General features: G+C 60.2%; 53 protein-coding genes (2 of these 53 running past the window's edge). 17 read left to right on the top strand and 36 right to left on the bottom strand.

Going from position 1 to position 57,126, the window contains the following annotated elements:
• From KI610_RS14835 to KI610_RS14815, 5 genes are all read right to left on the bottom strand, one after another.
• Window positions 1-60, bottom strand: the start of a protein-coding gene (locus tag KI610_RS14835) for a hypothetical protein (RefSeq protein WP_226495735.1). 627 nt of this gene lie to the left of the window's left edge; only the first 60 of its 687 coding nucleotides appear in the window; the start codon lies at window positions 58-60; its stop codon lies off the left edge, out of view.
• A 145-nt stretch (window positions 61-205) separates the two neighbouring features.
• Window positions 206-1,693 (bottom strand): DUF5666 domain-containing protein, encoded by a 1,488-nt coding sequence (locus tag KI610_RS14830; RefSeq protein ID WP_226495734.1) that lies wholly within the window; start codon window positions 1,691-1,693, stop codon window positions 206-208.
• Window positions 1,690-2,490 (bottom strand): DUF6502 family protein, encoded by an 801-nt coding sequence (locus KI610_RS14825; protein ID WP_404827413.1) that lies wholly within the window; start codon window positions 2,488-2,490, stop codon window positions 1,690-1,692. Before KI610_RS14825 ends, KI610_RS14830 begins: the two co-directional genes overlap by 4 nt.
• Window positions 2,491-2,882: 392 nt before the next feature.
• Window positions 2,883-4,181, bottom strand: a complete 1,299-nt coding sequence (locus KI610_RS14820; protein WP_226495732.1) for an NAD(P)-binding domain-containing protein — start codon at window positions 4,179-4,181, stop codon at window positions 2,883-2,885.
• Window positions 4,178-5,140, bottom strand: coding sequence for a sensor domain-containing diguanylate cyclase (locus tag KI610_RS14815; RefSeq protein WP_226495731.1), 963 nt, complete (start codon window positions 5,138-5,140; stop codon window positions 4,178-4,180). Before KI610_RS14815 ends, KI610_RS14820 begins: the two co-directional genes overlap by 4 nt.
• Window positions 5,141-5,265: 125 nt before the next feature.
• Here KI610_RS14815 and KI610_RS14810 point away from each other — a divergent pair, with 125 nt between their 5' ends.
• A complete protein-coding gene (locus KI610_RS14810) occupies window positions 5,266-6,216 on the top strand; it encodes a hypothetical protein (protein WP_226495730.1) in 951 nt (316 codons plus the stop codon).
• Entirely contained in the window at window positions 6,191-8,023 is a 1,833-nt protein-coding gene (locus tag KI610_RS14805; protein ID WP_226495729.1) for a cytochrome c3 family protein, read from the top strand. Before KI610_RS14810 ends, KI610_RS14805 begins: the two co-directional genes overlap by 26 nt.
• Before the next feature lie 355 nt (window positions 8,024-8,378).
• Here the strand turns inward: KI610_RS14805 and KI610_RS14800 are convergent, their stop codons facing one another.
• Window positions 8,379-8,681 carry a hypothetical protein gene (locus KI610_RS14800; protein ID WP_226498593.1) on the bottom strand — a complete coding sequence of 101 codons (303 nt, stop codon included), beginning with the start codon at window positions 8,679-8,681 and terminating at the stop codon, window positions 8,379-8,381.
• Window positions 8,682-13,141: 4,460 nt separating this feature from the next.
• On the opposite strand from KI610_RS14800, the gene bamD reads away from it, so the two are divergent.
• Entirely contained in the window at window positions 13,142-15,484 is a 2,343-nt protein-coding gene (gene bamD / locus KI610_RS14790; RefSeq protein ID WP_226495728.1) for an outer membrane protein assembly factor BamD, read from the top strand.
• Between the two features lie 102 nt (window positions 15,485-15,586).
• Entirely contained in the window at window positions 15,587-16,810 is a 1,224-nt protein-coding gene (locus tag KI610_RS14785) for a tetratricopeptide repeat protein (RefSeq protein ID WP_226495727.1), read from the top strand.
• Between the two features lie 13 nt (window positions 16,811-16,823).
• Here the strand turns inward: KI610_RS14785 and KI610_RS14780 are convergent, their stop codons facing one another.
• The 6 genes from KI610_RS14780 to KI610_RS14755 form a co-directional block, all read right to left on the bottom strand.
• The gene (locus KI610_RS14780; protein ID WP_226495726.1) at window positions 16,824-17,792 is read right to left on the bottom strand and encodes a hypothetical protein; all 969 of its coding nucleotides are present in this window, start codon (window positions 17,790-17,792) and stop codon (window positions 16,824-16,826) included.
• A 95-nt stretch (window positions 17,793-17,887) separates the two neighbouring features.
• A complete protein-coding gene (locus tag KI610_RS14775) occupies window positions 17,888-19,240 on the bottom strand; it encodes an ATP-binding protein (RefSeq protein WP_226495725.1) in 1,353 nt (450 codons plus the stop codon).
• Entirely contained in the window at window positions 19,237-19,893 is a 657-nt protein-coding gene (locus KI610_RS14770; RefSeq protein WP_226495724.1) for a response regulator, read from the bottom strand. Before KI610_RS14770 ends, KI610_RS14775 begins: the two co-directional genes overlap by 4 nt.
• A gap of 12 nt (window positions 19,894-19,905) precedes the next feature.
• The gene (locus KI610_RS14765; RefSeq protein ID WP_226495723.1) at window positions 19,906-20,511 is read right to left on the bottom strand and encodes a cytochrome b/b6 domain-containing protein; all 606 of its coding nucleotides are present in this window, start codon (window positions 20,509-20,511) and stop codon (window positions 19,906-19,908) included.
• 3 nt (window positions 20,512-20,514) lie between these two features.
• A complete protein-coding gene (locus KI610_RS14760; RefSeq protein WP_226495722.1) occupies window positions 20,515-20,976 on the bottom strand; it encodes a diheme cytochrome c in 462 nt (153 codons plus the stop codon).
• Between the two features lies 1 nt (window position 20,977).
• Complete coding sequence (locus tag KI610_RS14755) at window positions 20,978-21,382, bottom strand: DUF1924 domain-containing protein (RefSeq protein ID WP_226495721.1); 405 nt, start codon at window positions 21,380-21,382, stop codon at window positions 20,978-20,980.
• A gap of 158 nt (window positions 21,383-21,540) precedes the next feature.
• Between KI610_RS14755 and KI610_RS14750 the strand changes: the two genes are divergently transcribed.
• On the top strand, window positions 21,541-21,834 hold the full coding sequence (locus KI610_RS14750) for a hypothetical protein (RefSeq protein ID WP_226495720.1): 294 nt from the start codon (window positions 21,541-21,543) through the stop codon (window positions 21,832-21,834).
• A gap of 82 nt (window positions 21,835-21,916) precedes the next feature.
• Here KI610_RS14750 and KI610_RS14745 read toward each other — a convergent pair whose 3' ends face one another.
• The 5 genes from KI610_RS14745 to KI610_RS14725 all read right to left on the bottom strand — a co-directional run bounded on the left by KI610_RS14745 (window position 21,917) and on the right by KI610_RS14725 (window position 25,248).
• Window positions 21,917-22,471, bottom strand: coding sequence for a hypothetical protein (locus KI610_RS14745; RefSeq protein ID WP_226495719.1), 555 nt, complete (start codon window positions 22,469-22,471; stop codon window positions 21,917-21,919).
• A 115-nt stretch (window positions 22,472-22,586) separates the two neighbouring features.
• Window positions 22,587-23,078, bottom strand: a complete 492-nt coding sequence (locus KI610_RS14740) for a TlpA family protein disulfide reductase (protein ID WP_226495718.1) — start codon at window positions 23,076-23,078, stop codon at window positions 22,587-22,589.
• Window positions 23,075-23,902, bottom strand: coding sequence for an ABC transporter permease (locus KI610_RS14735; protein ID WP_226495717.1), 828 nt, complete (start codon window positions 23,900-23,902; stop codon window positions 23,075-23,077). Before KI610_RS14735 ends, KI610_RS14740 begins: the two co-directional genes overlap by 4 nt.
• Window positions 23,903-24,394, bottom strand: coding sequence for a hypothetical protein (locus KI610_RS14730; RefSeq protein ID WP_226495716.1), 492 nt, complete (start codon window positions 24,392-24,394; stop codon window positions 23,903-23,905). It lies immediately after the preceding gene.
• Between the two features lie 2 nt (window positions 24,395-24,396).
• The gene (locus KI610_RS14725) at window positions 24,397-25,248 is read right to left on the bottom strand and encodes an ABC transporter ATP-binding protein (RefSeq protein WP_226495715.1); all 852 of its coding nucleotides are present in this window, start codon (window positions 25,246-25,248) and stop codon (window positions 24,397-24,399) included.
• 198 nt (window positions 25,249-25,446) lie between these two features.
• Between KI610_RS14725 and KI610_RS14720 the strand changes: the two genes are divergently transcribed.
• The gene (locus KI610_RS14720) at window positions 25,447-27,120 is read left to right on the top strand and encodes a methyl-accepting chemotaxis protein (RefSeq protein WP_226495714.1); all 1,674 of its coding nucleotides are present in this window, start codon (window positions 25,447-25,449) and stop codon (window positions 27,118-27,120) included.
• Window positions 27,121-27,162: 42 nt separating this feature from the next.
• Here the strand turns inward: KI610_RS14720 and KI610_RS14715 are convergent, their stop codons facing one another.
• The 8 genes from KI610_RS14715 to nosZ form a co-directional block, all read right to left on the bottom strand.
• Window positions 27,163-30,801 (bottom strand): PAS domain S-box protein, encoded by a 3,639-nt coding sequence (locus KI610_RS14715; protein ID WP_226495713.1) that lies wholly within the window; start codon window positions 30,799-30,801, stop codon window positions 27,163-27,165.
• Between the two features lie 159 nt (window positions 30,802-30,960).
• Window positions 30,961-31,938, bottom strand: a complete 978-nt coding sequence (locus tag KI610_RS14710; protein ID WP_226495712.1) for a NapH/MauN family ferredoxin-type protein — start codon at window positions 31,936-31,938, stop codon at window positions 30,961-30,963.
• The gene (locus KI610_RS14705; protein WP_226495711.1) at window positions 31,935-32,828 is read right to left on the bottom strand and encodes a 4Fe-4S dicluster domain-containing protein; all 894 of its coding nucleotides are present in this window, start codon (window positions 32,826-32,828) and stop codon (window positions 31,935-31,937) included. The genes KI610_RS14710 and KI610_RS14705 overlap by 4 nt, the downstream gene beginning before the upstream one ends.
• The gene (gene nosD, locus KI610_RS14700; protein ID WP_226495710.1) at window positions 32,825-34,183 is read right to left on the bottom strand and encodes a nitrous oxide reductase family maturation protein NosD; all 1,359 of its coding nucleotides are present in this window, start codon (window positions 34,181-34,183) and stop codon (window positions 32,825-32,827) included. The genes KI610_RS14705 and nosD overlap by 4 nt, the downstream gene beginning before the upstream one ends.
• 4 nt (window positions 34,184-34,187) lie before the next feature.
• Window positions 34,188-35,162, bottom strand: coding sequence for a hypothetical protein (locus tag KI610_RS14695; RefSeq protein ID WP_226495709.1), 975 nt, complete (start codon window positions 35,160-35,162; stop codon window positions 34,188-34,190).
• Between the two features lie 163 nt (window positions 35,163-35,325).
• Entirely contained in the window at window positions 35,326-36,096 is a 771-nt protein-coding gene (locus KI610_RS14690) for a c-type cytochrome (protein WP_226495708.1), read from the bottom strand.
• Between the two features lie 111 nt (window positions 36,097-36,207).
• A complete protein-coding gene (locus KI610_RS14685; RefSeq protein ID WP_226495707.1) occupies window positions 36,208-36,504 on the bottom strand; it encodes a c-type cytochrome in 297 nt (98 codons plus the stop codon).
• Between the two features lie 96 nt (window positions 36,505-36,600).
• Window positions 36,601-38,883, bottom strand: a complete 2,283-nt coding sequence (gene nosZ, locus KI610_RS14680; protein ID WP_226495706.1) for a Sec-dependent nitrous-oxide reductase — start codon at window positions 38,881-38,883, stop codon at window positions 36,601-36,603.
• A 198-nt stretch (window positions 38,884-39,081) separates the two neighbouring features.
• Here nosZ and KI610_RS14675 point away from each other — a divergent pair, with 198 nt between their 5' ends.
• The 7 genes from KI610_RS14675 to KI610_RS20175 all read left to right on the top strand — a co-directional run bounded on the left by KI610_RS14675 (window position 39,082) and on the right by KI610_RS20175 (window position 45,350).
• Window positions 39,082-39,552 carry a hypothetical protein gene (locus KI610_RS14675; protein WP_226495705.1) on the top strand — a complete coding sequence of 157 codons (471 nt, stop codon included), beginning with the start codon at window positions 39,082-39,084 and terminating at the stop codon, window positions 39,550-39,552.
• Window positions 39,553-40,155 (top strand): SCO family protein, encoded by a 603-nt coding sequence (locus tag KI610_RS14670; protein ID WP_226495704.1) that lies wholly within the window; start codon window positions 39,553-39,555, stop codon window positions 40,153-40,155. It begins immediately after the preceding gene.
• Between the two features lie 14 nt (window positions 40,156-40,169).
• Window positions 40,170-40,637, top strand: coding sequence for a copper chaperone PCu(A)C (locus KI610_RS14665; protein ID WP_226495703.1), 468 nt, complete (start codon window positions 40,170-40,172; stop codon window positions 40,635-40,637).
• An 844-nt stretch (window positions 40,638-41,481) separates the two neighbouring features.
• Complete coding sequence (locus tag KI610_RS14660) at window positions 41,482-42,504, top strand: helix-turn-helix transcriptional regulator (protein WP_226495702.1); 1,023 nt, start codon at window positions 41,482-41,484, stop codon at window positions 42,502-42,504.
• Between the two features lie 228 nt (window positions 42,505-42,732).
• Window positions 42,733-43,329: a hypothetical protein gene (locus tag KI610_RS14655; RefSeq protein ID WP_226495701.1), complete on the top strand. Its 597-nt coding sequence runs from the start codon at window positions 42,733-42,735 to the stop codon at window positions 43,327-43,329.
• A 79-nt stretch (window positions 43,330-43,408) separates the two neighbouring features.
• Window positions 43,409-44,296: a hypothetical protein gene (locus KI610_RS14650; protein ID WP_226495700.1), complete on the top strand. Its 888-nt coding sequence runs from the start codon at window positions 43,409-43,411 to the stop codon at window positions 44,294-44,296.
• 445 nt (window positions 44,297-44,741) lie between these two features.
• Window positions 44,742-45,350: a hypothetical protein gene (locus KI610_RS20175; protein ID WP_404827412.1), complete on the top strand. Its 609-nt coding sequence runs from the start codon at window positions 44,742-44,744 to the stop codon at window positions 45,348-45,350.
• Window positions 45,351-45,466: 116 nt separating this feature from the next.
• Here KI610_RS20175 and KI610_RS14640 read toward each other — a convergent pair whose 3' ends face one another.
• Together KI610_RS14640 and KI610_RS14635 are read right to left on the bottom strand one after the other, a co-directional pair.
• A complete protein-coding gene (locus KI610_RS14640; RefSeq protein ID WP_226495699.1) occupies window positions 45,467-46,000 on the bottom strand; it encodes a response regulator transcription factor in 534 nt (177 codons plus the stop codon).
• A complete protein-coding gene (locus tag KI610_RS14635; RefSeq protein ID WP_226495698.1) occupies window positions 45,997-47,256 on the bottom strand; it encodes an ATP-binding protein in 1,260 nt (419 codons plus the stop codon). Before KI610_RS14635 ends, KI610_RS14640 begins: the two co-directional genes overlap by 4 nt.
• A gap of 86 nt (window positions 47,257-47,342) precedes the next feature.
• Between KI610_RS14635 and KI610_RS14630 the strand changes: the two genes are divergently transcribed.
• The gene (locus KI610_RS14630; RefSeq protein ID WP_226495697.1) at window positions 47,343-48,005 is read left to right on the top strand and encodes a c-type cytochrome; all 663 of its coding nucleotides are present in this window, start codon (window positions 47,343-47,345) and stop codon (window positions 48,003-48,005) included.
• Window positions 48,002-48,337 carry a hypothetical protein gene (locus tag KI610_RS14625; RefSeq protein ID WP_226495696.1) on the top strand — a complete coding sequence of 112 codons (336 nt, stop codon included), beginning with the start codon at window positions 48,002-48,004 and terminating at the stop codon, window positions 48,335-48,337. Before KI610_RS14630 ends, KI610_RS14625 begins: the two co-directional genes overlap by 4 nt.
• Here KI610_RS14625 and KI610_RS14620 read toward each other — a convergent pair.
• Genes KI610_RS14620 through KI610_RS14595 form a run of 6 tightly spaced genes read right to left on the bottom strand, consistent with a single transcriptional unit; the run spans window position 48,329 to window position 52,949 of the window.
• The gene (locus KI610_RS14620; protein ID WP_226495695.1) at window positions 48,329-48,877 is read right to left on the bottom strand and encodes a methyltransferase family protein; all 549 of its coding nucleotides are present in this window, start codon (window positions 48,875-48,877) and stop codon (window positions 48,329-48,331) included. The genes KI610_RS14625 and KI610_RS14620 overlap by 9 nt on opposite strands.
• Before the next feature lies 1 nt (window position 48,878).
• A complete protein-coding gene (locus KI610_RS14615) occupies window positions 48,879-50,183 on the bottom strand; it encodes a M18 family aminopeptidase (protein WP_226495694.1) in 1,305 nt (434 codons plus the stop codon).
• Window positions 50,180-51,064: an esterase/lipase family protein gene (locus KI610_RS14610; protein ID WP_226495693.1), complete on the bottom strand. Its 885-nt coding sequence runs from the start codon at window positions 51,062-51,064 to the stop codon at window positions 50,180-50,182. The genes KI610_RS14615 and KI610_RS14610 overlap by 4 nt, the downstream gene beginning before the upstream one ends.
• Window positions 51,065-51,071: 7 nt before the next feature.
• Window positions 51,072-51,788 (bottom strand): DNA polymerase III subunit epsilon, encoded by a 717-nt coding sequence (gene dnaQ / locus KI610_RS14605; protein WP_226495692.1) that lies wholly within the window; start codon window positions 51,786-51,788, stop codon window positions 51,072-51,074.
• Entirely contained in the window at window positions 51,785-52,243 is a 459-nt protein-coding gene (gene rnhA / locus KI610_RS14600; protein ID WP_226495691.1) for a ribonuclease HI, read from the bottom strand. Before rnhA ends, dnaQ begins: the two co-directional genes overlap by 4 nt.
• Window positions 52,233-52,949, bottom strand: a complete 717-nt coding sequence (locus KI610_RS14595; RefSeq protein ID WP_226495690.1) for a methyltransferase domain-containing protein — start codon at window positions 52,947-52,949, stop codon at window positions 52,233-52,235. Before KI610_RS14595 ends, rnhA begins: the two co-directional genes overlap by 11 nt.
• Window positions 52,950-52,977: 28 nt before the next feature.
• Here KI610_RS14595 and gloB point away from each other — a divergent pair, with 28 nt between their 5' ends.
• Entirely contained in the window at window positions 52,978-53,736 is a 759-nt protein-coding gene (gloB, locus tag KI610_RS14590) for a hydroxyacylglutathione hydrolase (protein ID WP_226495689.1), read from the top strand.
• 9 nt (window positions 53,737-53,745) lie between these two features.
• On the opposite strand, the gene KI610_RS14585 is transcribed toward gloB, so the two are convergent.
• Genes KI610_RS14585 through KI610_RS14575 form a run of 3 tightly spaced genes read right to left on the bottom strand, consistent with a single transcriptional unit; the run spans window position 53,746 to window position 55,507 of the window.
• Window positions 53,746-54,138: a response regulator gene (locus KI610_RS14585; RefSeq protein ID WP_226495688.1), complete on the bottom strand. Its 393-nt coding sequence runs from the start codon at window positions 54,136-54,138 to the stop codon at window positions 53,746-53,748.
• Window positions 54,138-55,079 (bottom strand): GGDEF domain-containing response regulator, encoded by a 942-nt coding sequence (locus tag KI610_RS14580; RefSeq protein WP_226495687.1) that lies wholly within the window; start codon window positions 55,077-55,079, stop codon window positions 54,138-54,140. Before KI610_RS14580 ends, KI610_RS14585 begins: the two co-directional genes overlap by 1 nt.
• Window positions 55,080-55,108: 29 nt before the next feature.
• A complete protein-coding gene (locus tag KI610_RS14575; protein WP_226495686.1) occupies window positions 55,109-55,507 on the bottom strand; it encodes a hypothetical protein in 399 nt (132 codons plus the stop codon).
• A 106-nt stretch (window positions 55,508-55,613) separates the two neighbouring features.
• Between KI610_RS14575 and KI610_RS14570 the strand changes: the two genes are divergently transcribed.
• Window positions 55,614-57,126, top strand: the beginning of a protein-coding gene (locus KI610_RS14570) for a DUF748 domain-containing protein (RefSeq protein ID WP_226495685.1). Its footprint extends 1,862 nt past the window's final position; only the first 1,513 of its 3,375 coding nucleotides appear in the window; the start codon lies at window positions 55,614-55,616; its stop codon lies off the right edge, out of view.

The raw sequence follows: 57,126 nt of genomic DNA, 5'->3' as shown, positions 1-57,126 counted from the left end.
GGTATCCGTGCTTTCGGAAGCGCCGTATTTTCCGGTCGAATAGTCGATGCCGGTACTCATGGTCAGGCTGCTTTCAGCGTGGCATGGCAAAACTGACAGAAGGCAGAGAATTGCGAGAATGCGTGTTTTCAAGCGGGTACCTGATGCAACGTAAATAAAACCATGATTTTAACGTGGTCTTTTGGTGCGCGGTGAAAATGCCACATCAATGCCGTTCCCGCCTTTCGACCCGTTCGACCTTCTCAGCTCGCTCGACCTTCTCAGCTCGCTCGACCTTCTCAGCTCGCTCGACCTTCTCAGCCTTCTCGACCTTCTCGACCTTCTCGACCTTCTCGGCCTTCTCGGCCTTCTCGGCCTTCTCGGCCTTCTCGGCCTTCTCAGCCTTCTCAGCCTTCTCGGACTTCTCGACCTTCTCAGCCTTCTCAGCCTTCTCGGACTTCTCGGACTTCTCGGACTTCTCGGACTTCTCGGACTTCTCGGACTTCTCGGACTTCTCGGACTTCTCGGCGCTCTCGCCCTTCTCCACCCGCTCAGACGTTTCGGTTTTTTCGGTCGATCTTGTTGTTTCGCTGCTATCCGCCTTGGTGGACGAAGTGCCATGGGTTCGTTCGGCGTTCTTTGGCAGTGGTGCACTGCGGTTTTCGCTGCTCGCCAGTTCAAAATGACTGACCACGAGTTGGCCCGAGCGCCCGACCTTGGCGTCTACAAAAATTCGCCGATTCGGTTGCAGGGACTTCATCTGGCTGGCCGTCGCATTGGGCAGCGACAACTCCACCCCGCCAGCCGTAATTTTTCCGCGACCATCGGAGGTCTGAACCAGACCCTCGAGCAGGATTCTGCTGGCGCTATTCTTGAACCGGTAGGTCGGATCGGCTGTGACGCTGGTCGGAACCAGTTCGCTGCCCGTCCATTTGCCTCTGACCAGTGCCGCGCTGGCGTCGACCGCAGCGCTAACAGCAACCCCGCCGACCCGGGACTGTTTGCCTGAGCTGACGACTTGTCCCAGCGCGCCTGCTTGCTTGAGGTTCGGGCTGGGCTGGACGCGCGTTGCGACCAGCGTGCCATCAGCACCGGCGAGGGCGCTGACCTTGACGAGTTGGCCGATGGCCAATCCCTTGCCCGGTCCGCGGGTGTTTGGCCCGACCGCCACGTTTTGCCCGAGGACCTGAATCATTTTGCCGCCGTGCGACAGCTTGGTGATGGGCCCTTCAAGGGCGTTCAGAATGGCGATGTTTCGCGCTTGCAGTCCCTTGGGGGAATTGGTGGCGTCGATCGAGACAACCTGGCCGACCGCCAGCTTGTCAGCCGACGACGGGTCGCCGTTTTCGTTGACCGGGACGCCATGGTCGAAATGAACTTCGACCCCGTTTACACAAACGGAGGCAAATCCGCTGACAACACCGACAATGCCAACCGATGCTCCGTCGGCAACGGGGGCGCCAGTTCCACCGATGCCCCCTCCCTCGTCGCCGCCGAGCGCAGGGGATCCCGTGCCGCCGATGCCGCCGCCACCCGGTTCGGTATTGTGGCCGATTGTCTTGTCTGTGGCAGGGCTGCCGGTACCGCCAATGCCGCCGATCCCATCCCGCGCCTGATGGCTTTTCCCTGGATGCTCGGGATCGACGCAAACCGGGCCGGACCAAGCGACCAGAGGGAAAGCGGCAACGACGAGCGACAGAAGATAACGTTTCATTTTTCCGTGGGTGTTTCGCTGGCGTCCGTGCTGTAAAAATAGACGCCGCAGGTGAATCGCTTCTTCGGCCCGCTATTTGGCGAGGCCGGTGACTGCTCGTTGCCATCCACTGGCTGAGCTGCCAGGGTGTGCAACTGGGTCAAGGTTTGCATGCCAAGCTTGGCGGCGCGAATGCGCAATTTTTCGACCTGGGCTTCGGTCAGCGAGCTGTGATGCACGCTACGCTCGAACCACGGACTGCTCGTCGTCAGCACGTTGTCTGCTGCGGCCGCTGCATGATCGCCGAGGTTGTGGCCGTAATACGCCAGTTTTTCTTCGACGCCCTCTCGGGGGACAAAAGCGTTGCTGAGCAGTTCGACTTCGTCGGCTTCATTGATTTTGACCACACCCAGTCGCAACCATTCGTCGAGTACCGAGCGCGGACGAATATCCTGGCTGATGCTGGCCACCAGCGCTTCAAACGACGCCTCTCCGGCGCCGCGAGCGAGCCGAGACAGTGGACGGGGCTGACCGTTTTCATCAAGCCACTGGGCGCCGGTAATCCAGGTGGCGACGACTTGCGCGCTGAGCGATATTTTTGGTGGCAAATTGGCTTCGACATCGGGCAGTTCGCGCAAACGTTTGACGTCCTTGCGGTGCACGCCGGTGATCAGGCTGATCCGGCTGTCGGTGGACGCCTTGTTGTCGAGCCGGAAATCGCGTTCCGCCACTTCGACGAAGACGCGTTTGAGGAGCTCGATTGCCATCGGCAACGTAATCTCGTGCGCCAGCATGACGCGGACAATGGGGGACAGCACGCGGTGAATCGCGGAGAGAAGAACGGATCGTAGCGGTGAGTCTGACATCAAGGGGTGCCGTTTTTCAGGTGACGAGCCAAAGTGGTATCTGGATTCAGCTCGTCGCCGGGGTCGTGGGGAGTTTCTGGCCAAGCGCCCTGCGCCGATCTTGCCGGGATCGGCGATCAGTCAGCACCAATCCTTCGCTGGTGCTGTAGGGCGGGAGGAGATCAGGCGACATTCTACGTCCCCGGTGGCGTTTCATAAACAGGGTTTGCAGCCATTCCTCGGCGGATTCCTGGCGCACTTTCACGGCTTTCTTGATGTCATTTGCGGAATAGTTTCCCACGTTTGTCTGTGGAGGTAAAGCGTGGAAGCCTGCCGAACTGCCGGACTCAAGCAAAGCAGGCTTGCTATTCGCCGTAACGGGTGTCGACCTGGACGCCCATTTTTTTCAGCATCGGTGTCGGCAATTCGCCGCCGGCACAAACGATGACCGCATCATTTGGACGTTCGAGGATGTCATCGCCATGCTTGAGGGCGATGTTGTCCATGCCGATTTCCCGGACCGTGCTCTCGAGCAATTGTTCAATCCTGTTTTCGGCGATGGCCTCGGCCAGCCGTGCCCGGTTTTTCGGCTTGACCCGGTCGAAGGCCTTGCCGCGGTAGCTCAGTGTGACGTGCGTGCCGGGCTCGTTGGCGATGTCGAGGGCGGCCTCGAGGGCGCTGTCGCCGCCACCGACGACCAGAACGTGCTTGTCCCGGTATTGCTCCGCCTCGATCAGTCGATAGACGACCTTGGCTTGTTCTTCGCCCTTGGCGCCCAGTTTTCTCGGTGTGCCGCGGCGTCCGATGGCGAGCAGCACGCTGGCCGTCGAGTAAGTCGCCTTGTTGGTGCGGACCGAAAAGATGCCATCGACCGGGGTGATTTCTTCCATGCGTTCGCTGAACTGGATGTTGGGCGTGGCCTTGTCGAGGATGCCTTGCCAGATTTCCATGAGCTCTTCCTTGCTGATTTCGCGGACCTTGATTTCGCCGATCAGCGGCAGGCGCATGGGGGCCGTCATGACCAGTTTGTTGCGCGGATAGTGATAGGTGGTGCCACCGAGCGAGTCTTCCTGTTCGACGGTGACGTAGTTCAGCCCCGCTTCTTTGGCGGCCAGCGAGGCGGCAATGCCGGCCGGACCGGCGCCGATGATCACCAGGTCGTAGTCAGCCTTGCCGTGCGGCCGGCCGGTGATCGTCTTGACGGCATGCGTGCCCTGGCGGATGGCATTGCGGATCAGGCCCATGCCGCCCAGTTCGCCGGCGATGAAAATGCCCGGGATGTTGGTCTGGAAGTCCGGATCGACCTGGGGAATGTCCATGCCGCGCTTTTCGGTACCAAAGACCAGTTTGATGGCGCCGACCGGGCAGGCTGGCGCGCAGGCGCCATGGCCGATGCAGTGCGTCGGATTGATCAGCACGCCCTTGCCTTTGATGACGCCCAGTGCTTTTTCCGGGCAGGCCCTGACGCAGGCACCCGAGCCCATGCAGATCGACAGGTCGACGACGGGGTGTAGCGATGGCGGTTCGGTCAGGCCGGCTTCCTGGGCCTCCTTGAGCACGGCATGGTGGATTGCCGATACCTTCTTTTTGGCGCGCAGGTGAAAGGCGGCGGGAATCAGAATGAGCAGTGCCGGCAGGAGGTAGTAGAGCAGATCGGAGATCATTCGTCGGTGTTCGCAAGTTTGTTTTCGAGGGCGCTCACGGTACTCATCGGATCTTCGCCCGATTCGTGTTCGACGGTGGCGATGCTCACGGTCAACCGGAAATTTTGCCCAAAATTGAAATGTTCGAGGGCTTTCCGGATTTCGTTGGCGACATTGTTGGCACTGATTTCGGGGGTGTTGGGCAGGAGAATCATGAACGTGCTGGGATCCCACTGAGTCGCCGTATCCGAGGTGCGCAAGCGATTGGTGACCGCTTCGGCACATTGGCACAATTGATCATCCGACAGATGACCCGTTTCTAGCCGCCCGATTCGGCAAGCGATCAGCGAGAGCGGGAGCCGGTAGCGGTCGGAAATTGCCGAGACGTGGGCCAGCTCGGCCTCAAAGCATTCGGGCGACGGCAGTCCGGTCAGCGCATCGCGCAGGTTCATGGTGCTATCCGGATTCGGCGGCGTTGAACGGTGGGCATAACGCACGATCAAGGCGATCAGGAGCGAGAGAATCAGGTGTTCATCCAGTCGTTCGTGGTCGCTGGCGAGCGGCCAGGTCAACACGACAAAAAAGCCGCCAAGCAGCAGCCACAGCCGGAGCGGGAGTTGTTGATAGCGCCAGGCCCACCAGGCGGCGACGAGGGGCGCCCAGAATAATAACGTCGAGGCCAGTTCCGAGGCTGGCTGGCCGGCACCAAAGCGTATTCCCAGGCTGGCAATGACCAGTACGTAAATGGCGATGTCGACGGCCAGGCCGGCATTGCGCTCGGCAACCGTCCATCCGGCCTGATGGGCAATCCAGATGAGCAGGAGCGGCAGGCTGACGAGCAAATAAATCAGGCTGGTGCCGGTCGGCCAGAGGCGCTGGAATTCGACGCAGGCAATGACGAAGAGGCCAAGCAGGCCGCCCATTGAGCCCGCAGAGTTGATGCGGCTGGCTTTTGCAGATTGCATAGGATTTTCAGTCATTGTTCATTTCTCCCGGACGGCGTGCACCTCGCCGAGTAATTTTTTTGGTATTCTTGAATAAGTGTGAAATTTTACCCCGTCACGCTTTGGCCCGATAGTCTGTCGATTGTTCGGGCGCAGGGTGGGTGGGGCGGCTCGGTCCCGTTAATCAGATTCAGGAATCCATGAATACAAGTGCGCTTGGCCCAATGACGGTGATTTCCCTGGAGGGAGAAGCAAAATCCTCCAGCGAGAAGGTATTTCGTGGCGCCTGGCGAGTGTCGATCACGCTGCTTGTCGGTCTGCTGGTTTTTCTCGCCTGGCTGGTCCGGACCGGCGAGTTATACGATTCCAACTCCGATTTTGCCTACAACATCGGCCTGATCGGCGGCCTGCTCATGCTTAGCCTGCTCCTCTACCCATTGCGCAAGCGGATTCATGCCCTTGATCGACTGGGGAAGATGGAGTCCTGGTTCAAGTTTCACATGATCGCCGGGATAACCGGGCCGCTGCTGGTGCTTTTTCATTCCACCTTCAGAACCGGCTCGCTGAACGGTGCCATGGCTCTCTACGCCATGCTGTTGGTTGCCTGTAGCGGCGTGGTCGGGCGTTTCATTTACCGCCATATTCATCGCGGCCTCTATGGCAATCAACTGACGTTGGCCGGGGCTTCGGCAGAGCTCAAAGAGTGCGCCGAAAATGTACGCTCGGTTTTTGCCTTGCGGCCGGATATCGAACCGAGGTTGAAGGCATTCCAGGATGCAGCTTTCGACCTGTCTGGATCCTGGCAGTCTCGCGCCTGGCGCTTCGTGAGTTTGCGCTGGCGGAGCCGGCGGCTGGCCAAGCAAATTCGCCGCGATGCCAAAAATGCCCTGCGCAAGCAGTTTCGCAAGCAAGGCGGCAGACGTCGGGAAGTGATCGTCAACTACCGCCTGGCCCGCGAGCAGGTCGACCGATATCTCGATTCCGTCGTCAAGGCTTCACAACTTTCAGTCTGGGAAAAACTGTTTTCTTTTTGGCACGTCGTGCATATCCCGTTTCTTTATTTGCTGGTCTTTAGTGGAGTCGTCCATGTTGTTGCGGTCCACATGTATTAACCGGCTGTTTTCCGGTCTGGCGCTGATCGCCGCCATCGTCTTTTCCGGCGGGGCAGCGGCGCAGTCGATCGAAAAGGTATTGATGCCCGGCGAAGTCATTACCGGGCACGCCAAATACGAACACGAGTGCGAACAGTGCCATCAGCGCTTCGACAAAAAGGCGCAAACCAAACTGTGCGTAGACTGCCACAAGGATATCGCCGCAGACATCCGCAGCAAGACGCGGCTGCATGGCAAATCCGACGACACCAACTGCCGCAATTGCCACACCGAGCACAAGGGGCGCGGCGCCGATATCGCTCCCATCGACAAGAAGAAGTTCGACCATTCAAAAACTGACTTCAAGCTGCTCGGCGCCCACAAGGAGAGCAAGTGCGAGAGCTGCCACCTGCCCAAACGCAAATACCGTCAGGCGCCCAAGCTGTGCAATGACTGCCACAAGAAAATTGACGACGAAAAGGGGCACAAGGGCCATCTTGGTACCAAGTGCGAGAACTGCCACAACGAGAAAAAGTGGACGGAAACCACCTTCGATCACGAAAAAACCAAGTTCAAGCTACACGGTGGAAAACACGCCGACGTCAAGTGCAAGGATTGCCACGAAGACAAGACTTACCAGAAGACGCCGCTGACCTGTAACGGCTGCCACAAGAAGATCGATCAGGAAAAAGGTCACAAGGGTCGATACGGCATCAAGTGCGAGTCCTGCCACAACGACAAGGGGTGGAAGGAGATCGACTTCGATCACGATCACGACACCAAATATGCGCTGAAGGGCAAGCACCGTCAGGCCAAGTGCAACACCTGCCACTTGCCGGAAAAGGGAAATATCTATCAGGCAAAACTTCCCACCAAGTGCTTTGCCTGCCACAAGAAGGATGACCAGGAGAAAGGGCATCGCGGCGAACTCGGTGAAAAGTGCGAGAGCTGCCATAGCGAACGTGACTGGAAGAAATCCGATTTCGACCATGACGAAACCGATTTTCCCTTGCGCGACAAGCACAAGGATGCCAAGTGCGACACCTGCCACAAGGGCGGCGTCAGCGGCCCCAAAGCCACGAAATTGAAGGTGGAGACCGCCTGCATAGCGTGCCACCGCAAAAATGACGACGAAAAAGGCCACAAGGGCCGCTACGGCGAGAAATGCGGCACCTGCCATACGGCCAAGGACTGGAAGACCAGCATCTTCAACCACGACAAGGAAACCAAGTACCTGCTCAAGGGCAAGCACCGGGAGACCAAGTGCGATTCCTGCCATTTGCCCGAGAAAGGCAATATCTACAAAACCCGGCTGGAAGAGACCTGCATTGCCTGTCACAAGAAGGACGACAAACACAAAGGCCAACTCGGCAACAAGTGCGAGAGCTGCCACGACGAAAAGAAATGGAAGGACACCCCCTTCGATCACAACAAGTCGCGCTTCGCGCTGACCGGCAGTCACGCCAAGGTCGAGTGCAAGAAGTGCCACCTGACGCCGGCCTTCAAGGATGCACCGCTGACCTGTAACGGTTGTCACGAGAAAGACGACAAGCACAAGGGCGGTTACGGCAAGAAATGTGAGACCTGCCACACCACCGGTACCTGGAAAACCTGGGATTTCGATCATGCGACGACGCGCTTCCTGCTTGACGGCGGGCACAGCAAGGTCGAGTGCAAGGAATGTCACAAGGAGTCGAAATCAGGGCCGCGCAAGCCCGGCAGAGCGTGCATTGCCTGCCATGTGAAGGATGACGTTCATAACGGCGCATTCGGCAGCCAATGTGAGAGTTGCCACGTGGCGGCGAACTGGAAGAAAGTCAGGCGCTAGTAAAATGCATAAATTGTGTGATAAATTCCCTCGCGTTGTTTGTGATTTGTATCAATGCGTTGCCAAATTTGAGTTTCCTCAAGCTGGGCAACGAAATTGATTAACCGGTTTAACGAGGTATCCCGCCCGTGAAATATCTTGCTCGTCTACTCCTCGTTGTTCTCGCTGCTACCGCTCTCCTGTTCGGGCAGTGGGGGAGCGCATTCGCGCAGACGCAAGAAGGCGGGGCGCAAAATCTGAGCTTTGATCACAACACCACTGGCTATACCCTCGACAACACGCACAAACAGGTCAATTGCGAGACATGTCACACTTCTGGCGTCTTCCGTGGCACACCGCGCGCCTGCGCAACCTGTCACGCCGGCGCCGGGGCAAGGGCGCCGGGCAAACCGGCAACCCATATTCCCACGACGGCAGCCTGCGACTCCTGCCATCGACCGGGGGCAAGTAGCTGGAGCGAGAAGCCAACCGGATTCATCCAGGGTGCATCCGGGCATGCGATCAATCCGCTACTGGGTGTAACCGCCACCAATTGCCAGACCTGCCATAACGGGGCATTCATCGGCGCCAATGCGCTGACCAAACCGGCAACACACATGCAAACGTCGGCAGCCTGCAGCACCTGCCACACCACCACATCGTGGATGCCCGCGACCAATCCCCATGCTGGCGTGCAACCGGGAACTTGCGCCACCTGCCACAACGGCGTCAATGCGCCAGGCAAGTTGGTCGATCACATTCCGACATCGGCAGCTTGCGATACCTGTCACCAGAATTTCACGACCTTCGTTCCGGCAAGAATGGATCACACCGGCCAGAACGGTCAGTGTTCAACCTGCCACTCAGGACGTTTCTCCTCGCAGAGCGCCCAGAGCAAGCCGGCGACTCATCTGGCGACCGCACAACAATGCGATACCTGCCACCTGTCAACGACATCCTGGGCGGTGGCAACGTTTGATCACACCAATCGACCTTCAGGCAGTGTTTGTACGGATTGCCATACGCCGGGTAGCTCGGGTTTGAGCAAGCCGACGAATCACGTACCGACAACGGCGGCCTGCGACACCTGCCATACCAACTTCGTATCGTTCAGCCCGGCACAGATGAATCACAGTGCGACCGCTGGTCAGTGTTCTACCTGTCACAGCGGCACTTTTGTTTCGGTAAATGCCCTCAGTAAGTCCGGGCGCCATATTCCGACGGTGGTTCAGTGCGACTCCTGTCACTCCAGCGGTTTCGTTTCGTGGTCGCCAGCGAGAATGAATCACACGGGGCTCGATGGGCAGTGTTCGAGTTGTCACAGCGGCGGTTACCTGCCGCAAAATGCCCAGGCCAAGACCGCGACACACATTTCAACGACCGCCCAGTGCGACAGTTGTCATGCTTCTACCTCAACCTGGTCGACAGGTACTTTTAATCACGCCAACGCCAGCCCTGCGGCTGCCGGACGCTGTTCCTCCTGTCACAACGGCTCAAACGCACTGGGCAAATCGATCAACCATATTCCGACGGCAGGGCTGTGCGATAGCTGTCACAACACGTTTACCTCCTTCTCGTCGTTAGCCATGAGCCATGCCGGTACGGCCGGAGCATGTAGCAGTTGCCATAACGGCAGTTTTGTTTTTGCCAACGCACTGGCCAAGACAGCCGTCCACGTCCCGACAGGCGCTCAGTGCGATACCTGCCACACGGGAGGCTTTAACGCCTGGTCGCCAGCGGTGATGAACCACTCCGGCCTGAACGGCCAGTGTTCGACCTGTCACGGTGGCGGCTACGTTTCGCAGAATGCGCTGGAGAAGCCGCTGACCCACGTCACGACGACTGCTCAGTGCGACACCTGTCACGGGAGCACCACTTCGTGGGCCACGGCGACCTATAGCCATGATGCGTCGGCGATTGGCCGGTGCGATACCTGCCACGGTGTGACGGCGCTGGGCAAATCGGCACGGCATATTCCGACAGTGACGACTGCGGCGAATTGCGGCAGTTGTCACAACAACTATGCTTCGTTCAAGCCAGCGGCGATGGACCACGCTGCTACTGGCGGGGCGGCGTGCTCGACTTGCCACGGCGGCGCCTATGTTTCCCAGAATGCGCTGGCCAAGCCGGCTACCCATATCCAGACGTCGGCAACTTGCGATAGCTGCCACGGAAATGGCAACGGCTTCACATCCTGGGCCTCCGGTTCGTTCAACCATGCTGCGGCATCTCCATCGGTTCTCGGTCGGTGCACCGATTGTCACAACGGTGTCAATGCCCAGAGCAAGTCCACGGTCCACGTTCCAACCAGCAGTTCCTGCGAAAATTGCCACGGGACGAGCTATAGCGCCTTCAAGCCGGCCCGAATGAACCATGCGGTGACCAGCGAAGCCTGCGCAACCTGCCATGGTGGTGCTTATACTGGCCAAGGGGCCATCGCCAAGCCAACCAACCACATTTCAGTAACTGGGGCTTGTGATACTTGCCATGGAACAGGCAACAATTACACGTCCTGGGCGCCCTCCGCGATGGACCATACTGGCCAGACGCAGTGCTCGACCTGCCACGGCGGTGCTTATGTTGCGCAAAACGCCCAAGCGAAACCGACAACCCATCAGTCGACCAATGCGCAATGTTCGGACTGCCACACGTCAACGACGTCATGGCGGGTGGGGGCCGTGCAGAATCACGCCTTGCTGACGCCACCTGTAGCGATCGGCGATCATTCCTGTAACGGCTGTCACAACGGGACGGCGGGCAAGGGACTCTCCAAGCCTAGTACGCACATTCCGACGACCGGCTTCTGCGATACCTGCCACACCAATTTCAATACTTTCGCCCCGGCCAGTATGAGCCATGCCGGGATTACCAGCGGCTGTACGAGTTGCCATGGTGGCGCCCATGTTTCCCTGAATGCTCTGGCCAAGCCGACCAGTCACATTCCGACCAGCGCTTCCTGCGAAAGCTGCCATGGCGCTACGAGCTTCACGGCCTTCAAGCCAGCCAGCATGAATCATACGGGTACTGCAGGGCTGTGCTCGACCTGCCATGCGGGTGGGTTTGTTGCGCTCAATGCGGTTCCCAAGCCGACAAACCACGTCAGTACGAGTGCGCAATGTGATAGCTGCCACAGCTCGACAACAGTGTGGACTGGTGCGCGATATCCTCATGCAGGCGCAGCGGGGAGTTGTTCGAATTGCCATGGCCATAGTGGCACGGTTACGGTGCTGGGGGCGTTGGCCAAACCACAAACAGGGCACGTGGCGACAACTGCGCAGTGCGATACATGTCACAGATCGACGACCGCCTGGACGGGGGCAACCTATGCCCACGCGGCAAGCGCGGTCGGCACCTGTTCAAACTGTCACAACGGCACCACTGCGCCGGGGAAACCGCTTGGGACGGGGCATATCCCGACAACCGCCCAGTGCGATACCTGTCACAAGAATTACACCGCTTTCAGACCCGCCAGCATGAGCCACGCGGGGACCGCCGGCGCTTGTATCAGTTGCCATGGCGGCGGATATGTCTCTTTTAATGCCCAGGCCAAGCACGGGACACACATTACGACTTCTCAGTCTTGCGATACCTGTCATGGAACTACCGCCTGGAAGCCGGCAGTCAACTTCCACGCCGGTGTCGTAGCCGGAACTTGCGTGACATGCCATAACGGGACTAATGCAACAGGCAAGAATCCCACTCATATTCCGACAACGTTGGCTTGCGATACCTGCCACCTGACTTCGGATGCGCACTTTGCTCCAGCGCACATGACCCATACCGCCACTATGGTCGGCCAGTGTTCAAGCTGCCACGGCGGCAACTATGTCGGTGTCAACGCACTGGCCAAGCCACTGACGCACGTCAGTACGACGGCCACGTGTGATACATGCCACAAAACCACTACAGCCTGGACCGGGGCGGTCTATACCCACCCGGCCACGGCTACGGGGACTTGCTCAAACTGTCATAACGGGGCGGTACTGGGAGCGCAAGGCAAGAACGTTGGCCACATCGCGACAACAGCGCAGTGCGATAGCTGCCATAAATCGATGACCGTGTGGACGGGTGCAAGCTATACCCATGCGGCCTCAGCCGTTGGAACCTGTTCCAATTGCCACAATGGGTCGGCTGCTCCGGGCAAAACGACCGGACATATTCCGACGAGCAGCCAGTGCGACAATTGCCATAAGAACTACACGACGTTCAGGCCTGCTTCGATGAGCCATACCGGAACGACAGGGCAGTGTCTGACATGCCATAACGGCGGATACACGGCGGTCAATGCCCAGGCCAAGAATACCGGCCACCTTGTTACGAACGACTCGTGTGATTCATGCCACCGTACGACAGCCTGGCTGCCAGCCAGCTTTGCGCATACACCTGCCCAGTTGGCAGGCAAGACTTGTGTGAGCTGTCATAACGGTACGACAGCTACGGGCAAGCCTACGCTGCATATTCCGACGTCCGAAGCATGCAGCGTTTGCCATCGTACCGGAGGGACCTGGATGCCTCTGATCACGCCGTATGCCCATACAGTAGTCGTGGCAGGTTCGTGTACAAACTGTCATGCGACCAGCTATCCAGGCATGTCTTACAAGCCGCTGGCGAATCACGTGCCGACGACGGCCAGTTGTGATGCCTGCCACACCAGGACTAGCTGGACTACCCTCGCTGCCTTCAACCACGTCGGTGCGACGACTTGCCAGACCTGCCATAGCGGAATGTATGTCGGCGTCAAGGGTAAACATACTACTCATATCCCAACCACCCTTGCGGGTTTGCCTGGCAATGAATGTTCGCTATGCCATGTGGGCACGACTTCATTTGCGACGGTATCCCGAATGAATCACGGCAGCATCCAGACGAACTGCAAGACCTGCCACGCCAGCACGACTGCTTACGATGTGGGGGGGGCCGAGAAGATCAGGTTGGGTGGCCACGAAGGTTCAAAGGCGACGGATGACTGTTCGCAGAGCAGTTGTCACAAGCCGCTGGGTAGAAAGGGAACGCCCTACACAAAGTGGGACTGATGTTCTCAAGTTCCTTTTCTGGCTGCCATTGATCTCTTAAATCTCTAGGTAAGCTCTTTAGTGGTTGTTACTGATATTGAAGGTGGAAATGGCTGGGCTAATCTTTATGAATCCCGTGAATTTGGCGAGGCTGGCGAAAATCGCCCGGTTTGTCCTGGTCTTTTCTTTGCTGGCGGGCGCCAATGCCTTTGCTGCGATCATCGAAACGATTGATGTTGCCCGCGTCGGTGATCAGGCTGAGGTAACGATCCGCTTTACGACGGAAATTCAGTACACCCGACATACGCCCGGTGACCAAGGGAAGTTCCTGCGCGTTTTCTTTCGGCTAACCAAGCCCGGTTTTTCCGAAAGCGAGTTGATGCAGGAGGTTCGACGTTCGCTCAAGACTGATCTGCTTCCCCCGTTTACCGTCGCATATCCGGAGTTGGTAAACGGCATGCTGATTACCTTTGCCAAGCCGACAAAGTACATCGTTCGTGCTGGCGACGACAGCCGAAGCATTGTCGTTATGGTGCCTGCGCCGCCAGCCAAGGTGAAAGAAGCTGCGGTGCAGAAAGGCAAGGGGGCTGACATGCCGGCGCCTGCCGCCATCGTGACGCCGGCGGTAGCACCTGTTTTGGCCGAAACGCCACCCGTTGCCGACGCGCCTGCCTCACAGACGCCGGATGCCAGCAAGCCCGAAGCAGCCCCGGTCTTGTCGACTGAGAAAGTCGAAGAAATGGCTCATGCCTTCCTCCTTGACGGGCAGGAGGCTTTCGAGAAGGGGGATTATCCGAAAGCCATCAATCGACTGAACCGCATTCTCAGCCTCCCGCAAAATGACCGGACCATGTCGGCCCAGGCGCTAATTGGCGAGGCACGCGAAAAGAATGGTGAAATCGCCAAGGCACGTGCCGAATACGATCTCTATCTGAAGCTTTATCCGAACTCGCCCGAGGCCCCGAAAATAAAGCAGCGGCTCGCCGCATTGCCTGCTGTCAGCACCATCCGTCGTCCAACGGCGCGCGTTGTTCGTGACGACAAGCCGGCGGAATGGACGGTCAATGGCAGCTTGTCGTCATATTTCTTTACCGGACAATCGAAGCAGGATGACGGGCCGATGAAGCGCGATCAGGAGTCACTGGTTTCCTCGGTAAATCTGAGCGCACGCTTGCGCGATTCGGTGACCGATACGCGTTTTGTGTTTCGTGATACCGACAGCCAGAATTTCATGCGGCCAAGCCGGAACTACAACCGTGTCTATTCCGCTTATGCCGAACGTACCGATCGCGAGATTGGTTATTTTGTCCGGGTCGGGCGGCAGAATCCCAATGGGGCCGGCGTGCTTGAACGTTTTGACGGGGTCACCGGCAGCTACAACCTGACACCGGACTGGAAGGTGGGGGCGGTTTACGGTGAAGCTGTCGAATTTGGTTCGCCGTTCAAGAAAAACTTCTATGGTGGCAGTGTCGAATTGGCGCCGCAGGTGTCGCGGCCGGGGGCTAGCCTCTATGGTATTGAGCAGAATATCGACGGAATTTTGAATCGCCGTGCGGTAGGGTCGGAGTTCCGTTACTTTGACGGTCAGGTGACTGCTTTTGGCATGCTGGATTATGACGTTCTATACAAGGGCCTCAATATCGGCATGGTGCAAGGCAACTATCTGGACAAGTGGGGCAACAACTATTTTGTTTCCTATGATTATCGGCAGAGTCCGACCTACAGCCTGACCAACGCGCTGTCCACTGCAGGTTATTCGACGGTCACTGACTTCGTTAACAATGTTGGTATTACGCAGGCAAGGCAACTGGTTTCGGAAACCACAGCACTATCCACCATGTTCGCGACGGGCGTAACCATCCCTTTTGGCGAGCGCTGGCAGTTCGGTGTTGACTACCGGATGTCAGAAATTTCTGGATTTAATGCGGTTCTTCCGTTAGCTCAGATGTGTAGGGGGGGGCTAAGCGAAGACCTTACAAATCCTCTCTGTAAAGACGGTCCGCGAGGTGTTCCAGAAGAGCGAATAGATGATATGGGTCTTTGTCAGCCGGGAACTTATGATCCCTCAAAACAGACCTGTGTTGCATCTGCCGCCGCCTCGGGGCGTACCAACATGTATTCCGCACAAGCGATTGGCAGTAACCTGTTTGTTCCGAATGGCGTAGGCGTGGCCTATCTGGGCTACATTGCCGGTCCGAACTACACCGGCCAGAATCTTGGCCTGAGCTATATTTACCCATTTTTGGAAAGCTGGCGCCTGGAGAGCAATGCCCGGTACTACACCCAGAAAAGCGATAGTGGCCAGAACATGACCCAGTTTTCACCGAGCATGAAGCTGGTGTATCAGTGGCGAAGCAGTTTGTCTCTCGAAGGTGAGATCGGCTACAGTGAGTCCAAAAATACCGGGACAACCGAGAGCAAGAACGTGCGTGAATATCTCTATCTCGGCATCCGTTGGGACTATCGGTAGGCATCCCCCACCCGTCCACCTGGCTTAATTTTCTGGCAACTCCCGGGTTGCCAGATTCATTTTTGTACTCCATCTTCATCCAAATAATTCGGTGACACCAACATGACTTTCGTTTACATCGTTTTGGCCAGCATTGCGCTATCCCTCTTGGTGTTATGGGGGCTTGGCAAATACACAGCCAATAAATCAACCGCTGTCAAAAAAGTCGACGTCGCGGCGGCGCTGCGTGAATTATTGCTGGCCCGGGCAGAAGGCCGTATCGACCAGGCCGAGTTTGATCGGCAGCAGGCGGTGCTGCATGCCACGGTTCTAGATCCGGCACAGGGGCAGACCGGGTTTTCCCCCGTTCTCGGGAAAAAATTGGGCTTCATTGCTGCTGCGCTCGTCCTCGCGCTTGCAGTAGTTGCCATCTGGGTTTCTTCACCCAGCATCGACAGCACGAAGACCGCATCTGTCATTGCACCGGGTGCCATGCCACCGGTAACGCAGACACCCCAGGCCAGCAGCGGTGGCGATCTCAACACCGTCGTCAAGAAACTGGCTGACAAAATGGCCAATGACCCCAATAACGGCGAAGGCTGGCTGTTGCTGGCCAAGACCTACAGCGAACTGCGCCGCCATGCTGAAGCCGATGCCGCCTACACCAAGGCCTCGGCGCTTGTCACGCTGGATGCCCAGGCACTGGCCGACTGGGCGGATGCGCATGTAATGACCAAGGATCGCAAATGGGATGACGAGGGCAGAAAGATCGTCAAACGTGCCATCGCAGCCGATCCCAAGCACGTCAAGGCACTGGCGCTGGCCGGGAGCGAAGCGTTTGATCGGGCCGATTACAAGGCGGCCATCGATTTTTGGAAGCGCATGAAGGCTGTGGCGCCAGCCGATTCGATGGACAGCAAGCTGGCTGATGCCAATATCGCTGAAGCCAATACTGCACTTTCCGGCAAAAAGCCGGCTGCCGCAGCGGTAGAACCTGCCGTGGCAATCGGAGCCGTGGCCGGGGTGGTTACGCTGAGTCCGAAATTGAAGGGCAAGGTTTCTGCCGGCGACACCCTCTTCGTGACGGCCAAGACGCCAGACGGGGCTGGTGCACCGCTGGCGGTCTGGCGCTACAAAGGTTCGGACTTTCCGATCGAGTTTCGCCTCGATGACAGTTCAGCCATCATGCCGGGACGGACGATCTCGCAGTTTTCGGAAGTTCTCGTGACCGCCAAGGTGTCGAAGAGCGGCAGCGCCGAGCCGGGCAAGGGCGACCTGCTGGCCACCCCGGTCAAGGCCAGGCTGGGTAATACGACGCTGGTTGTCGAGCTCGACGCCGAGCGCTGATCTGTCGCTTGGCCTACGCCGGAAAGTGCGCCGGAAAGAGCGGCGCCCGGCCGGTGGCCAGGTAGTTCTTGCAGCGTTCGATGTATTCCCGGGTACTTTTCGGCATGGCCGTTCGGGCCCGGGAAACATAGAAAATCAGGTCGCGGCCCTGGCGGATCAGTTGCAGGCCGTCCGACAGGTTGTAGGTGAACGGGGCGCTGAAGACGGCCGGGCCGGTCAGCACGTTAAGGTCGGCCAAGCGTTCGCCGGCGGTCACCATGCGCGCCCAGACGTCGAATATGTCGCTGTCTGTACGCAGGGTTTCGGTCTTGATCTTGGCGGCGATGGCCAGATCGCGGATCGGTGCTTCAATGTCGGAGAAGGCCGGAATGCCGCTGAAATTGTCGATCATCGCATTCGAAATCAGGTCGATGTCGCGCAGGACCTGACCGATCTTGATGTAGCGGCTCTCGTAGAAGTCTTCGAGCGGGATCGAAAAGGCACGGAAAGGTTCGCCCCACAGTTCGTCGATGCCTTCTTCGCCGCTTCGGTGCATGACGCAGCGGCCCAGTTCCATGGCGTCGAGCAGGCATTTGCCGCATTCGCGCATGAGCGGGTTGTCGCTGAGGATTTCGATGCCGCAGGCCTGCAGTTCGACCAGCTTGCGGAAAATGTCGGCGGCCCGGTTGAACAGTGCGCCGGCCAGCATGGCGCCCTTGACGCGTTTGCGCGCCGGGTCGGTTTCGGCTTCGTAGGTGCTGCGTGCTTCGTGCAGACGCGTGCCGGGAATGTTGAGGCCGTGTTCGGTGTGGTTGAACAGGCGCCGGGTCAGGGCATCGATCAGTTTTTTCTTGGCTTCCAGCGTATCGGCCGGGACCGGGTAGGTCTTTATCCAGTAACCATCATAGAAAACGCGCTCCAGGCCGTCGATGATGCGACGGGTGCCTTCCGGGGGGGTGTCGGTAGTACTCGGTACTTGGGCCAGTTGGTGCACTATGTTCATGGTTCTCTACAGAAATGCTCGGGTACGACTTGGACAGCTATTTGCTGAATAATTGCCAGAAAATCGTTCGCTGCTTGCCGGGTTGAGAGTATTGACTAGCGAGCCGGGAATTGTACAGCCACCAGTAGGCCTTTTGGCGTAATTGATGTGTCGAGCTTCAGTGCCGCGCCATGCAGTTCGGCGATGCGGGCGACGATGGCCAGGCCGAGGCCGCTGCCCGGCTGGCTGCCCTGGTTGAGCCGATGGAAGCGGCGCAGCACGGATTCGCGCTGGTCGACCGGGATGCCCGGGCCGCTGTCAGCGACCGAGAAGGTGAGCGCGGCTTTGTCGCGCCTGAGGTCCACGCGCACCTGGCCGCCCTCGGGCGTGTAACGTATGGCATTGTCAACGAGATTGCGGATCAGCACCCTCAGCCATTCGGCCTGCCCGATGACCTGGCAGTCGGCTGTTGCGGTGAGGTCGAATTCGATGTTCTTGGCCAGAATCTGCGGACCGAGATCGGCGCAGACTTCTTCGGCTAGCCTGGCCAGATCGACGGTCTGTGGATCGGGCAGGCCGGATTCGGGATCAAGGCGGGCCAGGTGCAGCATCTGGTCGACGAGGTGGGCGGCGCGGGTCAGGCCGCTTTGCAGCTGGTTCAGTGAGCGGTCGCGTTCTTCGTTGTTACGGGCGCGCTGGGCAACCTGCAATTGCGCCTGCAGTGCGGCGAGCGGGGTGCGCAGTTCGTGTGCGGCATCGGCCGTGAAGCGGCGCTCGGCCTCGAGCGTGTGTTCGACGCGCTGGAAAAGGCCGTTGAGCGCTTCAAGCAGGGTGCGGATTTCTTCGGGAGCGGCCGCCGGATGCACCGGCTGCAATTGCTGCGGGTCACGGCTGGCAATCTGGCGGGCGATGCCGTCCAGCGAGGCGAAGCCTTGCCGGGTGGCGAGCCAGACCCATAGGCCGATCAGCGGCAGGCCGAAAAGCGCCGGGACGAGCAGGCGCCAGGCAATGTGGCCGATCAGTTCGTCGCGGATGTGGTGGTTCTCGCTGACCTGGACCTGAAGGCTGTGGTCCTCGTTCCACTGGCTGTAATGCCGCCAGTGGCCATCCGGATTGTTTTGCGTCTCGGAAAAACCGGGTTCCACGGTCAACGGGAAATTTGGCGCATTTTTGGAACGCAGGAGCAGTGTTCCATCGGCGCGCCAGATCTGGAAACGCAGGCGGCGCTGGTATTTGTGCGCGGCTTCGCCGAGATCCTCGATGTCGTCGCCCTCATCGTGGCTGGCCAGGGCGAGCAGGGTCTGGGCGGCCTGGGTGAGCTGGGCGTCGAACAGTTCATCGACTTCGTGGTGGGCGTCGATGTAGCTGAAAACCATGGTCACCAGCCAGGCGGCCGAGACGCCGCCGAGCAGCAGGCCGAGCAAGCGGCGGCGCAGCGAGAACCAGACGGTCGTAGTCGTGCCGCTCATTTCGGGATGGTGTAGCCGACGCCGCGCAGGGTGCGGATCAGGTCGCTGCCGAGCTTTTTGCGCAGGTGGTGGATGTGCACTTCGAGGGCGTTGCTGTCGGGTTCGTCGCGCCAGCCGTAGACGGATTGTTCGAGCTGGGTGCGGGTCAGGACGCGGCCGGCGTTTTCGAGCAGCATCTGGAGCAGCGAATATTCGCGGCTGGACAGTTCGATTTCGTCGCCGGCCAGCGTCACGCGGTGGGCGGCCAGGTCGACGGCCAGCTCGCCGCGGGTCAGCAGTGGCGCTGCACGGCCGGCGCTGCGCCGGGTCAGGGCGCGGATGCGGGCGCTCAATTCGTCGAGGTCGATGGGTTTGACGAGGTAGTCGTCGGCCCCGGCATCGAGGCCGGAAACCTTGTCGCCGGTGGCATCGCGGGCGGTCAGGATGAGGATGGGGACAGTCAGGCCCCGAGCGCGGGCGCGACTCAGGACATCCATGCCGGACAGGCGGGGCAGGCCGAGGTCGAGGACGACCAGATCGAAGCTTTCGCTCTGCAAGGCCTGGTCGGCGGAGTTGCCGTCACGCAGCCAGTCGACCGCAAAGCCGGCCTGGCGCAGGCCGACGGTCAGGCCGTCGCCGAGTTCGGGATCGTCTTCAACTAGCAGGATGCGCATGGACTAATTCTATCAGCTAGCCAGCCACCAACTGGCAGCGCCAACCCAGACCAGCAGGAAGATCCCGGCCAGCGGCCGGGCCGACGGGATGGCTTCTTCCGGCGAACCCTGTTTGTGCCCGGTAATCATGGCGCGGACGAGGTTTTCGCCGTGCAGTAGGCTACCCGAGATGACGCCGGCAACGTGGACGAAGACGACGGTGAGCATCGTTGCCGCCAGAGCTTCGTGCAGTTCTTCCAGCCAGTCGCCGCCGAGTTCGTTGTACATCGCCCAGCCGACGAGGCCGGTGGCGATGCCGAGGCCGAGCAGCAGCACGATGGCCCAGCCGCCAGCCGGGTTGTGGCCGGTGTGGTGGTCAGGTTCGAGCCGGAGCAGGCTGCGCAGGTAATCGGCGACGGAACCGGGGCCGCGGACGAAATCGACGAAGCGGGCGTAGCGCGAGCCGATGAAGCCCCAGGGCAGGCGAAACAGCGCGACGGCAATGACGACCGAGCCGGAAAAGGCATGCACGAGCCGCCAGGTTTCGCTTTCCGAAGTCAGCCAGGCGAGGATGAAGCCGCCGACCATGAGCCAGTGGCCGAGGCGAACCGGCCAGTCCCAGACAAGAATGTTTTTCATGATTTACTCGCGCAGTTCGCGGATGCTGATGTCGTGTTCGCTGTAGCTACCCTTGGCGGCGCCGGGGTGACAGGCTTCGCAGTTGGCCGCCGACTTGACGCGCCGATCGCGCCAGTATTTGGCCGGGATTTCGTCATGCTTGCGGATGAAGCGGGCGGTCTGGGTGATGCGCGGCGGGTTGCCGGCATTGCCCAAACGGCTGGCGTTGCCGGCATTGCGTTCGAGAAAGGCGGTGATTTCCTGCTCGGTTTTCCGGTCGACCGTGGCATCGCTGCCGAAATGTTCGCTCAGACCGGCCATCAGCTTGCGCCAGTCGTTGGCTGGCAGCAGGGCGGGTTGGTAGGCGATGTGGCAACTGCTGCATTCAGACGTGAAGCTGGCCGGGGCGTTGGCCGGCATCGGCAGGCGATCGGCCAAGGCCGGGAAGGCGCTACCGAGCAGGGCTATCAGGATCAGGCGTTTCATTTCAGCGACCCTCGCTCAGGAAAGTGACGAAATCGGCCTTTTCAGCCGGCGTGCAGGCGCGGCCGACGACTTCCTTGCAGTTGCGGCCGAACCATTTTTCGACCTTGGCCGGGTCGCTCAGGCGGTCCGGGTTGGCGGCAACGGCCAGCGGCTTGATGGCCTTGCCGGTCACGGCATGCTGGCCGGGGTTCAGCGGGCTGTCGGTGTGGCAACTGGTGCAGGCCGGCATCTTGTCGTTGACGGCAAAACGCTGGCGGAAGAAAGCATCGCCTCGTTTGGCCGAAGGCGTGAAGCCGGCTTGCTGGCTGGCTGCTTCGGTGACATAAATCTGACGAATCTGCTGCGGCGTCTCAGCGTGGCAGGCCAGGCTGGCGAGCAGCAGCGCTACGGCGGGGATGGCTCTCATCATCGTTCTCCTTTTCGTGTTGATGGGAAAGGAGTGTAGAGAGCGAGTCTTAAAGGGGGCTTAGGCGAAACTTAAGCGGGGATTAACGCTAAGATTCGAGCTAAAGGGGCGCCAGCGCCCCGATCCGTTATTCAGGAATGCATCACTGGAAACACGAAATGAAACTTCAGGATCTACCGATGGGCGCCCGTTTTGAATACGAGGGCCTTGTTTATGTGAAAACCGGGCCGCTGACGGCTTCTTCGGAAGCGGGCGGACAACGCATCATTCCCCGCCATGCCGTACTCCGCTCGCTTGAGGCTCCCGCCATGGAAGGCAAGGGGCGGCTCGAAGGGGCGGTGGCGCGCAAGGCGTTCAACACCTTTTTCGAGACTTGCCACCGGCTGGTCGGCGAAGCAGGGCAGGCCGAACTGGAGCAGGCACGCCAGCGTTTCCTGAAGGCAATTGATTAGGTGAGTCCCACGGTCAACCCGAAAAAAGGCAAAAAAATGGAAGGCTTCGGCCTTCCATTTTTGCTTCGGGTCGCTGGCTTGATCAGAAGTTGATGCCGACCTTGGCGATCAGCGCCCAGTTTTCGAAGCTGACGTTGTCGCTTTCGCTCGTGTTCAGATAGCGCAGATCGAGGCCCGAGTAATACAGGCCCTTGCGGTAGTTGGCACCGACCACGGCGCCGTAGCCGAACAGGCTCTTGTCATTGCGGCCGTTGTCGGCCAGGACAACGCCGAGCACCGGGCCGGCGCCGACCGAGAAGCCGCTACCGAGCGGCACGGTGTAGCGCGGCGACAGTTCGAAAGAGGTCGCTTTCATGCCAGATTCATCGGTGTGGTTGATCTGGATGTGGGTACGGATACGGTTGTCCGGCGTCTGGATCAGGCCGCAATTCATGTTGAAGTCGAGGCCGTAGACGAACATGGAATCGTCGTTGGTCGCCGAGGCGCTCATGACGCCGGCGCTGATGGCCAGCGACGGCTCGGCTTTGAAACCCTTGTCGAGGCCTGGGAGGAACTTCAGGCCGTCGGCCTGGCTGGCGGTGGTGCCGAGCGCGAGGCCGGCGACGAGGAGGGTGGATGCGAGGCGAGTGAATTTCATGATCTCTCCGGGTCTGTGGTGATTGTCGAGGGCAGCGGCGCAACGGCCGGGCTGCAGGCCGGACGACTATAGCCGGCGGTATTCGGGTGGTCTGTGACCCAGGTCACCCAGCCGCCTATTTTTTCAGCAGCGCTTCCTGCACGGCATCGAAATCGGCTTTCCTGACCACGCCCATTTTTTTCTGGATCACGTTGCCGTTGCGGTCGATGAACAGCGTGTAGGGCAGGCCGGCCTTGGTGTTGCCGAGCGCCTGCATGAGCGGGATGCCCTGCGCCTTGGCGATGAAGACCGGGTAGTCCATCTCGTAGGCCTTGGCGAAGTCCTTGGCCGGTTCGGCCTTGTCCTCGATGCCGATACCGAGGACTTCGATCTTGCCCTTGTGGGCGGCGCGGAATTTGATCAGTTCTGGGATTTCAGCCCGGCAGGGGCCGCACCAGCGGGCCCAGAAATTGACGACGAGCGGCTTGCCTTTGTAGCGCTCGAGGGCCACCGGCTTGTCGTCGAGATCGTTGAGCGTCGCGGCGAAGAGCGGCGCGGAGGAAATTTCATCTGCTACGGTCAACCCGGAAAAAAGGCCAAAAATGAAAAGCGCAAACAGCTTTCTCAAGGCAGGTCACCACGGCGGAAAATGAAGTAGCCGATGGTAGCACTGACGATGCCGAGCGCCGCCGGGTAGGCCAGCGCGAAAACCTTGTAGCCGGCTGTGCCGAAGAGGTCGAGGATGACGTAGGCGGACGGCCCGAGGACGATCAGTTGCGGGTCGAACAGCGCCAGCGCCGCGGTGCGGAAGACCTGCAGCGGGTTGGCCAGGGCCAGCGTGACGGCGAGTTCCGGCGCGACCTTGCCCTGAATCATGACGCCGAGCAGGATGAGGTCGAGGAAAAGCAGCAGGAACAGCCAGACCATGAAGGCGGCGCCCTGGGCCATGTCGGTGGTGCGGGCGATGGCCGAGATCAGCATGCCGATGCCGAGGAAACACATGGCCATGACCGCGAGCAGGGCGGTGTAATAGCCAAACATGTCCCACGGCACCTCGATGCCCTGGATGGTCGCCCAGATCACGGCACCGAGCATGGCCAGGAAAACGGGTGCGAAGACGACGATGTAGCGGCCAACGATCTTGCCCCAGAACCACGCCGACAGCGACACCGGCAGCGAGAGCAGGTATTCGAAGACGCCGGCCTCGCGGTCGCCGGCCACCGAGCGGACCGTGGTGATGAGCACGAAAATCGGCAGGATGGCCATGGTCAGCTGGATATAGGTGACAAGCAGCCGCGACAGGCCGATGAAGCCAAGCACCCGCGATTCGGTCAGGCCGAAGAGGAAGAGCAGGGCGACGATGCCGCCGAAGACCAGCGTGTAGATCTGGAACCAGCGGGCACGCAGGGATTCGACGATATCGAGTTTGGCGGTGAGCCAGAGTTGTTTCATTTACTTGCCTTTGGCCAGCGTGTGCTGGCGCATGTCGGTGAAATCGAGGCTGCCTGGCATCGGCATCGATACGGCAGCGAAGTTGTAGCCCATTGGCGAGGTCTTGGTGATGAAATGGGCGCGCTGGGGGGCTAGCCAGGTCATTTCCTCGCGGCTTTTGCTGTTGAAGTCGGCCACCCACATGCGGGTGTCGGCATCGGCCATCCACGGGTATTTGTCGGCCTTTTCCTTGAGCCAGAAGGCGAGGCAGCCGGGGTCGTCGAACTTGAAAACAGTGTTGTTCGGGCCGCCGCGCATCTCGGCGGCAAAGCGGCGGTCGGAAATGACCATGCTGCAACGCACGCAGGTATCGCGGTCCCACTTGATCTCGGCCATCCCTTCCGGCCAGCTTCCCTTGCTGTGGCAACCCGACAGCGCCGCGGCGAGCGGCGTCAGCAGCAGGCCGCCGAGGCCGATGCGGCTCAGGAAATGACGCCGATGCTGGTCGCACATACTCAGCTCTCGGACAGCGAAAGGTCGCTGACCAGCGCCGTGTAGCGGGAAATGATGCCGAGGAAGCGCAGGCGGTCCGGCCCGGCGATTTCGCCTTCCCAGACGCGGTTGTCGTCGCGACTGGCGAATTTCCAGCCGTCGAGCGCCTTGGCGAAAGCCGGCTCGAAGCGGCTGAGGACGATGCGGCAGGCCAGTTTGGCCGTCAGCGTCACGGCATCGGCCACCTTGTCGTCGAGGACGACCTTGCCCATGTCCATTTCGATGACGCGATTGACCAGGGCCGAGACTTCGTCGAGGCGGTGGCTCGAGATGATCATCGTCGCGTCGTCGAGGCGTTCGGCCAGCAGGTCGAAGAAGATCTTGCGCGCTTCCGGGTCGAGGTTGGCGGCCGGTTCGTCCATGACCAGCACCTTGGCATCGCGGCCCAGCGCGATGGCGATCAGCAGTTTCTGCTTCATGCCGCCCGAGAGGCGCACGAACTGGCGGGAGAGGATGGCATCGACGTCGAGGCCGAGGCGCCTGGCGATGGCATGGATGCGTTGCGGATCGGTGCCGCACAGCGAGGCCGAGAAATTGATGAGCTGGCCGACCGGCATCTTGAGCGGCGGCGGCAGTTGCGGCACGAAGCCGATGGTGCCGAGCACTTCGGTGCGGTTGCTGCGCGGGTCAAGGCCGTTGATGGCGACGCTGCCGTCGTGCGTGTATTCGCCGAGCAGGCAGCGGATCAGGGTGGTTTTCCCGGCGCCGTTCGAGCCGATCAGCGCGACGCGCTCGCCGATGCCGATGTCGAGGCTGATGCCGTCGAGGACCCGGGCTTTGCGGAAGGTCTTGGCAATGTTCTTGAACTGGATCATGCCGCCGATTATAGGGAGGGCGCGGAAATCGTCTTTGAACCTGAATCAAAAAAACCGGGGCCGGCCGAGTATGGACGAGAAGAGATGCGGGCTCGGCGCAATATGAAATATCAGTTAATGTTTCTATATTACTTTTGTCGTAATTGTCTGGTTTGACTGCCTCTGCTAAGGTTGAACAAATCCCGAAAAGTTCAAAATATGAAAAATAATCAGCCGGTATTTGATCGTGAATACGTTATTCGTCCGGAGTGCAGCATCATCAGCCGGACCGATGAAAAAGGCATCATCACCTACGTCAATGACGATTTCGTCGATGCCTCCGGCTTTTGCCGCGATGAACTGATAGGCCAGCCCCACAACATCGTTCGCCACCCGGACCTTCCGCCCGAAGCCTTTCGCGACATGTGGGCGACGCTGGAGCGGGGCAAGCCATGGGGCGGGATCGTCAAGAACCGCCGCAAGGATGGCAGCTTCTACTGGGTCAAGGCGATGGCGACACCGCTGGCTTCGGGTGGCTACATGTCGGTGCGCACCACGGCGAGCACCGCTGAAACGCGTGCTGCGAGCGCCCTCTACGAACAAATGCGCCGTGATCCGGGCTTGCTGCTCGAGCAGGGCAGTGTCCGTGGCGGGGTCTTGAAACGCCTGTTCCGGCGCATCAACGATATCGATCTGAGCAAGCGGCTGTGGCTGTCGACGCTGGCCTCCATCGTCATCGTCTGTCTGAGTCTCGGGTTGGGATTGCAGGTTGTCGCGGCGGTGCCGGCTGGCGCCCTGCCGCCTGATGTCGCGGCGCGCATCGCCGGCCTGCACCAGGCCATGCTGATCATCGGTGGGCTGACTCTGCTCGCCTGGCCGCCCGTGGCCTGGCTTATTATTCGCGAATTCAACCGGCCGATACAGGCGGCCATCGACGCGGCCCGCCGCATGGCGGCGATGGACCTCAGTCAGGCCGTGCCGGCGCATGGCGATGATGAAGTCGGCCAGTTGCTGGCGCAGCTGGCCATCATGCGCAATCACTTTCAGGAAATGGCCGCCATGCTGCGTCAGAGCACGGCCAAGCTCGACACCATGGCGCGGCGCCTGGCCGAGTCCAGCCAGGCCTCGGCGACTGCCGCATCCGACCAGGCGGAAGTCGCCACCAATATGGCCGCTTCGGTCGAGGAACTGTCGGTGTCGATCGACCATGTCACCGAGTTTTCCGGTGAGGCCGACATGCTGTCCCGCACCTCGGGCAGCGCCTCGCGTGAGGGCGGGGGTGTCATCCAGCGCGCCGCCGATGAAATGTCGCACATCGCCGAGACGGTGAATGGCTCGGCGACGACGATTCGCGAACTGGAATCCTATTCGATCGAGATTTCGACCATCGTCAATGTCATCAAGGAAATTGCCGACCAGACCAACCTGCTGGCGCTCAATGCCGCCATCGAGGCGGCGCGGGCCGGCGAGCAGGGGCGCGGCTTTGCCGTGGTCGCCGACGAAGTGCGCAAGCTGGCGGAACGCACTGCCTCGTCGACCAAGGAGATCGCCGGCATGATCGAGAAAGTGCAGGCCAGTTCGCGCCATGCCGTTGCCGAAATGGAAAACAGCGTCGATCAGGTTAAGGCCGGCGTCGATCTGGCCCTTCAGGCCGAGCAGTCGATCGGTACCATCCAGGTCAGCTCGACCCAGGTTGCCGAAGCGGTCAACGAAATCTCGCTGGCGATCAAGGAGCAAAGCGCCGCTGCCCGGGAGATCGCCCAGAACGTCGAGCGCGTCGCCCGGATGACCGAACAGGGGTCGCATGCCAGCCAGGCGGCCGCCGCGCTGGCCGGCGATGTCAATGCGCTGTCCGGCGAGTTGCGCCGGCTGGCCGAGACGTTCAAGATCTGATCGGCACCATTCCCACGGTCAACCGGAAATATCGGCCAAAATTCAAATTGGTTTTGACAGCCATTTGACCAGGGTGGCAAACAGCTGGTCGGGATCGACCGGCTTGCCGATATGGTCATTCATCCCGGCGTCAATGCACTTCTGGCGGTCTGCGGTAAAGGCGTTGGCCGTCAGGGCCAGGATCGGCACCGCTTGCTTGCCGGGCAGCGTGCGGATGATCCGCGCGGCGTCGATGCCGTTCATCCTGGGCATTTGCAGGTCGAGCAGGATCAGGTCGTAATCCTTGCCCTTCGCCAGTTCGACGGCCTCGACGCCGTCCTCGGCCAGATCGACGACCAGACCGGCCGACTCGAGCAGTTCGCGCGAGACTTCCTGGTTGATCGGCTCGTCTTCGGCGAGCAGGATGCGCGCTCCGGCGTAGCGGGTTTTCAAGGTTTCTTCCGGTAGCTGATCGGCGGCCTGCCCGGCCGCTGCAACGCTGGTCGCTGCCTTTTGCAGTCTTGCCGTGAACCAGAAGGTACTGCCCGAACCGAGCTGGCTTTCCACACCGATGCTGCCGCCCATCAGCGTAGCCAGGCGCTTGCTGATGGCCAGCCCGAGCCCTGTGCCGCCGTATTTTCGCGTCATCGAGTTGTCGGATTGCTCGAAAGCCTGGAACAGCCGGCTCTGGTCCTCGGCCGAGATGCCGATGCCGGTGTCGCGTATTTCGCAGCGCAGGAGCAGGTCTTGGGATGTTTCTTCGGCGGCCGAGACGTTCAGGTTTACCGAGCCTTTGTTGGTGAACTTGATGGCATTGCTGATCAGGTTGAGCAGGATCTGGCCGAGGCGCTGGAAGTCGCCTCTGAGCGGCTGGTCAGCCAGCCCGGGGGCGATGTCGATGCTCAGCGTCAGCCCCTTCGCCGTGGCGGCTGGGAGCGCCAGGTTGCTCAGGTTGTCGAGCGGCGTGGCCAGCATGAAGTCCACTTCATCCAGGGTCAGGCGTTCGGCTTCGATCTTGGAAAGGTCGAGGATGTCGTTGATCACGTGCAGCAGATGCTGCGAGGCCTTGGTGACTTTGCCGAGCTGGTCGCGCAGCTTGGGATCGGTCGCCTGCTTGAGGGCCAGACCGGTCATGCCCATGATGGCGTTCATCGGCGTCCGCAATTCATGGCTCATGTTGGCCAGGAAAGTACTCTTGGCGCGACTGGCCGCTTCGGCCGCTTCCTTGGCAATCGAGAGGGCGGTCGTGCGCTGTGCGACGAGTTCTTCGAGATGGTCGCGGTGGCGCTTGAGTTCGGCCTCGGCATTCTTGCGTTCGGTCATTTCCCGCGTGATGCCGTGGTAGCCGATGATCTTCCCCGTGCTGTCGTACTCCGGTTTGGACAGCACTTCGCCCCAGACGACGCGACCATCCTTGCAGCGATGTTCCGCCTCGAACGATATGGAACCGAGCGGAATTCCCTGCCGAATCATTTCTCCGCGCTCCAGCATGATCTTGCTGACGCGGGCCTGCCCTTCTTCATTGAACAGATGAAGGACATGCTGACCAATCACTTCGTCGGGCCGGAAGCCGCGAATTCGCTCATCCGAAGGGCTGATGTAGGTGATGATCAAGTTGCTGTCGGTTTTCCAGATGACATCCTGTACATCCTCGGTCAGCAGCCGGTAGTGCGCTTCGCTGCGCTGCAGTTTTTCTGCTGCCAGGTTTTTCTCAAGGGCGATGCTGGCCAGGCGGGCGCATTGCTCGATGAGGTAGATGTCGTATTCGGCCGGCGTGTGCGGCTCGCGGTGATAGATGGCAAAAGTGCCGAGTACCCGGCCATCCGAGGCGAGAATGGGTTGCGACCAGCAGGCGCCCAGTCCGGCGCTGGCCGCCAGTTCCTTGTAGAGCGCCCAGTAGGGATGCGTCGCAATATCCTCGACGACGACGCGCTGGCCCGTGAACGCCGACGTGCCGCAGGAGCCAACGCCCATGCCGATGGCGACGCCTTCGAGGGCTTGGCTGTAGAAGTCGGGCAGGCTGGGGGCGATACTTTTCTCGATACACTTCCCTTCGCTGTCGAGCAGCACGATGCTGCACAGCATCGCCGGATACAGCTGTTCCGCTCCGCGCACGAGGGCTTCAAGCACACGGGGCAGCGACTCGCCGCCGGCCAGCAATTCAAGCACATGGGTGCGGAACTGATCGTGCCGTTCGGCCCGTTTCGTCTCGCTGATATCGATGAAGGTGCAGATCACCTGACGCAAGCTGCCATCGGCCGCCAGCTCCGGCTTGGCGCTGAGCAGCAGCCAGACGCGGTCATGCCGCATCGGGCGATAAAAGCCCATCACGACATTGTCGACGGGCTGACCCGTGGCGATGACCTGCGGCACCGGATGTTCCGGGCCGGGGAAGGGTGAGCCGTCTTCGTGAATGACGTTCCACTCCGGATCAAAGGAGGTCTTGCCGAGTAGCTGGCTTTCACTGAGGCCGAGCAGTTCAAGGGCAATCCGGTTGCACAGGAGGACTTCTGCGCTCGGTGACTGGATGACGACGCCAACCTGAAGATCAGCCACCAGCAGACGGTAGTTTTCCCGGCTTTCCTGCAGGGCGGTTTCCCGCTGCATCAGGCTTTCCAGCAGATGATTGAAGCCGCCAATCAGTTCGCCGATTTCATCCTGCCGGTCAACCGGCAATAGCTGCGGCGGCTGGCCGGTATTCGACAAGGTGGCCAGGGTATTGGTCGCCGCAATCATTGGTGAAAACTGCCGCCGCAACATCCACGCCGTCATCCACCAGACCAGGGCGCCGGCGAGCAGGGTGAGCAGGCCGGTGGCGAGCAGGATGCGCTGGCGCATGGCGGCGATCGAGGCAAAGGCTTCGGCAGTGGGCAGTGTGCTGACAATGAACCAGCCGGCCGCCGGCACGCCCCTGGCGGCGGACAACTCCTCGATGCCGCGGGAGCTGACGGCAACGCCGTAGCCTTCGAAGCCCTGCACATATCTGTCGTGCATCTTGTTCACCCCGGGTGGCGGGGCCGGCTGCATGATGCGGCTCTTGTCAGTGGCCGTGACGATCAGCTCGTGCTGCGGTGCAATGACGAGGTAGCCGCCGCTCTTGCTGAAACGGCTTTCGGTGACCCGGTCGAGAAAATTGGGCTTGCCGAGGTTGATCGCCCCGACCAGCGCGCCGATGACCTGCGCCTTGTCATCGCGAATCGGCACGGCCATGCCGATGACCGGGGCCTGCAAGACCCGACCGATGACCGGGCGTCCGATGGTCGATTTGCCCTCCTTGAGGGCGCCGATCATGTAGTCGCGATCCATGTAACTGGTGCTGACCCGTTCCTCGGAATAGGGAACGGAGGCAATCCCTTTGGCGTCAGGCCCGGCCGCGCGTACGCCACCGTTGAACATGAGTTGCAGAATCGGCCGCTGTTCGAGAAAAGTCTGCAGGGCGGCCGCGCTGTCGAGCATGGCTGGCGTTATTTCAGAAGCAACTTTCTCCAGCGCCTTCAAACGCTCATCGAGCTCGGAGTTCACCTGGGCGGCGACCAGGGAAGCCGTCGCGAACTGCTGTTCGCCCAGTTGGCGCTGCATGTCGTCGCGCAGCATCCGGCTCGCGTAAAAGGCCAGCGACCAGATACCGATCAGAAAGACTGTCAGCGTGAAGAGCATCAGTCTGGTCTTGAGCGAGGTCTTCTGAAAGATGTTCAAGCTCATGGATGGGTTTTCGGTTGGCCAAAGTGAGTCAGGTACTTCTTTGGACTTTAGCACTTTCGTCACCCCTTTTCATGGCGACGCAAGGCAACCTCGCCCAAGTTTTCATGGGCGAGCCGAAATAGCCGAATGCGACGGTCAACCGGAAAAAACGGCCAAAATTCAAGCCAGTTTGGACAGGCCCTTGACCTCGAACGACAGCGAGCCGGTCGGGCAGACATCGACACACAATCCGCAGCGCGTGCAGTCGGGGCCGATGGGGACTTCCTTCTCGACGGCGCGGCCCTTGATCACGGTATCGAGCACGTGCGGCACGAGGCAGACCTTGCGGCAGTCGCCTTCATGGAAGCAGCCATCCAGCTTGTAGATGATGCGCACCGGCGAGACGATGCCGACGACGCCGTAGGTCAGGCCGATCGGGCAGGCATAGCGGCACCAGGCGCGGCGCGAGAAGAAGACTTCGAAAAAGAGCAGGGCGAGCACCCAGAGCAGGGCGAGCCCCGGGCCGTAGATCAGGGCGCGGGAGAGGATGCCGGTCGGTGAGATGGCCTCGAAGACGGTGTAACCGGTAGCGACTGCGAGCAGGGCGAAGATGACCCAGAAAACGCTGCGCAGGCGACGGTCCATGTTCTGGTCGGTGACCAGCTTTTTGCTGACCAGGAAGAGGTGGATTTTCTCGGCCCATTCGGCCAGCAAATGGTAGGGACAAACCCACGAACAGAAAGTGCGGCCGCCGAGCAGCACCCAGAGGATGAGCACCGTGCCGGTACCGATCAGCAGGTTGTTGATGATGTGCTTGTGGGCGAGCATGACCTGCAGCGCGGAGTTGAGGTCAATCAGGTGGAAGCCGACGAAGCGCGAAGCGGTCAGGGCGCCTTCGAGAATCTGGATGTCGAGGCCGAAGGACAGCGTGAACAGCAGGTTGGCGAAGATCAGCGTCGCCCAGCGCCGGTTGCGCCATTTGTGGCTCGGTGTGGCGTGGGCGCGGGCGTGCAGCTTTTCGGCGATGAGGTCGCGGTTGCCCTTCTTGTAGAAGTGAATCTGCTGGGCGGCCGGGCTGATTTCTTTCGGCTTGGTCGGTTCGGCGCCGAACAGGACCTTGATCTGATCGACAAACCGCCGTTTGAGGAGGGCGCTCATATTTTCCAGACCTCGCCGGCTTCGATGGTGATGGCAGTGGGTTCGACCGGGCAGACCATTTCGCAGACGCCGCAGCCGACACAGGGTTCATGGACGACCGGCGACTTGCGCTGGCTGCCGTCCGGGGCGAACACCGTTTCGATGGAAATGGCGCCCTTGATCGGGCATTCGCGGACGCACAGATCGCATTCGGCGACATCGTAGGGATGGCTGCTGACCTTGACCGGTTTCCAGCGGTCGACCGACATGTAACGGAGCTGGCCCTTGAAGTCGGGGCCGCGTGTCTGCCCCTTGAAGCCCTTGCCCTGGACGGCCAGGCAGGCTTCCGGGCGGCTCAGGCGGGCGACGCCGATGCGCTCGTGCATGTTGAGCGTCGGCTCGGGGTCTTTTTCCTTGGCGATCAGGATGGGCTTGGCGGCCAGCGCGGCGCCGGGGCGAACCGGCAGGAAATCCGGCTTGTGGTAAGTCAGCGAACCGGTCGGGCAGGCCAGGATGCACTGCACGGCGTCGCACGAAAAATCGCAGGCCTGGCTGCGGGCATCGATGTAGGGCGTGCCGACACCCATGCCGTCGACCAGGTCGGCCAGCTTGATGGCCGATACCGGGCAGACCTGGACGCACTGGCCGCATTTGATGCAGCTGCCGAGAAAGTCTTTTTCATCGAGCGCGCCGGGCGGGCGCAGGCGTTTTTTCTGGGCATAGACGAGGGGCAGGAAGCCGGACATTGCCGCGCCGAGCACACCGCCGGTCAGCAGGATGGTGCGCAGCACGCGGCGCCGGTTGGTCTGCCGCTTGGCGATCGAAACGGCCGGTTTGCCGTTGCCGGCGGGCGGGCGGGGCGGGTTGCTGTCGCTGTTGTCGCTACCGACTTCGTCGTCGATCTCGCTCATGATCGTGCCGTTCTTTCAGGTTTGACGAAGCGCGGTTTTTCGTCGCGCAGGATCAGGTCCGGTGTCGAGAAGGGGGCCAGGCGCTCGAGGAAGTCGAGCAGTTCCATGACCGGCGAGCTGCGGAAAAAGCGGGCGATGGGCAGTTCCATCCAGATCTGGTCAGCGTAGGCGTAGAGCTCGTGGGTCTTGTCGCCGACACCGTCGGCGTTACGGTCGAAGCCCTGGTAGTCGTCCCAGTAATTGCCGCGCCAGACGTTCTTCGGGCTATTGTTGTTGTCGCCATGGCCGCCGTAGGCGACCTGGGTCAGGTTGCCTTCGAAGGTGTTGTCGATCATGTTGTTGCCGCCGGTTTCGCTGTTGAACATGATGCCGGTGCCGTTGTAGGCGAAGCGGTTGCCGCGGATCTCGATGGTGCTGTCGGGCTGGAAGGGCGAGAGGTCGGAGCCGATGCCGACGCCGCAGTAGATGATCTCGTTGTTCTCGATGATCGTGCCCGAGGCTTCCTTGAAACCGATGCCCATGCCGGTGGCGCCGGTGGCGTGCGAAATGATGTTGTCGCGCACGAGGCCGCCTTCGGTGTACATGAAATAGACGCCGACCGCGTTGTCGTAGAACTCGTTGCGCTCGACGACGTTGTCGTTGGCGAACATGAAGTGGATCGAGTAGCGGCTGCGTTTGCCGATGTTGTCGCGGAAAACGTTCTTGTGCGAGTACCAGGCGACCATGTCGCGCGAGTCGATGATCTTGTTCTTCTCGATCAGGTTGTCGTTGCTGTACCACAGGCGCAGGCCGTCGCCGCGCACGCCGAGTTCGCGGTCCTTGGAACGGATGCTGTTGCCGCGAATGGTGTTGTTGTTCGACTGCTTGAGGTCGAGGCCGAACAGGCAGTTGTCGAGTTCGAGGTTCTCGATGGTGTTGTGGTTGCCGCGAACGTCGAGACAGGAGTCGTCGGTATCGTGCGAGTCACCGGAGCCGGTCAGGCGGATGCCGCGGATCGTCGAGTCGCTGGCGTCGAGGACCATGACTGTGCCGCGGTCGCCGGAGTCAATCGTCACCTGCCCACCACCGTCGATGGTCAGCGGCTTGTTGATGGTCACCGGGCCGGAGTAGTTGCCGGGCGGTGGCTTGAGCACCGAGCCGGCGGGCGCCTTGTCGACGAGATCCTGGAAGGGCTTGAGGCCATGCACCCGCTTGTCGCGCTCGTGCAGCATGAAGGTCGGCTTCGGCCGGTCGACATTGGCGCGGGCGCCCATGCCGGCCGGCACTTCGCCTTGCGGCTCGGTGTTGCCGGTGGCGATGACCAGCAGGAGCGTGGCGGCCAGGCTCAGCCGGGCCAGTTGGTTCAGGCGGCTCACGGGATTACTCGGCGGTTCCTTCGCGCAGCTGTTTGCGCCGGATGAGCAGGGCCAGCATCATGCAGATGAAGATGGCGACGAGCAGGCCATAGCCCCAGTACGGGTAGGAGAAGGTCGAGAACTGGGCGACCTTGCCTTCGCCGAAGACGGTCGGCATGAAAGGCTTGACCGTGAAGGCGCCCCACGGGTGCATGTTATGGCCGAAGAACCACAGCCAGCCGGCGTAAGTGATGACGAAGAAGACCGGGAGCAGGGCCGGGACCAGCGCCAGCAGGAGCTGGAACGGCTTGATCTTGGCGGTGCCGGCGATGACGATGCCCATCACGGCGATCAGGCCGAAGATGACAACCTTCGAGATGTTGCGGACGTTGTCGCCCCAGACGTTGATGCGATCCATGTCCTTGAAGAAGGTGCCGGATTCCTGCATGTAGGCCTGGACGTGGCTTTCGAGGTGGCCGAGCATGAACTGGTCGATCAGCATCCAGGCGGCGACGGCGGCGAAGCCGGCGCTCAATATCAAAATTCGCGGTTTTTTCCGGTTGACCGTGAAAGCGACGAGCATCACGGCAAAGAAGCCGAAGAAGAACTTGGCGAGCGGCTTTTCGACCGGTGCGCCAGTGGCGATCGGGAACATGCCGACGTAGTGGTTGATGGTGTTCATTTCATGAACGCAATCGAGGCCTTCGGCACCCTTGTCGACGTTCTTGGCGGCGTCGAGGATGGGGTTGTAGCGCTCGTCGTCGTGGGCGAGATCTTTCTGGATGATCTCGTTGGCCATCCGGGTGCCCTTGCCGGCCGCCTTGCAGCCGTTATAGACGCCATCGAAATGGAAATGGATGCGGATGCCATCGGGGAAGGCATCGGGCGGGTAATTCGGGGCGGTCAGCGAAACCCACCAGATCGGAGCGAAGTAGGCAGCGACCAGGCAGATCAGGGAGATCAGGGTCAAGCCACCGATGATTTTGTTTTGTTTTTCCATTTTGCTGTTCTCTGCTCTTGTTGCGAACCTCGATTCCTCCCCCTTTATGGCCCGAAGTGCTGGTGCCCTAGGGCAAGGAGGAGGTCAGGGGGGATGGGTTTATTTGCGGACAACGAAACCCATCCCCACCCCAACCCTCCCCTTGAAGGGGAGGGAGCCTTGCTTACTTCTTCTTGCCGCCGGCTTTCGGCTTGCACATGTTGCCCGGCATGACCAGGCTGGACTGATAAGCCGAGATGGAAATCAGCTGGTCATCGGTGTACTTCTTGATGATCTTGACCATGTCCGGATTGGCGTTGCGGCGATGGCCGTTGCGAATCTCGGTCATTTGGCGCAGCAGGTACTTGTAGTGCTGGCCGGCGATGACGGGATAGAACTTTTCCTTGTTGCCTTCGCCATTCTTGCCGTGGCACTCCAGACATTCCTTCTCGTACAGCGCCTTGCCTTCGGCGATGCGCTTGTCGGTATCGGCCGGTGCCTTCCAGTTCTTGTCCATATTGTCGCCCGGCTTCGAGTCGTAATGACCGTGGTCGAGCGGAATGCACAATTTCTCGATGTAGGCGGCGACATTGGCCAGTTCCTGGGCATCGGTCAGCGTCGCGGCAAACGGGTACATCGTCGGGTTGTCGCGCAGACCAGCGCGGATGTCGGCCATCTGCTTGATCAGCACGGTGGTGTGCTGGCCGGCGAGTTGCGGGAAGGTGCCGTCAGGACGACCGGCACCGGACGGCAGGTGGCAGGCGCCACAGGTTTCGTAACCTTCTTCGCCAGCCTTGGCGTCACCTTTTTTGGAGAGCGCTTCGCTCTTCTCGCCGCCCTGGGCGTTCCACTTGTAATCCTTGCCCTCGATGCCTTCGGTTTTCGGGGCCGGCGGGGCGGCAAAAGCGATGCCGGCGGTGAGCAGACTGATCAAAAGGAGTGATGCTTTTTTCATGTTCGGTTTCCTTTTATGGCGAGTGATTCGAAACGCTGAAACCATTGTTGCACTTTGAATATCAGCGTTCTTTGATGTTGGTCAGAAGCCGGAAAAACCGGCTTCGCATGATCACTTGAGTTTAGACAGGTATTCGGAAATAGCCTTGATTTCCTCGTCATTGACAAGATGCATGACGCCCTTCATGGCGGCGGTCTGGCCGTTGTTGCGGGCACCACTCTTGATGTCCTTCATTTGCGCTTCGGCGTAGGCGGCATTCTGACCAGCCAGTTTCGGATAGTTCGGCATCAGCGGCTTGTCAGCCTTGGCGCCGTGGCAGGCGTTACAGGTTTTTTCGGCAAAAAGCTTGGCACCGTCAAGTGCGGCGAAGGCCGGCGTGGCGACGAGTGCCGCTGCGATCAATGTCATTACAAATTTCATGGTTATTCCCTCCTGAATGTGAAACGGGGAACAGATTCGCTCTGTTCCCCGCTGAATGCCTTAAGTCAGATCAAGACTTTTGGCTTACTTGACCTTCTTGGCGCCGTTCTGCTCAAGGTAGGTCTTGGCACGCAGACCGATGTCGGCAGCCTTGACCTGGTATTGCCAGACTTGCTCGGCCCACAGATTCGCCTGGTCCCAATCCTTCTTGGCGGCTGCGGCTTCGTGCTTGCCCTTGGCTTCCTTCATCTTGTTGAGCTGGTCGGTGGCGTCATCGACCATGTTCACCACATCCGGGAAGTCCTTGAAGTTGACGCTGGTGATGTAACCAACGACGGAATCAATGACGACCTGGGTGTCGGCAACCTTCTTGACCGTGGCCTTGTAGTCGGCTTCGGTATAGACGGCCTTGGCCGCTTCAACCTTGCCCGGCTTCCAGCCCTTCGGCTTGACCAGCAGGTAACCCTGCATTTCAAGGTGCAGTGCGGAACAGAACTCGGTGCAGTAGTACGGATACACACCTTCCTTGTCGGCCTTGAACTTGACGGTCACTGTCTTGCCTGGCTCAACCGAAGCGTGCACGTTCATGGTCGAAACGGTGAAGCCGTGGGTTTCGTCCTGAGCGCGCTCAAGGTTGGTCAGGTGGATGGTGATTTCGTCGCCGACTTCAGCTTCGATGGTTTCCGGCGTGATGTGCGAACGGATCAGCGTGCCCTTGACCTCGATCTTGTTGCCCTTCTTGGTTGTCACTTCTTCGCCAGCGCGAACCATGCCCGGATGCGGCTTGTCGGTGCGGGAATCGGTACCGACCTTGTAGCGCACGCCCGGCTTCAGCTTCGAAGCTTCGATGGCGACCACGTAGTGCGGCTCACCCAGCGGCAGCGGCATGTCGTACAACAACTGCATCTTGTCGTTCGAAATGTCGATCAGCTGGTGGTTCTGCGGATGCAGCGGACCAACCGGCACGAAGCGGTCGATCGCCAGCTTGTTCAGCGCAACCAGGTAACGACCCTTCGGATCGGCCGAGTCGCCTTCCATGGTCATCAGGTGACCGATGTTGTAGTGCACGGAGATCTTGTCGAGCACCTTGCCTTCGCAGTGGTTCCATTTGACGACCTGCGAATCGACATACAGCGAGGTGTAGGCGATACAGGGCTTGGAATCGTACTGGGTGTGCAAAGGACCAAGGCCGAGCTGAACCTGGGTGTGCAGCGCATCCTTCATGCCGATGACCGGAATGCCGTACGGATCCTTGGATTCGAACTTGCCGGCCTTGATGGCGGCCTGAATCTTCTCGAAGGAGTAGACCGACACGTGAGTGTCGAGCTTGCCGGCGACGGTCAGGAACTTGCCGTCCGGGGTGACGTCGACGCCATGCGGCGACTTCGGTTCCGGAACCAGGAAGAGGATGCCTTCCTTGATTGCCGTTTCCATCATCAGGACCTTGTGGCCGTTGATGGTCTTGGCTTTGCCGGCAGCAACCAGTTCGGCCGCCTTCTTCCAGTTGATCACGTGCAGATAATCGGTGTCCTTGGCGGAGCAACCGGCTTCATACGGCGGACGACCCTTTTCGATGCCGCCGACGTAACGCTCGGAACAGAACGAGTTGGTGAACGACCAGCCGTCTGACGGGCCTTTACCAGCGTCGGACAAGTCCTGCGAGTACGGCGGCAGTTCGAGCGAGAAGGACTCCTTCGGATTGATGCGGCCTTCCTTGCGGTCGAACTTCCAGTAGGTGACGCCGCCGCGATACTTCTCGTTGAACTCTTCGAGCGGGTAGAACTTCTTGTTCTCAAGCGGCGAGGCGTACTGGGCGGCTTCGATGATGTAGTCGGTGTTCGGCGTAACGAAAGCGCCGCCGTGCTCAGACTTGAAGATCGGGTTGACCACGATCTGCTTGGTTTCGAAGTCACGCAGGTCGATCACGGCGAGGCGCGGATTGGCCTTGTCGTTGATGAACAGGAACTGGCCGTCGTACTTGCCCTGGGTTTCGGAGATGGCCGGGTGGTGCGTATCGCCCCAGTTAATTTCCTTGCCGTCGATGTTGCCCTGGCGCAGCACGGACTTGGAGTTTTCATCGAAGCCGTAGCCTTGCCACGGTTCCGGCGTGAACACACCGATGTACTTGAGGATACGCATGGACGGAATGCCATACACGATGATCTGGCCGGACTGGCCGCCCGAGCTGAAGGCGACGAATTCGTCGCGCTTGCCGGTCGGGACGTAGGTCTTCGACGCAGCGAGCAGATCCTGCTGGCTCAGATTGCGCCGTTTCATCACGTCCTGCAGCGATTCGGCGGAGTACGCCGTCGCTGCGAAACCGGCTGCCAGCAGCAGCGCGGTAGATTTCACTACAAATTTTTTCATCTCTATTTCTCCCATGAGCACCAGAAGCAAAAAACTCCTATTTCCCCCATTGGCGCCTGCGACATAGCGTCACTGCGACAATTTGCCGCACACTGTATTCTTGGCCGACTGTGAAAGAATTGATGTTTGTTAAATCCAAACGCATGCGTTCGGCGACAATCCGTTGATCCAAATGAATCAAGGTCCAGAAGCACACTTGTGAACAAGAAAATACTGATTGACGTCATTGGTCTGGAGTTGATCGCGCTGGTTGTGATCATTGGCTACAAACTGTCGCCGATGCTGTTGCCGAAAGCTGACATCACCGTGCAGCCCGATCCCGTCTGCAATCTGCAGCGCGAGGCGTGCACCGTGGCCCTGCCGTCCGGTGGCAATGTCACTCTGTCGATGGGCACGCGCCCGATACCGCTGGTCAAGCCGTTCGAAATCCAGGTAGCGACCAGCGGCTTTTCGCCGGCCCGCGTCGAGGTCGATTTCTCCGGCATCGAGATGAACATGGGCTACAACCGCCCGCAACTGGCGGCGCGCGGCGAGGGCAGCTATGCCGCCGAGGCGACGCTGCCGGTCTGCATCACCGGCAGCATGGACTGGCAGGCGACAGTGCTGGTCGAAACAGGCAGCGAGCGGGTGGCGATCCCCTACCGCTTTTCGACCGGGGAGTCGCACTAAATGGTTGAACGCATACTGATATTTGTCGCCGGATTGCTGGCGGCAGCGATTGTCGGCGTCGCGCTGTTCTGGCAGCCCGAGATGCCAGAGCGGCCCCTGCCCAAGGCGGTCATCGCAGCCGGCGGCGATTTCACCCTGCAGTCGGCGAGCGGCCCGGTGGCGCTCCAGAACTACCGCGGCAAGCTGGTCCTCGTCTATTTCGGCTACACCTTCTGCCCGGACATCTGCCCGACCTCACTGGCCGCGACGGCCGAAGGCCTCAAGCAACTGACGCCCGAGGAACTGGCCAGGGTGGCGATGATCTTTGTTTCGGTGGATCCGAAACGCGATACGCCGGCCCGGCTGGCCGAGTACGTCGATTTCTTCCATCCGGCCATCGTCGGCGTTACCGGCACGCCGGAAAACATCGCCGAAATCGCCAAGCGCTACGGCGTTTTCTACGCCGAACAGAAAGTGGAAACAGCCGGTGGCGGCTACGTTGTCGACCACTCGGCCGACACCTTCATCGTCGCCCCGGACGGCCAACTGGTCGGCAAGATGGCCCACGCCACGCCGCCCGATCAGGTCGTTGTCGCCATTCGCAAATACTTGAACCAACCCTGAAGGAGAGTAAGCCCATGAAACAACTGTCCCTGCTCGCAGCCAGCCTGATGTTCTCGGCCGGTGTCCTGGCCGGCGCCGCCGACAACGTGTCGGTTCAGGACCCGTATGTCCGCCTGGCCCCGCCCAACGCCCCGGCCACCGGCGCCTTCATGGTCATCAAGAACAACGGCGACAAGGACGTCAAAGTGGTCAAGGCCGACAACCCGGTCTCCAAAGTCACCGAACTGCATACCCATATCAACGATGGCGGCGTCATGAAAATGCGCCCGGTGCCCAGCATCGACATCAAGGCCAAGGGCGAAGCCGTCCTCAAGCCGGGCAGCCTGCACGTCATGATGATCGACATCAAGACGCCGATGAAGGAAGGCGACGTCGTGCCGATCACCCTGAGCTTCGACGACGGCAGCACCAAACAGGTCGACGCCAAGGTCGTCCGCCCGATGGCCGCACCGATGCCGGCGGCCATGGAACACAAACACTGATTTTGATTTTGGCCGTTTTTTCCGGTTGACCGTGGAAGCCTGCGGTCAGCCGGTTAGCCGGCCATTCACACACTGAACCGAGCTGAAATCATGTTCATGGTTCTATTCGTTCTGATCGTCGTCCTGCTGCTCTATTCGTTTTTCGCCTGAGCTACTCAGGTTTTGACCGGCCGTTTCGACAGTTTGCGCTGCAGCGTGCGCCCTTACGTTTCTTTGAAAAACCGGCGAGCCGCTGTGCCCGAGACTCGTTGTTGGTCGCTGCCCAGCACCAGCCGAAGGGATGTCCCGACATCTTGAGCAGCCCACGACAGCCTGTTATGGATTGACCGTACCCGCCTGCCGGAAAGCCCTCGCGCCCAAATTTCGCGCCATGCACGCCGCCAACAACTTTGTCTACAGGTCGTCTCAAGGCGAGTAGATAGACCGGGAGCAGGGTTGCAGGGCGCGTGGTCGAGTGCCGCAGTCATATGTGCTCGACTTTGCTACCCGTGCTTTTCCACCAACCGAACTCCCACGGTCAACCGGAAATATTGCCCCAAATTGAAATGGCCAGCCGACACAGCCAAATGTCACGTGCAATGACGTTGAACTTTTTTATGCCGAAGGCACCCAATCGTCATCGCGGAGAAATGTGTGGCATCAATACTCCATTTTCATTTTTTCGACTGAATAACCAGCTAACGGGCAACACAAGACACAACAACACACAAAATCGGGGGTAGACCTATGAGTGCATGCAGCCATCACAACCCGGCCGGCAGAGGCAGTCGCATTCGCACCAAGCGGCTGACCTGACCCTTCCGCTGCCAAGTCACAAGTTTATCGTCGCATTCGCTGCGCGCCCATGGCACCCAACACCTCCGACTGGCTGGCCCATATTGCTGACATGCTGGGCGCCGAGGCGAGTGGCTCGCTCACCCTGCATCCTGATGGCAGCCACAGCCTGATCGCCGATGGTCACAGCGACAGCGCCATCGTTCAATACCGCGACCATTTCAGCCGTCTCGACCCCCTGCAAACCCTGCTCGACGAGCGCCCGGCTGGTCGCGCCATCGTCATCGACACCACCCGGCACCCCGCCTACCTGGCGCGGCCGGAGCTCTGCCACGACTACCTGCGCCCGCACGGCATCGACCATGTCATCGCCGCCCAATGGCGCCAGCCGGACGGTACGCTCAACATCGTCGGCTTCCAGCGCTTTCATGGATCTGAGCCATTCTCCGTCGGACAAGGCAAAGAACTAGACCGCTTCATCCACCACTGGCGCGTCGGCAACGCAACGCCAGCGCCAGAGGGGCTGGCCGCCCGCCCGGCCAACTCCCGCCGCAACTGCGACATCGCCGCCCAGATCAACATTCCGCTGGCCGTCGTCTCAGCGAGCCTCGTTGTCGCCTGGGCCAACACCGCAGCCCACGAACACCCCGGCACCGCCTGGCTGGCACTGTTCGAGAAACATACCGCCTCGCAAGCGGTGACCGTCACCAGACGCCGATTGCTGGAGCTAGTCGGCACCAGCCTGCGCCAGCGCTCGACCGCAGAAGCCCTCGTCGCTAGCAGCGACGACACCTGGTTCGCCTCGGCCACCCCGGTCGTCGGCAAGCCCAACCTCGCGCTGCTCCGCATGACTGCCATGCACCACCTCGCCCCCGGCATCCGCAGCCGCCTTGAACACCTCTACGGCCTCACCCGCGCCGAAGCCGAATTGACCGTGCTGCTCGCCAAGGGCGAAAGCCTGGAGTCCATCGCCTCGGCCCGCGCCGTCAAACTCGACACCGTGCGAACGCAGTTGCGGACGGTTTACAAGAAGACAGGGACGCATCGGCAGGGCGAGCTGGTTTGTCTGGCGGGGGCACTGGGCAACGTCTAGTGCCTGGCAGCGCATACCCCAAATGGGTAATGCGATAGGCATGACGGCAAATTATGCTGTGGCTCAGTGCACTACCCGAAAATTACGGCCAATGCATCAGCCCTGAAGGACTCAAGTCATGCATCCCCAACCCCATCCAGCCAATCTCGGCCACATACAAAAAACTGTCCGCAAGGTGCGAGGCGCGCTCCACTCAATCAGTGTTGCTGCGCTGCTTGCCCCGCGAGCGTGGACGCTTCGGCGCTGGTCAATGTGAATGTGCACGCCGAGTTCCCGGCCAGCGGATTTGCCAGCGGCCCGGTATACGGCACCTCTGGCCTGCAAACGTTCGACGTTGTCTTCCAGATAGATGAAACCTTGGCCACACATTACTCAGCAGGCTATGCCCTCGTCCCCGGCAGCTTCGAGCTGGCCCACGACGTGTACGCCATAGGCTACGAAGCCATCGTCAGCGCCTCCTCATTCGGGTTCGGAAATCAATTCTTTCACGGCACCGATCTGAACAACCTGTCGTTCGCACTGCTCCAGGGCGGCAACCTGAACGCACCGATATTCCTGACCGACCTGACGCCCGGCACCTCACCTCTCATCGAAGTGATAGTGGCCCCCAACGCCGAACTGGGCTCCTACACCTTCGGCCCCTTCGTGCTCGGCGAGCCGCGCGCAGTGTCGCTGACCAACGAAGCCCGCATATTCGACGGTGTGAATATCGCCTCCGGCACCGTGCAAGTCAGCATCTCGGCCGTACCCGAACCGCAAGCCGGCTTGATGATGGCACTGGGGTTGTTGCCGATATGGTTGGCACGAAAAGGGCTGCGGAGTTGAGTGGTGGGGCAACGAAAAAAAACGGGGTCCGACGACCCCTATTGCTCCGGTTACATCAAGCTAATCCAGGAGGAAATCGATGAAACAGTACGCGATTCTCACTTACATAACACTTTTTTCTGTGTCAAGTGCCCCCGCCTTGGCACAGTGCCCATCCTGCGAAGCGCCACCCGCGCTAGATTGTCGAATCAATTTTGATGGCGTGAGTGTGCCACTAACCACATACAAGCAACTCGGGTGCCGAACAGACATAGTTGCCAGCTACGGCGAGAGCAAAGTCAATACCTGCCGACGGACATTCGGCCCGCCCTTCCTGCTGGTTGACATGGCACTTACTGACTACTCGTCTAACAACGGATGGCGGAGCGCGAGCCGATATGCGAGTGGCGCAAAAGTTGACTACAAAGAGCAAATCGAAGAGACCTATGATCAAGCTATTGAAATTGCCGGAAAGTATGGGGATACCGCAGCCGAGGCAAAACTAAAAGAAATGAAGAAGCGACACTTAGATTTGTCGATTCAATACAGCACGAACCAGGACTCAATTGAGCTGAAGGTTGAGGCGGCGGGTCACGGATGGGCTCTTGATCGGAAGAGAGGCTGGCAAGACTCAAGCATAGAGGTAGTCGTGGCCTGTATCGCACCAGTAAACTTGCTTGACCAAATCAAGGCTCATGTGGGACTGAAAGGGGATCAGTTTACGCTGACTAACAATTCAAGTGCATCGTTCTATGCCCACTATGGCTTACAGGATGATAAGACGAAGTCGTGCCCTTCGGCGACCCCTGCAATTACTGTTCGAGTGAATGCCAGAACCTCTGAAACGATCCGATTGCCTATAAACGGTAAGGTTTGCATACGCTACTACAACAAGTCTCCAGCAAAACCTAGTCTCACAAAAAGTTGTGAGTACACAGTCGGCGCAGTAGAAAAAATATCAGCGCTTCCAACTCAGTGTTCAAACTAGGGGACGAACATGCATCACACTACATCATTGCAACACCTATTCGCGTTGAGCTTAGCGATAGTTGTTACTACATGCGCCAATGCACAATCACTAAATGAGTGCAATGCTTCCGCGAAGCTCATTAAGTCTGAACGCGCAGTTGCAGGCTCACCAAATTGGAAGTTCACATTTCAGGTGTCAACAACTTGCGACGCTAGTAGCGGCTCATTCGAGTATGAATATCGAATTAGTGGAGCTGCTGGCGGCGGCTCCTCGCGAACGGTCCCCTCGTGGAATGCAGCGAACGGACGTACGTTTCCCTGGACAGATGAAGTACACGTCGGAACCGATCGTGAAGCGGAGTTTGCGAGATTTGTCCCTGGCACATTTGGCTCAAAGCGGATCCGATAGAAACCAAAAATAGAACAATAGGGGGCTGGCCCCAATTATTTGCAAAGGAGTCCACATGTCTTCCAGAGCCCAATCAATTCGTTGCGTGCTAGCTACTTGCGCGATGACTGTGATCTCAGTGGCCGCTCACGCCGACCACTTCTACACTACAAGCCCCACTGGTGAGCTTGCCCAGAAGGCAGGGTACAAAGTGGAAGGTGTTGCGGGGTTTGTATACAGCAATCCTTCGCCGAACACAGTCCCACTATATAGGTGGTTCAAATCGACAAATGGTGCACACTTCTACACGACGGATGCGAATGGCGAGATCGCTGGTTCGCAGGGCTACAAAGCAGAAGGCATCGCATTCTATTGCGCAGCATCCGCACGGCCTGGCACCGTTCCGTTCTACAGATGGTTTCGGAAGACAGATGGAATGCACTTCTATACAACCAGCGAGAGCGGCGAATTGGCACCATCAGTAGGCTACGCGAAGGAAGGCATAGCCTGCCACATCAGCAACAGCCAAACTCCCGGCACCACGCCATTGTTTCGTTGGTACCTTCCGTCTGCCCTCGGCAGTAAGCCAGGACATACAACTAGTCAGGATCCAAGCTGTGTTTGGGATTGCAGAAACGACCCTGCAGTTGGCATGCAATGCCAACAAATCTGCAAGGGTCGGTAAAGCGGCGTCCGTTGCTACCGTTTCGGCGGGTTAAAGTAAGTTTGCCAATTCGCGACAATCCTCAGTCAAAAAAACGGCATTGCCACGGTCAACCGGAAAAAAGCCAAAAATCGAAATCAGGTCTTGACCGGCCGTTTCGACAATTTGCGCTGCAGCGTTCGCCGATGCATCTTCAGCGCCCGGGCAGTGGCTGAGACGTTGCCGTCGTTTTCGTTGAGGACGCGATGGATGTGTTCCCATTCGAGGCGGTCGACGGACAGCGGTTCATCCGAAGCCGGGACGTCGAAATCCGGGCCGTCGTCAGCGTCGAAGGCCGTCAGGATGGCTTCGACTTCGACCGGCTTGGCGAGGTACTGGACGGCGCCGAGCTTGACCGCGTCGACGGCGGTGGCGATGCTGGCGTAGCCGGTCAGGACGACGATCCGGCATTCCGGGTTGATGGCCAGCAGTTGCGGGATCAAGGCCAGGCCGGAAGTACCGTTCAGGTTGAGGTCGAGGACGACGCGCCCGGCCTGCATTTCCTTTGCTGCGGCCAGTGCCGATGTGGCATCGAGGGTGCCCCGCGCCGGGTGGCCGCGCCGTTCCAGGGTGCGGACGAGGATGGCGTTGAAGCTGGGGTCGTCGTCGATGATCAGCGTTGGTTCGGTCATGTCTTTATCCGGGGTAATTCGATGCGGGCGAGGGCGCCCCCTTCTTCGGGATTGAGCAGCGTCAGGGTGCCGCCGAGTTGTTCGACGGCGCTGCGCGTCAGCATCAGGCCGACGCCGCTACCGCGCTCGTGGGCGGGAAAACTTTCCTGGCCGCCCAGTTCAAGCACCTGCTCGGGAAAGCCCGGCCCGCGGTCGCGGATGTCGATGCACAGGTTGTCGGTGCACCAGCTCAGGCGTATTTCGAGCGGGATGGTCGTCGCGTTGGCGGCGTTGTTGAGGAGATTGAGCACGGCCTGTTCGAGCCGCGGGTCGGCGACGATTTCCGGCGCCTCGCCATCGCTGGCGACGATCAGCCGGCTGCTGGCTTGCGGGCGGGCGGCGTGCCAGTTCTGGCGCAGGTGGTCCAGCCAGCGGTTGGCGGCCTGCAGCGGCGAATTTTCGAGGCGCTCGGCCCCGGCCCGGCGCGACAGGCCGGTGACGATTTCCTTGCAGACGGCGATTTGCTGCAGGAGCAGCCTGAGGTCGTCGCGAGCTGGTTCGTTCAGGCCGGGATCGTTGGCCAGTTCACCGGCGAGCAGGGTCATGGTGCCGAGCGGCGTGCCGAGTTCGTGGGCGGCGCCGGCGGCCAGCGTGCCCATGGCAACGACCCGTTCATCGCGCAGGCCCTGTTCGCGGGCGGTGGCCAGTTCGGCATCGCGCTGGCGAATGACGCGGGTGGTGTGCACGATGATCCAGCCGATCATCACGGCCGAGACGACGAAAATCAGCCACATGCCGCCCAGGTGCAGGCGCGTCGCGCGCGTTGCGTCGGGCATCGGTAGCGGGACGTAATAGAGCATGAGCAACGAATAGGCGGCAATGGCGACGGCGGTGACGATGGCCACGCAACGCGCCGGCAGGGTCAGCGCGGCGACGGCGACTGGTGGCAGAAGCAGGGATACGAGCGGATTGGCGGCGCCGCCGCTGAGGAAGACGACGGCGCTCAGCATGCCGACGTCGAACAGTAGCTGGCTGAACAGTTCGTTGGCCGTGGCAGTTTGCGAGCGGATTACCCGCCACTGGGCTATCGCGTTGAACAGCAGGGCGATGGCGACGATGCCGAGGAGCGGTACCTGCGGCACGGGAATGTCGAGCAGGCCGGGGCCGACCATGATGAGTTGGGCCAGCACGGCGAGCACTACCCAGCGACCGATAACCAGGCGGCGCAGGTTGGCCAGGTGGTCGGTATTCGCGGTCGTGCACGGGGTAAATGCCATGGGCCGAATTATGCGTGATTTGTGTCAATTTTCAGTCGCTTGAGAGGTGCGACAATTCGCCGCATCGATCATGGGAGTTGTCCTGCATGCTGAAAGTTTTGCGTTTGCCCCTCGTTATTGCAGCCGTTGCCCTGAGCTACTCGGCGGCTGCGGTCGACCTCGAAAAAGGCAAGGAAATCAACGGCACCTGCGCTGCCTGCCACAGCGATAATGGCCAGGGCGGCAAGAAGGGCGAGTACCCGCGCATTGCCGGTCAGCAGGTCAAGTACATCGAAAGCCAGTTGCGGAATTTCCGTTCGCGGACGCGGGTCAATATCCCGATGTTCCCCTACACGCAGGAGCGCGAGCTGTCCGATGAGGATATCAAGGACATTTCGGCTTATCTGTCGGGAATCGTCCTCGACACCAAAATGCCAACCTATGTCGGTACCGAAGACGCGCTGACCAAGCTGCTGATGGCCGAAAAGGTGATGATCATCCCGCGTGCCGAGGGCGATCTGGCCAATGGCGAGAAGCTCTACCAGAAGCAGTGCGCCGCCTGCCACGGCAAGACCGGCAAGGGCCGCGGCATGTTCCCCATGCTCGTTGGCCAATACACCAATTATCTGCAGCGCCAGGTCGATCTTTACCTCAAGGGCGACCGGCCGCATGACGAGGAGGGCACCGTCGGTTTGCTCAATGCCCTCAAACCGCAGGACATCCAGGACATCCTGGCCTATCTCACGTCGATCCAGGAGCCGAAGGAATGAAACGTCTTGCCCTGTCCCTGATGTCCGCGTTGGTCGCTTCCGGCGCCATCGCCCACGGCCACCCCGGACCAATCGATGACAGCATGCCGGATGCCCAGCGCATCCGTTTCTGCGAACGCGTTCGCGACCATGCGCTGCAGGCTTTCTACAATCGCGACAAGGGGCGGCTGATGAAGCTGTTCGACGAAGACGGCAGCGATGGCGCGCGGATTACCAATCACATCATCCGGCGCATCTACGAAGAACCGCAGATTTCCAGCCCGAAAAAGGCCGAAACCTTTGGCCGGGCGACCTGCAATGAAATGATGGGGGCGAAGCCCGTTTCAGAGTAGGAAGGGGATGAAGCGCTTGGTGCGCTGCATGTAGTTGGCGTAGGCGTCGCCGAAATAGGCCAGGCATTCGCGCTCGTCGGTAACGGCGGTCAGCCACAGCGAAATGGATGCGACACCGGCGATGAGCGTGCCGATCGTGCTCGGGTCCTGGAAATAGGCGCCCCAGGCCAGCGCCAGCAAGGACGAGTACATCGGATGGCGGATGTAGCCGAAGATGCCATGCGACACCAGTTGCGTCGTCTTTTCGAATTCGTAGAACGAGCCATCGTCACGTTTGGCATTGGCTTCGCCATGGCGGGTCAGTGTGCGCGCTCCGGCGATGACCAGGAACATGCTGAGCAGCATCAGCATCCACGAGGTGAATTGGTGCGGCGAGTACGGATCTTCGCCCCACACGCCGTGGTTGAGCACAATCAGTCCGAGGATGGCTTCCCAGGCAAAAAAGCGGTAGAAACCGTGGCTGCCCGGCTTGAGCAGGGCTTTTCGCGAAAGCCAGATGACGATGCCGGAGCCGGCGAGGAAGGTGATCAGATCGTTCATGTCAGTTCGAGAATGAGGCGGTGAGGGCAGCGATCATGTAACCGTGGTCGAGAACGCCGGCGCTTTCGCGGATGCTGTGCATGGCCCACATCGGCGAGCCGACATCGACGCTGGGGATACCGAGGCGCGAGGCGACGATGGGGCCGATGGTGCTGCCGCAACCGAGGTCGGTGCGGTGGGCGTATTGCTGGCAGGGCACGCCGGCTTTTTCGCAGATGGCCATGAAGCGTGCTGCCGTCTCGGCGCTGGTGCTGTAGCGCTGGTTGGCATTGCTCTTGATGACTGGACCGGCATTGACCAGCGCGTGGTGGCAGGGCTCGTAAGCAGCCGGGAAATTCGGGTGCCAGCCATGCGCCATGTCGGCGCTGATGAAGAAGCTCCGGGCCAGCATGCGGCGCTGGTCTTCGCTATCCAGTCCTGCGCAGGCAGACAGTCGGCCGAGCACATCGGCAATGAAGCTGCCGCCGGCGCCCGTGGCGCTCTCACTGCCGACTTCCTCATGATCAAAAAAGGCGCACAGGCAGGTGGCGGCGGGTTCGGGCGTGGCGAGCAGGGCGCTCAGTGCGGCGTGGCAGGAGGCGAGGTTGTCGAGCTGGCTGTTGGCGACGAACTCACGGTCGACGCCCCAAAAGGCGCCTTTTTGCGTGTCATAGGCGTTGAGTTCCCAGGTCAGCAGATCGCCTGGCTCGACGCCGAGTTGGGCAGCGATGGGCTGGCGGAAGCGCGCTTCGGCCTTTGTGCCATCTTCGGAAATACCCAGCAGCAGCGGGAGTTCCGTCTGCTTGTTGAATTTCAGGCCATTTTCATTGACCTCGCGATTCATGTGGATGGCGAGGTTGGGCAGGCGCAGCAGCGGTTCGGTAAAGCGCACCAGCCGGGCTTCAAAGCCGCCCGGCACGCGGACATTGACGCGGCCGGCCAGCGACAGGTCACGGTCGGCGAAGGTGGCGAGGATCGGTCCGCCATAGACTTCGACGCCGAGACGCACCATACCGGCCGCGTCTTCGGCCGGCTTCGGCTTGAGGCGCAGGCCCGGCGAGTCGGTATGGGCGCCGATCAGGCGCAGGCCGGTCGTTGCTGCCGGCTGGCTGCCGACGATGAAGGCAATGATCGACGACCCGCCACGTACGACATAGCGACGGTCGCCGGCGGTCAAGGTCCAGCGGTCGGCTTCGTCGAGCGCTTTGAACCCGGCGGCGGTCAGTCGGGCTTCGCAGGTCTGAACGGCATGCCAGGGGCTGGGGCTGGCGTCGATGAAATCGAGCAGATCCTGCGCCTGGGCGCGAGTGGAGTCGGGAATGTTCATGGTTTCTTGAGTTTCAGCAATTCGAGCAACAAATTGGCAACGCGTTCATCATAAAGCATGGCGATGTGACCTACCGCAGGCAGTTCGACATCGCGGGCACCGGGCAGGCGCTGGTTGTCCTGCGGCATGACGTAGTTATCGTAGGCATTGCGCAGGCTGACGGCGGGAATCTTGATCGGTTCGGTCGCCATGTCGCGCAGCCACAGCGAGCCGGGCGTCATCTCGCGGGAATTCTGGCCGAAGGCGATTTTGCTCAGGAGGCTGCCGGCATGTGGCGTGGCCAGCGTGAACAAACGGTCGACGCGTTCGATGCCATGGCGTGCCAGATAGGAGCGGCAAATCAGGCCGCCCATGCTGTGCGCGACCAGCGTTACCTGCTTGCTGCCGGTGTCGGCGCAGACTTCCTCGATGCGCTGGTTGAGGAGCGGCACCAGCTTGCCCATGCTGGTGTAGGGCGGCGCCAGGCTGACCGTGGCGACGCTGTAGCCGGCTGCTTCGAGGCGTCGGCGGAGCAGCCACCAGACGCCGCGGCTGCAGCCGTAGCCATGGACGAGCAGGATCGGCTTTTGCCCTGGCAGCAGGCGGTCAGTCGGCATCCACAGCCGCTCGAAGGGGATGACGAGCAGAAAGGTGAGCAGGAAGGCGAAGTATTCGCCGGCCATAATCCGGAAGCGTTTGCCAAAGCCGAGCGCCGGCGCCGGCGAGGCGAATTTCATGCCGAAGAACCAGGTCGTCGCGTTCATCCAGAAGCGCAGGCCGAGCAGGCAGTTGATCGCCCCGATGATGGCCAGAGGCCAGTCGAGGTGCATGAGGTGGCGGCCGATGTAGAGATAGCCGCTGATTTCGAGGGCGAGCCAGATAAGCAGAGAGATGGGGACCATGCCGGGCTCAGGCCGCTTCGGCGTCAGGCTTCGGCAGCCACAGGCAGGCGCCTTTGGATTCCTTGTTGATGGCGGCGAGCACCTGCTCGTGTTCGGCCAGTTCCTCGGGCGAGGCGCGGCGAACGGTGAGCGGCTTGCGCTCGCGGACCAGGCCGTCGGCGCCGATGTTCGGGCGCGGCGCGGCATCGGGTTCGATCATCAACGAGTTCTGGCCGCGCGTCATGGCCAGGAAAACTTCGGCCAGCAGTTCGGTGTCGAGCAGGGCGCCGTGCAGGGTGCGGCTGGAATTGTCGATTTCGTAGCGTTCGCACAGCGCGTCGAGGCTGTTGCGCTTGCCAGGGTGGAGGTCCTTGGCCATGCGCAGGGTGTCGGTGACCTTGCCGCAGATGGTGCCGACCGGCACGCGACCGAGGCGGTCGAGTTCGGCATTGAGGAAGCCGATGTCGAACGGGGCGTTGTGGATGATCAGCTCGGCGCCGTTGATGAACTCGAGGAACTCGTCGGCGATGTCGGCGAATTTCGGCTTGTCGGCGAGGAATTCAAGCGTGATGCCGTGCACCGCCTGGGCGCCTTCGTCGATTTCTCGCTCGGGGTTGAGGTATTTGTGCAGGTGGTGGCCGGTGAAGCGGCGGTTCACCATCTCGATGCAGGCGACTTCAATGATGCGGTGGCCCGAGCGGGGGTCGAGGCCGGTGGTTTCGGTGTCGAGGACGATCTGTCTCATGCTGCTTCCCTGTTTCTCAATTCATCGATGCCGCGATTGGCCAGGGCATCGGCCCGTTCATTTTCCGGGTGGCCGGCGTGGCCCTTGACCCAGACCCATTCGAGCTTGTGTAGGCGGACCTGGGCGTCGAGCAGTTGCCACAGGTCGGCATTCTTGACCGGCTTCTTGTCGGCGGTTTTCCAGCCATTTTTCTTCCAGCCGTGTATCCACTCGTTGATGCCCTTCATGACGTACTGCGAGTCGGTGTAGATCTTGCCGCCGATTGGTCGCTTGAGGGCTTCGATGGCGCGGATGGCAGCGGTCAGTTCCATCCGGTTGTTGGTCGTTTCCTTCTCGCCGCCCCACAGCTCCTTTTCGTGCTGGCCGAGGCGCAGGATGGCGCCCCAGCCGCCGGGGCCAGGATTGCCCTTGCAGGCTCCATCGGTAAATATTTCAACGATTTCTTCAGCGGCCATGGCCTTCCTTTTGGGCGATCGGGCGCAGCGCCTTGGCGCGCACCGACTTGTTTCGCCAGTTGGGGGTGATCAGGTGCATGCCGTGCACGCGCTTGATGGCGCGCACCACATAGACGCCGCCGGAAAAATTCCACCAGCGGTTGCCGGCCGTTTCGATGAACTGCCAGCGTTGCACCCATTTGAGTTGTTCGACCGGCGGGATGTAACACCCGAACTGGCCACGATCGACTTCAAAACTGAGCAATTTTAGCCAATCCTTGAGGCGAGTCAGCGACAGATAGCTGCCATTCCACGGAAATTGGCCGCTGCCGTCGAATTTTCGTTTCAGTCCCCACAGCGACAGCGGGTTGAAACCGATGATGATGACCTGTCCCTCGGGAATCAGGATGCGCTCCACTTCGCGCAATATCTGATGCGGCTCGTCGCTGAATTCGAGGACATGCGGCAGGACGACGAGGTCGGTGCTGAGCGAAGCGAAGGGCAGGGCGGCGCAGTTGCAGAGCATGTCCACCGCGCCGTATTCGCCGGCTTTCAGGCGCAACGGAATGCGGTTGGCGCGCAGGAAATCACCCTGCGGCAGGCCGAGTTGCAGGGCATGAAAACCGAAAACATCGGGCACGGCGGCGTCGAGCTGGCGCTGTTCCCAATCGAGCACATAGCGGCCGGCTGCGGTCGACAGCCAGGCGTCGAGCCCGGGAATTGACATCCGGGGCGCTGCGCTCGATAGTTCCGGTATGTTTGAAATCTCGCTCATTCCCGCGTTCAAGGACAATTACATCTGGTTGCTGACCCGCGGCAAGCGTGCCGTCGTCGTTGATCCCGGCGATGCAGCTCCGGTTATCGCCCGTCTGGAAGCCGACGATCTGACGCTGGAGGGCATCCTGATCACGCATCACCATGCCGATCACCAGGGCGGCATCGCCGAACTCAAGGCGCGCTGGCCAGTCGAGGTTTTTGCACCGGCCAATGAGTCTATCACAGGCTGCACGCGTCCACTTTCAGGTGGCGAGCAGATCGATATTCTGGGCCAAACGGTCGATGTCATGGCCGTTCCCGGGCATACGCTCGGGCACCTGGCCTACATTGCACCGGGCGCGCTATTTTGTGGCGATACGCTGTTTGGCGCCGGCTGCGGGCGGCTGTTTGAGGGGACGCCGGAGCAGATGTCGGCTTCGCTTGACACTATTGCTGCACTGCCCGATGACACCCTGGCTTATTGCGCCCACGAGTACACCGAGATGAACCTGCGTTTCGCGCTGGCCGTCGAGCCGGAAAATGCCGCCTTGCAGGCGCGCGTGGCGAAGGTTGCGGCGCTGCGGGCGGCGGGCCGGCCCAGCGTGCCGTTGACGCTTGGCGAAGAGAAGGCGACTAACCCCTTCCTGCGATGCGCCGAGCCGGCGGTCATTGCTGCAGCCGAAAAGCAGAATCCCACGGTCAACCGGAAAAAAGCCTCGATTTTCAAAACGATACGCAGCTGGCGAAACGACTTCTAGGGTATCGCCCTACGGCTTGGTCTGGCGGACGCGGTTGCTGGCCTTTTCCAGCGCATCGAGCACGCGGGCGGCATTGAAGGGCTTGATGATGAAGCCGCTGGCACCGTTCATGATCGAGTTCTGAACGGTTTCCGCATCGGAATTGCTGGTCACCATGATGACTTCGATTGTCGGGTTGGCAGCCTTGATTTCGCTCAGCGCTTCGATGCCGCTCTTCTCCGGCATCATGACGTCCATGCAGACGATGTCCGGCTTCAGGCGCTCGACGACATCGATCGCTGCTTGCCCGTTGCGGGCTTCGCCGACCACGTCGTATTCCTCGCCACGCAACATGGCGCGCAGGATGCTGCGCATCATGTCGTTGTCGTCGGCGATGACGATGGAAATGCGTCGTCTGGCCACTACGCGTCGTCGGCCCGGCAGAGACAGTCCCGGCCTTGTCGTTTGGCGCGCAGCAGGGCTTTGGCGGCGGCCTGGATGAGGTCTTCGGGCGGGTTGTCGAAGCCGGGAGCGGCGGAGGCGAGTCCGATGCTCAGGGTGACCAGCCCGCCGGGTGACGAGGCGTGCTCGATATTGAGTTCGCGGATGGCCTGACGGATTTTTTCGGCCACGATCAGGGCGCCGCCGATGGTGGTTTCGGGCAGCACAACGGCGAATTCCTCGCCGCCGTAGCGGGCCACGATGTCCGAAGGCCGTTCGGTGTTCTGGCGGATGACCCGGGCGATCCGGCGCAGACAGTCGTCTCCCGCCTGGTGGCCGTAGGTGTCGTTGTACAGCTTGAAGTAGTCGACATCGCACATCATCATCGCGATGCTGTTCGAGTGACGACGCGCCCGGCGCCATTCGATGGAAATTGCCTCGTCGAAGTAGCGCCGGTTGGCGACGCCGGTCAGGCCGTCGCTTGACGTAATGCGTACCAGTTCCTGATTGGCGGCGTCCAGCTTGCGGGTAAGCCCGATGAGCGACGACCGCATGAGGACGATGCGCTGCATGGCGCGGATTTTTGCGCCGAGCACAATCTCGCTGACCGGCTTGAGCAGGTAATCGTCACCTCCGGCGGCGATGCCCTTTTCGATGCTGGCCTCGTCGTCACGGGATGACAGGAAAATGATCGGCGTCCATTCGCCCGGGGTTTCCGTCGCCCGGATGCGCTGGGCGAGGAGAAAACCATCCATGTCGGGCAGGGAGAGATCGAGCAGGACGAGATCCGGTCGCGTCCGCGCGAATTTTTCCAGTGCCTCGTCGCCGGTCGAGGCCGAAAGCGTCGTGACGCCCAGTCTTTCCATCTGCTCGACAGGCAGGTGGGAGGTGGAGCGACTGTCTTCGACGACGAGAATTTTCATGGTTTCTGCCGGTACTCGATCAACGCAGTCTAGCGGCAATATCGGTTGAAGAAAACCAGCGCAGCAATCGAAATGGTAATGGCGGCAGCAGCCCAGCCAATCCCCCCGTACAACGCACGCCTGGCCTGATAGTGAGCGGCACGTTGCTTGAACTGGAAATAGCGCTGGAATTCGCCTAGGGTCAGTAAGGCGGTGAACATGAAGAAAATCATGCCGCAGAACATGAAGATGATGATGCCGTTGGTCAGTTCACGGCAGGCACCGGCTGTGCGGTTGAGATAGAGCAGGATGCCGTCGGTGCGGAAGGCAAAGCTGCCGATGAAAAAGGCCAGTCCGGCAAACAGGCTGATCAGTCCGATGACCAGCCAAGTCTGCCAGCGCTTGAGTTGGGCGATTAGCCTCGATATTTCTTCGATGAACCACTTCATGTGTTTTTGCTGATATTTCCAGTGTGGCGGTGTGCTAAATTTGGCGGATATAAAACAAGAAAGGCAGATTATCATGGCCGAGCCAGCTGCAAGCAATTCTGCAACAATGTCACGTCTCACCGGGGCGCTGAAATCGCCGCGTAGCAAGCAAATCGGCAAATGGCTGGCGGCCGTTTTCGTGGTTTTCGGCGTGCTTGGTTTTTTCGCCGCGCCGCCACTGCTCAAATCGATTTTGCAGAAACAGCTTTCGGCGCAGCTGCATCGTGAAGTCAGCATCCAAAACATCGACATTAATCCGTACGGCTTGTCGGCGAAGATCAGTGGTTTTTCGATCACGGCCGAGGGCAGCAAGGAAGTGGCCGGTTTCGACGAGCTTTTTGTCAATCTTTCGTCGGCCTCCATTTTCAAGCTGGCTGCCGTCGTCGATGAAGTTCGCCTGCAGGGGCTGCGCGTTGCCGTGTCGCGAGTTGCCGAGGGGCGTTACGATATTTCCGATCTGCTTGACGAGTGGATGAAGCCCAAGGACGAGCCGGAGTCCGGCACGCCGCGCTTTTCGATAAACAATATCCAGTTGATCAACGGCAAGATCGTTTTTGATGACCAGCCCAAGGGCAAGGTGCACACGATCAGCGAGATCAATCTGGCGCTGCCCTTTGTCTCCAGCCTGCCCTACCACACCGAGGTTCTGGTCAATCCGTCGTTTTCGGCCACGATCAACGGCTCACAACTGGCCTTGACCGGCGACAGCAAACCGTTTTCGGAGACCCACGAAAGCCGGCTCAATCTTGATCTGGATCGCTTCGACCTGGCTGGTCTGCAACCTTATCTGCCTGATTCGCTGCCTTTCCGGCTTGCCTCGGGAACCCTTGATTCGGAATTGAAGGCGATGTTCAAGGAGGTCTCGGACCAGGTTTATTCCGTTTCGGTCGTCGGTGCAGTCCATGTTTCCGGATTGGCGCTGACCGAAAGCGAGGGCCAGCCGCTGTTTGGCTGGAAGCGACTGGATATTGAACTCGACAATGCCGACCCGATCAATAGCAAAGTCGCCGTCAAGCGTGTCGGACTCGATGGTCTGGATGTCGCTCTGGCGGTCAACAAGCAGGGTGAGTTCAATGTCATGCGGGTTGCCGACAAGCTGACCAAGTCGGCCAAGCCGGCCGTAGCAACGCCGGAGCCCAAGCCGGCACCGGCCAAGCCATTTGAATGGTCGCTCGGCGAGTTCGCGCTGACCAACGGCCTGATCCGCTGGCAGGATGAATCGAATCTGACGCCGGTGGCTGGCGAAGTACGCAATCTGCTGGTCAGCGTTGGCAAGGTCGATAGTAAGCTGGTCGAGCCGATTGAAATCGGTGAGGTGAGTTATCAGATCGACCTCGGCGAGCGTTTCCGCGTCGAGAAAATGGCCATCAAGGGTATCAAGGTCGATCTGCCCGCCCACCGCGTCGATATCGCCGAAGTGACCAACAACGGAACCCGCGCCCGCATGCTGCGCAACAAGGCTGGCAAGATCGAATGGGTCAGTTCGCCAGTGCTCAAGGTGGTCCGGGCGACCAATGCCGAGAAGGATACCAAGGCCAAGGCGGTGGCCGAGGCAACCGGAACGCAGGAGTGGATCGGCA

It is taken from the genome of Ferribacterium limneticum, from assembly GCF_020510565.1.
Classification (GTDB): domain Bacteria; phylum Pseudomonadota; class Gammaproteobacteria; order Burkholderiales; family Rhodocyclaceae; genus Azonexus; species Azonexus limneticus_B.
Note: the sequence above shows the minus strand (reverse complement) of the source record. Positions and strands in the feature narration are given on the sequence as shown.

Excerpts from the sequence above, each read along its gene's own strand:
- KI610_RS14830 (WP_226495734.1), bottom strand. The coding sequence starts at position 1,693 with ATGAAACGTTATCTTCTGTCGCTCGTCGTTGCCGCTTTCCCTCTGGTC.
- KI610_RS14820 (WP_226495732.1), bottom strand. The coding sequence starts at position 4,181 with ATGATCTCCGATCTGCTCTACTACCTCCTGCCGGCACTGCTCATTCTG.
- KI610_RS14815 (WP_226495731.1), bottom strand. The coding sequence starts at position 5,140 with ATGACTGAAAATCCTATGCAATCTGCAAAAGCCAGCCGCATCAACTCT.
- KI610_RS14805 (WP_226495729.1), top strand. The coding sequence starts at position 6,191 with ATGTTGTTGCGGTCCACATGTATTAACCGGCTGTTTTCCGGTCTGGCG.
- bamD (WP_226495728.1), top strand. The coding sequence starts at position 13,142 with ATGAATCCCGTGAATTTGGCGAGGCTGGCGAAAATCGCCCGGTTTGTC.
- KI610_RS14785 (WP_226495727.1), top strand. The coding sequence starts at position 15,587 with ATGACTTTCGTTTACATCGTTTTGGCCAGCATTGCGCTATCCCTCTTG.
- KI610_RS14780 (WP_226495726.1), bottom strand. The coding sequence starts at position 17,792 with ATGAACATAGTGCACCAACTGGCCCAAGTACCGAGTACTACCGACACC.
- KI610_RS14775 (WP_226495725.1), bottom strand. The coding sequence starts at position 19,240 with ATGAGCGGCACGACTACGACCGTCTGGTTCTCGCTGCGCCGCCGCTTG.
- KI610_RS14770 (WP_226495724.1), bottom strand. The coding sequence starts at position 19,893 with ATGCGCATCCTGCTAGTTGAAGACGATCCCGAACTCGGCGACGGCCTG.
- KI610_RS14765 (WP_226495723.1), bottom strand. The coding sequence starts at position 20,511 with ATGAAAAACATTCTTGTCTGGGACTGGCCGGTTCGCCTCGGCCACTGG.
- KI610_RS14760 (WP_226495722.1), bottom strand. The coding sequence starts at position 20,976 with ATGAAACGCCTGATCCTGATAGCCCTGCTCGGTAGCGCCTTCCCGGCC.
- KI610_RS14755 (WP_226495721.1), bottom strand. The coding sequence starts at position 21,382 with ATGAGAGCCATCCCCGCCGTAGCGCTGCTGCTCGCCAGCCTGGCCTGC.
- KI610_RS14750 (WP_226495720.1), top strand. The coding sequence starts at position 21,541 with ATGAAACTTCAGGATCTACCGATGGGCGCCCGTTTTGAATACGAGGGC.
- KI610_RS14745 (WP_226495719.1), bottom strand. The coding sequence starts at position 22,471 with ATGAAATTCACTCGCCTCGCATCCACCCTCCTCGTCGCCGGCCTCGCG.
- KI610_RS14735 (WP_226495717.1), bottom strand. The coding sequence starts at position 23,902 with ATGAAACAACTCTGGCTCACCGCCAAACTCGATATCGTCGAATCCCTG.
- KI610_RS14730 (WP_226495716.1), bottom strand. The coding sequence starts at position 24,394 with ATGTGCGACCAGCATCGGCGTCATTTCCTGAGCCGCATCGGCCTCGGC.
- KI610_RS14725 (WP_226495715.1), bottom strand. The coding sequence starts at position 25,248 with ATGATCCAGTTCAAGAACATTGCCAAGACCTTCCGCAAAGCCCGGGTC.
- KI610_RS14720 (WP_226495714.1), top strand. The coding sequence starts at position 25,447 with ATGAAAAATAATCAGCCGGTATTTGATCGTGAATACGTTATTCGTCCG.
- KI610_RS14715 (WP_226495713.1), bottom strand. The coding sequence starts at position 30,801 with ATGAGCTTGAACATCTTTCAGAAGACCTCGCTCAAGACCAGACTGATG.
- KI610_RS14710 (WP_226495712.1), bottom strand. The coding sequence starts at position 31,938 with ATGAGCGCCCTCCTCAAACGGCGGTTTGTCGATCAGATCAAGGTCCTG.
- KI610_RS14705 (WP_226495711.1), bottom strand. The coding sequence starts at position 32,828 with ATGAGCGAGATCGACGACGAAGTCGGTAGCGACAACAGCGACAGCAAC.
- KI610_RS14695 (WP_226495709.1), bottom strand. The coding sequence starts at position 35,162 with ATGGAAAAACAAAACAAAATCATCGGTGGCTTGACCCTGATCTCCCTG.
- KI610_RS14690 (WP_226495708.1), bottom strand. The coding sequence starts at position 36,096 with ATGAAAAAAGCATCACTCCTTTTGATCAGTCTGCTCACCGCCGGCATC.
- KI610_RS14685 (WP_226495707.1), bottom strand. The coding sequence starts at position 36,504 with ATGACATTGATCGCAGCGGCACTCGTCGCCACGCCGGCCTTCGCCGCA.
- nosZ (WP_226495706.1), bottom strand. The coding sequence starts at position 38,883 with ATGAAAAAATTTGTAGTGAAATCTACCGCGCTGCTGCTGGCAGCCGGT.
- KI610_RS14670 (WP_226495704.1), top strand. The coding sequence starts at position 39,553 with ATGGTTGAACGCATACTGATATTTGTCGCCGGATTGCTGGCGGCAGCG.
- KI610_RS14665 (WP_226495703.1), top strand. The coding sequence starts at position 40,170 with ATGAAACAACTGTCCCTGCTCGCAGCCAGCCTGATGTTCTCGGCCGGT.
- KI610_RS14660 (WP_226495702.1), top strand. The coding sequence starts at position 41,482 with ATGGCACCCAACACCTCCGACTGGCTGGCCCATATTGCTGACATGCTG.
- KI610_RS14650 (WP_226495700.1), top strand. The coding sequence starts at position 43,409 with ATGAAACAGTACGCGATTCTCACTTACATAACACTTTTTTCTGTGTCA.
- KI610_RS20175 (WP_404827412.1), top strand. The coding sequence starts at position 44,742 with ATGTCTTCCAGAGCCCAATCAATTCGTTGCGTGCTAGCTACTTGCGCG.
- KI610_RS14640 (WP_226495699.1), bottom strand. The coding sequence starts at position 46,000 with ATGACCGAACCAACGCTGATCATCGACGACGACCCCAGCTTCAACGCC.
- KI610_RS14635 (WP_226495698.1), bottom strand. The coding sequence starts at position 47,256 with ATGGCATTTACCCCGTGCACGACCGCGAATACCGACCACCTGGCCAAC.
- KI610_RS14630 (WP_226495697.1), top strand. The coding sequence starts at position 47,343 with ATGCTGAAAGTTTTGCGTTTGCCCCTCGTTATTGCAGCCGTTGCCCTG.
- KI610_RS14625 (WP_226495696.1), top strand. The coding sequence starts at position 48,002 with ATGAAACGTCTTGCCCTGTCCCTGATGTCCGCGTTGGTCGCTTCCGGC.
- KI610_RS14620 (WP_226495695.1), bottom strand. The coding sequence starts at position 48,877 with ATGAACGATCTGATCACCTTCCTCGCCGGCTCCGGCATCGTCATCTGG.
- KI610_RS14615 (WP_226495694.1), bottom strand. The coding sequence starts at position 50,183 with ATGAACATTCCCGACTCCACTCGCGCCCAGGCGCAGGATCTGCTCGAT.
- KI610_RS14610 (WP_226495693.1), bottom strand. The coding sequence starts at position 51,064 with ATGGTCCCCATCTCTCTGCTTATCTGGCTCGCCCTCGAAATCAGCGGC.
- dnaQ (WP_226495692.1), bottom strand. The coding sequence starts at position 51,788 with ATGAGACAGATCGTCCTCGACACCGAAACCACCGGCCTCGACCCCCGC.
- rnhA (WP_226495691.1), bottom strand. The coding sequence starts at position 52,243 with ATGGCCGCTGAAGAAATCGTTGAAATATTTACCGATGGAGCCTGCAAG.
- KI610_RS14595 (WP_226495690.1), bottom strand. The coding sequence starts at position 52,949 with ATGTCAATTCCCGGGCTCGACGCCTGGCTGTCGACCGCAGCCGGCCGC.
- gloB (WP_226495689.1), top strand. The coding sequence starts at position 52,978 with ATGTTTGAAATCTCGCTCATTCCCGCGTTCAAGGACAATTACATCTGG.
- KI610_RS14580 (WP_226495687.1), bottom strand. The coding sequence starts at position 55,079 with ATGAAAATTCTCGTCGTCGAAGACAGTCGCTCCACCTCCCACCTGCCT.
- KI610_RS14575 (WP_226495686.1), bottom strand. The coding sequence starts at position 55,507 with ATGAAGTGGTTCATCGAAGAAATATCGAGGCTAATCGCCCAACTCAAG.